Annotated in this window: 56 protein-coding genes (2 of these 56 only partly in view); 22 read left to right on the top strand and 34 right to left on the bottom strand. The window is 76.1% G+C overall.

Translation table 11 applies throughout. From position 1 onward, the window contains the following. The 3 genes in view from argB to argC are tightly spaced (each overlapping or abutting the next) and all read right to left on the bottom strand, a layout consistent with a single transcriptional unit that may run on beyond the window. Nucleotides 1-132, bottom strand: partial view of an acetylglutamate kinase gene (argB, locus tag BLT39_RS15175; protein WP_091064875.1) — the start only. The gene continues 873 nt to the left of window position 1, outside the view; the window shows 132 of its 1005 coding nt (coding positions 1-132); the start codon lies at nt 130-132; its stop codon lies off the left edge, out of view. Continuing rightward, nucleotides 129-1280 carry a bifunctional glutamate N-acetyltransferase/amino-acid acetyltransferase ArgJ gene (gene argJ / locus BLT39_RS15170; RefSeq protein ID WP_091064872.1) on the bottom strand — a complete coding sequence of 384 codons (1152 nt, stop codon included), beginning with the start codon at nt 1278-1280 and terminating at the stop codon, nt 129-131. The genes argB and argJ overlap by 4 nt, the downstream gene beginning before the upstream one ends. Then, complete coding sequence (argC, locus tag BLT39_RS15165) at nt 1277-2317, bottom strand: N-acetyl-gamma-glutamyl-phosphate reductase (RefSeq protein ID WP_091064869.1); 1041 nt, start codon at nt 2315-2317, stop codon at nt 1277-1279. The genes argJ and argC overlap by 4 nt, the downstream gene beginning before the upstream one ends. Before the next feature lie 139 nt (nt 2318-2456). Here argC and BLT39_RS15160 point away from each other — a divergent pair, with 139 nt between their 5' ends. Further along, nucleotides 2457-3353, top strand: coding sequence for a diacylglycerol/lipid kinase family protein (locus BLT39_RS15160; RefSeq protein WP_091064867.1), 897 nt, complete (start codon nt 2457-2459; stop codon nt 3351-3353). 19 nt (nt 3354-3372) lie between these two features. Here BLT39_RS15160 and BLT39_RS15155 read toward each other — a convergent pair whose 3' ends face one another. From BLT39_RS15155 to BLT39_RS15140, 4 genes are read right to left on the bottom strand one after another with little or no spacing between them, the layout of a single operon-like run. Then, nucleotides 3373-4152 (bottom strand): SDR family NAD(P)-dependent oxidoreductase, encoded by a 780-nt coding sequence (locus BLT39_RS15155; protein ID WP_091064863.1) that lies wholly within the window; start codon nt 4150-4152, stop codon nt 3373-3375. Further along, entirely contained in the window at nt 4145-6595 is a 2451-nt protein-coding gene (gene pheT, locus BLT39_RS15150; RefSeq protein WP_091064859.1) for a phenylalanine--tRNA ligase subunit beta, read from the bottom strand. The genes BLT39_RS15155 and pheT overlap by 8 nt, the downstream gene beginning before the upstream one ends. Then, entirely contained in the window at nt 6592-7659 is a 1068-nt protein-coding gene (pheS, locus tag BLT39_RS15145) for a phenylalanine--tRNA ligase subunit alpha (protein ID WP_091064856.1), read from the bottom strand. The genes pheT and pheS overlap by 4 nt, the downstream gene beginning before the upstream one ends. Before the next feature lie 29 nt (nt 7660-7688). Next, nucleotides 7689-8327 carry a TetR/AcrR family transcriptional regulator gene (locus BLT39_RS15140; protein ID WP_091064852.1) on the bottom strand — a complete coding sequence of 213 codons (639 nt, stop codon included), beginning with the start codon at nt 8325-8327 and terminating at the stop codon, nt 7689-7691. Nucleotides 8328-8400: 73 nt separating this feature from the next. On the opposite strand from BLT39_RS15140, the gene BLT39_RS15135 reads away from it, so the two are divergent. The 3 genes from BLT39_RS15135 to BLT39_RS15125 are packed head-to-tail and all read left to right on the top strand — an operon-like array spanning nt 8401 to nt 10705. After that, entirely contained in the window at nt 8401-8970 is a 570-nt protein-coding gene (locus BLT39_RS15135; protein ID WP_242658446.1) for a sugar O-acetyltransferase, read from the top strand. Next, entirely contained in the window at nt 8967-9518 is a 552-nt protein-coding gene (locus BLT39_RS15130) for a TetR/AcrR family transcriptional regulator (protein WP_091064849.1), read from the top strand. Before BLT39_RS15135 ends, BLT39_RS15130 begins: the two co-directional genes overlap by 4 nt. Next, nucleotides 9515-10705, top strand: a complete 1191-nt coding sequence (locus BLT39_RS15125; protein ID WP_091064846.1) for an MFS transporter — start codon at nt 9515-9517, stop codon at nt 10703-10705. The genes BLT39_RS15130 and BLT39_RS15125 overlap by 4 nt, the downstream gene beginning before the upstream one ends. 12 nt (nt 10706-10717) lie before the next feature. Here BLT39_RS15125 and BLT39_RS15120 read toward each other — a convergent pair whose 3' ends face one another. The 10 genes from BLT39_RS15120 to BLT39_RS15075 all read right to left on the bottom strand — a co-directional run bounded on the left by BLT39_RS15120 (nt 10718) and on the right by BLT39_RS15075 (nt 19650). Further along, nucleotides 10718-12457 (bottom strand): ABC transporter permease subunit, encoded by a 1740-nt coding sequence (locus tag BLT39_RS15120; RefSeq protein WP_207507981.1) that lies wholly within the window; start codon nt 12455-12457, stop codon nt 10718-10720. Further along, the gene (locus tag BLT39_RS15115) at nt 12454-13938 is read right to left on the bottom strand and encodes an ABC transporter substrate-binding protein (protein WP_091064842.1); all 1485 of its coding nucleotides are present in this window, start codon (nt 13936-13938) and stop codon (nt 12454-12456) included. Before BLT39_RS15115 ends, BLT39_RS15120 begins: the two co-directional genes overlap by 4 nt. Then, on the bottom strand, nt 13935-15203 hold the full coding sequence (locus tag BLT39_RS15110; protein WP_091064838.1) for an MFS transporter: 1269 nt from the start codon (nt 15201-15203) through the stop codon (nt 13935-13937). Before BLT39_RS15110 ends, BLT39_RS15115 begins: the two co-directional genes overlap by 4 nt. Continuing rightward, entirely contained in the window at nt 15200-15964 is a 765-nt protein-coding gene (locus tag BLT39_RS15105; RefSeq protein ID WP_091064836.1) for an ABC transporter ATP-binding protein, read from the bottom strand. The genes BLT39_RS15110 and BLT39_RS15105 overlap by 4 nt, the downstream gene beginning before the upstream one ends. Then, a complete protein-coding gene (locus tag BLT39_RS15100) occupies nt 15961-16719 on the bottom strand; it encodes an ATP-binding cassette domain-containing protein (RefSeq protein WP_165640281.1) in 759 nt (252 codons plus the stop codon). The genes BLT39_RS15105 and BLT39_RS15100 overlap by 4 nt, the downstream gene beginning before the upstream one ends. 81 nt (nt 16720-16800) lie before the next feature. Further along, nucleotides 16801-17583 (bottom strand): TrmH family RNA methyltransferase, encoded by a 783-nt coding sequence (locus tag BLT39_RS15095; protein WP_091064829.1) that lies wholly within the window; start codon nt 17581-17583, stop codon nt 16801-16803. Nucleotides 17584-17653: 70 nt separating this feature from the next. Then, a complete protein-coding gene (gene rplT / locus BLT39_RS15090) occupies nt 17654-18043 on the bottom strand; it encodes a 50S ribosomal protein L20 (RefSeq protein WP_091064826.1) in 390 nt (129 codons plus the stop codon). Nucleotides 18044-18081: 38 nt separating this feature from the next. After that, entirely contained in the window at nt 18082-18276 is a 195-nt protein-coding gene (gene rpmI, locus BLT39_RS15085) for a 50S ribosomal protein L35 (protein WP_091064823.1), read from the bottom strand. Nucleotides 18277-18317: 41 nt separating this feature from the next. Next, nucleotides 18318-18950, bottom strand: a complete 633-nt coding sequence (gene infC / locus BLT39_RS15080; RefSeq protein WP_278246995.1) for a translation initiation factor IF-3 — start codon at nt 18948-18950, stop codon at nt 18318-18320. A gap of 214 nt (nt 18951-19164) precedes the next feature. Beyond that, entirely contained in the window at nt 19165-19650 is a 486-nt protein-coding gene (locus BLT39_RS15075) for a PH domain-containing protein (RefSeq protein WP_242658445.1), read from the bottom strand. A 33-nt stretch (nt 19651-19683) separates the two neighbouring features. Here BLT39_RS15075 and BLT39_RS15070 point away from each other — a divergent pair, with 33 nt between their 5' ends. Beyond that, nucleotides 19684-20742 (top strand): MBL fold metallo-hydrolase, encoded by a 1059-nt coding sequence (locus BLT39_RS15070; protein ID WP_091064816.1) that lies wholly within the window; start codon nt 19684-19686, stop codon nt 20740-20742. Beyond that, nucleotides 20739-21314, top strand: a complete 576-nt coding sequence (locus BLT39_RS15065) for a uridine kinase family protein (protein WP_091064813.1) — start codon at nt 20739-20741, stop codon at nt 21312-21314. The genes BLT39_RS15070 and BLT39_RS15065 overlap by 4 nt, the downstream gene beginning before the upstream one ends. A 2-nt stretch (nt 21315-21316) precedes the next feature. Here the strand turns inward: BLT39_RS15065 and BLT39_RS15060 are convergent, their stop codons facing one another. Further along, complete coding sequence (locus BLT39_RS15060) at nt 21317-21874, bottom strand: TetR/AcrR family transcriptional regulator C-terminal ligand-binding domain-containing protein (RefSeq protein ID WP_165640280.1); 558 nt, start codon at nt 21872-21874, stop codon at nt 21317-21319. Nucleotides 21875-21991: 117 nt separating this feature from the next. Between BLT39_RS15060 and BLT39_RS15055 the strand changes: the two genes are divergently transcribed. Next, complete coding sequence (locus BLT39_RS15055) at nt 21992-22870, top strand: polysaccharide deacetylase family protein (protein ID WP_207507980.1); 879 nt, start codon at nt 21992-21994, stop codon at nt 22868-22870. 37 nt (nt 22871-22907) lie between these two features. Next, complete coding sequence (locus BLT39_RS15050; protein ID WP_242658444.1) at nt 22908-24014, top strand: uroporphyrinogen-III synthase; 1107 nt, start codon at nt 22908-22910, stop codon at nt 24012-24014. A gap of 1 nt (nt 24015) precedes the next feature. On the opposite strand, the gene BLT39_RS15045 is transcribed toward BLT39_RS15050, so the two are convergent. Then, nucleotides 24016-25410, bottom strand: coding sequence for a nitrate/nitrite transporter (locus BLT39_RS15045; RefSeq protein ID WP_091064799.1), 1395 nt, complete (start codon nt 25408-25410; stop codon nt 24016-24018). Nucleotides 25411-25544: 134 nt separating this feature from the next. Here BLT39_RS15045 and BLT39_RS15040 point away from each other — a divergent pair, with 134 nt between their 5' ends. Then, nucleotides 25545-26318: a hypothetical protein gene (locus BLT39_RS15040; RefSeq protein ID WP_091064795.1), complete on the top strand. Its 774-nt coding sequence runs from the start codon at nt 25545-25547 to the stop codon at nt 26316-26318. Between the two features lie 123 nt (nt 26319-26441). Here the strand turns inward: BLT39_RS15040 and BLT39_RS15035 are convergent, their stop codons facing one another. The 4 genes from BLT39_RS15035 to arfB all read right to left on the bottom strand — a co-directional run bounded on the left by BLT39_RS15035 (nt 26442) and on the right by arfB (nt 32367). Next, nucleotides 26442-26756 carry a Rieske (2Fe-2S) protein gene (locus BLT39_RS15035; protein ID WP_091064792.1) on the bottom strand — a complete coding sequence of 105 codons (315 nt, stop codon included), beginning with the start codon at nt 26754-26756 and terminating at the stop codon, nt 26442-26444. Further along, nucleotides 26753-29278 carry a nitrite reductase large subunit NirB gene (gene nirB / locus BLT39_RS15030; RefSeq protein ID WP_091064789.1) on the bottom strand — a complete coding sequence of 842 codons (2526 nt, stop codon included), beginning with the start codon at nt 29276-29278 and terminating at the stop codon, nt 26753-26755. Before nirB ends, BLT39_RS15035 begins: the two co-directional genes overlap by 4 nt. Then, nucleotides 29278-31824: a molybdopterin oxidoreductase family protein gene (locus BLT39_RS15025; protein WP_091064786.1), complete on the bottom strand. Its 2547-nt coding sequence runs from the start codon at nt 31822-31824 to the stop codon at nt 29278-29280. The genes nirB and BLT39_RS15025 overlap by 1 nt, the downstream gene beginning before the upstream one ends. A gap of 96 nt (nt 31825-31920) precedes the next feature. Next, entirely contained in the window at nt 31921-32367 is a 447-nt protein-coding gene (arfB, locus tag BLT39_RS15020) for an alternative ribosome rescue aminoacyl-tRNA hydrolase ArfB (protein WP_091064783.1), read from the bottom strand. Nucleotides 32368-32377: 10 nt separating this feature from the next. Here arfB and mmuM point away from each other — a divergent pair, with 10 nt between their 5' ends. Continuing rightward, complete coding sequence (gene mmuM, locus BLT39_RS15015) at nt 32378-33235, top strand: homocysteine S-methyltransferase (RefSeq protein ID WP_091065244.1); 858 nt, start codon at nt 32378-32380, stop codon at nt 33233-33235. Here mmuM and BLT39_RS15010 read toward each other — a convergent pair. Further along, entirely contained in the window at nt 33232-34095 is an 864-nt protein-coding gene (locus BLT39_RS15010; RefSeq protein WP_242658443.1) for an SDR family oxidoreductase, read from the bottom strand. The two genes, mmuM and BLT39_RS15010, sit on opposite strands and share 4 nt — an antisense overlap. A gap of 99 nt (nt 34096-34194) precedes the next feature. Between BLT39_RS15010 and BLT39_RS15005 the strand changes: the two genes are divergently transcribed. From BLT39_RS15005 to BLT39_RS14990, 4 genes are all read left to right on the top strand, one after another. Beyond that, complete coding sequence (locus BLT39_RS15005) at nt 34195-36699, top strand: DEAD/DEAH box helicase (protein WP_091064780.1); 2505 nt, start codon at nt 34195-34197, stop codon at nt 36697-36699. After that, nucleotides 36696-37481, top strand: coding sequence for a sulfite exporter TauE/SafE family protein (locus tag BLT39_RS15000; protein WP_091064777.1), 786 nt, complete (start codon nt 36696-36698; stop codon nt 37479-37481). Before BLT39_RS15005 ends, BLT39_RS15000 begins: the two co-directional genes overlap by 4 nt. Continuing rightward, complete coding sequence (locus BLT39_RS14995; protein ID WP_091064773.1) at nt 37478-38239, top strand: sulfite exporter TauE/SafE family protein; 762 nt, start codon at nt 37478-37480, stop codon at nt 38237-38239. The genes BLT39_RS15000 and BLT39_RS14995 overlap by 4 nt, the downstream gene beginning before the upstream one ends. A gap of 185 nt (nt 38240-38424) precedes the next feature. Then, complete coding sequence (locus tag BLT39_RS14990; protein WP_131801496.1) at nt 38425-40377, top strand: HNH endonuclease signature motif containing protein; 1953 nt, start codon at nt 38425-38427, stop codon at nt 40375-40377. 7 nt (nt 40378-40384) lie between these two features. On the opposite strand, the gene BLT39_RS14985 is transcribed toward BLT39_RS14990, so the two are convergent. The 4 genes from BLT39_RS14985 to BLT39_RS14970 are packed head-to-tail and all read right to left on the bottom strand — an operon-like array spanning nt 40385 to nt 44264. Beyond that, on the bottom strand, nt 40385-40939 hold the full coding sequence (locus BLT39_RS14985) for an isochorismatase family protein (protein ID WP_091064766.1): 555 nt from the start codon (nt 40937-40939) through the stop codon (nt 40385-40387). Between the two features lie 21 nt (nt 40940-40960). Then, nucleotides 40961-41551: a helix-turn-helix domain-containing protein gene (locus BLT39_RS14980; protein ID WP_091064763.1), complete on the bottom strand. Its 591-nt coding sequence runs from the start codon at nt 41549-41551 to the stop codon at nt 40961-40963. Beyond that, on the bottom strand, nt 41548-43218 hold the full coding sequence (locus tag BLT39_RS14975) for an alpha-amylase family protein (protein WP_091064759.1): 1671 nt from the start codon (nt 43216-43218) through the stop codon (nt 41548-41550). The genes BLT39_RS14980 and BLT39_RS14975 overlap by 4 nt, the downstream gene beginning before the upstream one ends. Beyond that, a complete protein-coding gene (locus tag BLT39_RS14970) occupies nt 43215-44264 on the bottom strand; it encodes a TIGR03885 family FMN-dependent LLM class oxidoreductase (protein ID WP_091064755.1) in 1050 nt (349 codons plus the stop codon). The genes BLT39_RS14975 and BLT39_RS14970 overlap by 4 nt, the downstream gene beginning before the upstream one ends. A 93-nt stretch (nt 44265-44357) precedes the next feature. Here BLT39_RS14970 and hrpB point away from each other — a divergent pair, with 93 nt between their 5' ends. Beyond that, on the top strand, nt 44358-46778 hold the full coding sequence (hrpB, locus tag BLT39_RS14965) for an ATP-dependent helicase HrpB (protein ID WP_242658442.1): 2421 nt from the start codon (nt 44358-44360) through the stop codon (nt 46776-46778). A 48-nt stretch (nt 46779-46826) separates the two neighbouring features. After that, a complete protein-coding gene (locus tag BLT39_RS14960) occupies nt 46827-47651 on the top strand; it encodes an HpcH/HpaI aldolase/citrate lyase family protein (RefSeq protein WP_242658441.1) in 825 nt (274 codons plus the stop codon). Here the strand turns inward: BLT39_RS14960 and BLT39_RS14955 are convergent, their stop codons facing one another. Beyond that, the gene (locus BLT39_RS14955; RefSeq protein ID WP_131801495.1) at nt 47652-48302 is read right to left on the bottom strand and encodes a hypothetical protein; all 651 of its coding nucleotides are present in this window, start codon (nt 48300-48302) and stop codon (nt 47652-47654) included. 25 nt (nt 48303-48327) lie between these two features. Here BLT39_RS14955 and malQ point away from each other — a divergent pair, with 25 nt between their 5' ends. Together malQ and BLT39_RS22500 are read left to right on the top strand one after the other, a co-directional pair. After that, complete coding sequence (gene malQ / locus BLT39_RS14950; protein WP_242658440.1) at nt 48328-50181, top strand: 4-alpha-glucanotransferase; 1854 nt, start codon at nt 48328-48330, stop codon at nt 50179-50181. After that, nucleotides 50178-50345, top strand: a complete 168-nt coding sequence (locus tag BLT39_RS22500; RefSeq protein ID WP_165640279.1) for a hypothetical protein — start codon at nt 50178-50180, stop codon at nt 50343-50345. The genes malQ and BLT39_RS22500 overlap by 4 nt, the downstream gene beginning before the upstream one ends. Before the next feature lie 15 nt (nt 50346-50360). On the opposite strand, the gene BLT39_RS14945 is transcribed toward BLT39_RS22500, so the two are convergent. Next, nucleotides 50361-51584 carry an MFS transporter gene (locus BLT39_RS14945; RefSeq protein WP_242658439.1) on the bottom strand — a complete coding sequence of 408 codons (1224 nt, stop codon included), beginning with the start codon at nt 51582-51584 and terminating at the stop codon, nt 50361-50363. Nucleotides 51585-51664: 80 nt separating this feature from the next. Between BLT39_RS14945 and BLT39_RS14940 the strand changes: the two genes are divergently transcribed. Next, entirely contained in the window at nt 51665-52618 is a 954-nt protein-coding gene (locus BLT39_RS14940) for a WcbI family polysaccharide biosynthesis putative acetyltransferase (protein WP_091064744.1), read from the top strand. Continuing rightward, nucleotides 52612-53025, top strand: coding sequence for a hypothetical protein (locus tag BLT39_RS14935; protein ID WP_091064740.1), 414 nt, complete (start codon nt 52612-52614; stop codon nt 53023-53025). Before BLT39_RS14940 ends, BLT39_RS14935 begins: the two co-directional genes overlap by 7 nt. Here BLT39_RS14935 and BLT39_RS14930 read toward each other — a convergent pair. After that, complete coding sequence (locus tag BLT39_RS14930; RefSeq protein WP_091064736.1) at nt 53000-53332, bottom strand: YnfA family protein; 333 nt, start codon at nt 53330-53332, stop codon at nt 53000-53002. The two genes, BLT39_RS14935 and BLT39_RS14930, sit on opposite strands and share 26 nt — an antisense overlap. Continuing rightward, a complete protein-coding gene (locus BLT39_RS14925; RefSeq protein WP_091064733.1) occupies nt 53329-53700 on the bottom strand; it encodes a GntR family transcriptional regulator in 372 nt (123 codons plus the stop codon). Before BLT39_RS14925 ends, BLT39_RS14930 begins: the two co-directional genes overlap by 4 nt. 37 nt (nt 53701-53737) lie before the next feature. On the opposite strand from BLT39_RS14925, the gene BLT39_RS14920 reads away from it, so the two are divergent. Next, nucleotides 53738-54562: a DUF998 domain-containing protein gene (locus BLT39_RS14920; RefSeq protein WP_242658438.1), complete on the top strand. Its 825-nt coding sequence runs from the start codon at nt 53738-53740 to the stop codon at nt 54560-54562. Here the strand turns inward: BLT39_RS14920 and BLT39_RS14915 are convergent. Together BLT39_RS14915 and BLT39_RS14910 are read right to left on the bottom strand one after the other, a co-directional pair. Then, nucleotides 54553-55758: an amidohydrolase family protein gene (locus BLT39_RS14915; RefSeq protein WP_242658437.1), complete on the bottom strand. Its 1206-nt coding sequence runs from the start codon at nt 55756-55758 to the stop codon at nt 54553-54555. The two genes, BLT39_RS14920 and BLT39_RS14915, sit on opposite strands and share 10 nt — an antisense overlap. A gap of 35 nt (nt 55759-55793) precedes the next feature. After that, nucleotides 55794-56552, bottom strand: coding sequence for an SDR family NAD(P)-dependent oxidoreductase (locus tag BLT39_RS14910; RefSeq protein ID WP_091064729.1), 759 nt, complete (start codon nt 56550-56552; stop codon nt 55794-55796). An 81-nt stretch (nt 56553-56633) separates the two neighbouring features. On the opposite strand from BLT39_RS14910, the gene BLT39_RS14905 reads away from it, so the two are divergent. After that, a protein-coding gene (locus BLT39_RS14905) for a (2Fe-2S)-binding protein (RefSeq protein WP_091064727.1) crosses the window boundary here: on the top strand, nt 56634-56915 show its start. The gene runs 393 nt beyond the window's last position; only the first 282 of its 675 coding nucleotides appear in the window; it begins with the start codon at nt 56634-56636; the stop codon falls past the right edge of the window.

The raw sequence follows: 56915 nt of genomic DNA, 5'->3' as shown, positions 1-56915 counted from the left end.
GACCTTGCGGGCGTCGCCCTCGGGGTCGGGGGTGCGCATGACCCGGCTGGTGCCGTAGCGCCGCCTGGGGGGCGCCTCGTCGGGCCGGACGTCGGGGGGTGTGGGGTCCTGGGCGCCGGGGGTGGCGGTCATGTCGAGTAGGCCGAGTTCTCGTGGACGTAGGCGATGGACAGGTCGTTGGTCCAGATGGTGGCCTGCTCGGACCCCGCCGCCAGGTCGACGTCGATGGTGATGGCCCGGCCGGTCAGGTCGACACCGGCGCGGTCGTCGCCGATCGAGCCGCCGCGGCAGACGGTGACCCCGTTGATGGTGACGTCGACCCGGTCGGCCTCGAAGGCGGCGCTCGTCGTGCCGATCGCGGCCAGCACCCGGCCCCAGTTCGGGTCGTTGCCGAACAGCGCGGTCTTGAGCAGGTTGTTGCGGGCGCAGGCCCGCCCCGCCTCCAGCGCGTCCTCGACCGAGGCCGCGCCCCGGACGGTGATCGCGATGTCCTTGGTGGAGCCCTCGGCGTCGGCCAGCAGCTGCATCGCCAGGTCCAGGCACGCGGCGTCCAGGGCCGCGCCGAGCTCCTCGGCGGTGGGCGTGACCCCGGACGCGCCGTTGGCGAGCACGAGCACGGTGTCGTTGGTGGACAGGCAGCCGTCGGAGTCGACCCGCTCGAAGGAGTGCGCGGTGGCGTGCCGCAGCGCACTGCCCAGCAGCTCGGCCGGGACGACGGCGTCGGTGGTGAGGACGACGAGCATGGTGGCCAGGCTGGGGGCGAGCATGCCGGCGCCCTTGGCCATGCCGCCGACGGTCCACCCCGACCCGGTCTGCACCGTGGTCTTGGGCACCGAGTCGGTGGTCATGATCCCGCGGGCGGCGGCGGGGCCGCCCTCGGCGGAGAGCTGGGCCGCGGCGTCGGTGACCCCGGCGGTGAGCTTGTCCATCGGCAGCCGGACGCCGATCAGCCCGGTGGAGGCCACCGCGACGTCACCCGCGCCCAGACCCAGGGTCGCCGCGACGTGCTCGGCGGTGGCGTGGGTGTCGCCGAACCCCTCGGGGCCGGTGCAGGCGTTGGCCCCGCCGGAGTTGAGCACGACGGCGCGCACCCGGCCGTCGGCCAGCACCTGCCGGGACCACAGCACCGGCGCGGCCGGGAAGCGGTTGGTGGTGAAGACGGCGGCCGCGGCGTCGTCCGGACCGTCGTTGACCACGAGGGCGACGTCGGGGTCGCCGGAGGCCTTGAGACCGGCGGCGACGCCGGCGGCCCGGAAGCCCGCGGGGGCGGTGACGCTCACGGCGCGACCCCCACGACCGGCAGGCCCAGGGTCTCGGGCAGGCCGAGGGCGATGTTGGCGCACTGCAGCGCGCCGCCCGCCGTCCCCTTGGTCAGGTTGTCCACCGCGGCGACGGCGACCAGCCGGCCGGCGTCGGGGTCGACGGTGACCTGCAGGGCGACGGTGTTGGCGCCGAGGACGGCGGCCGTGGTGGGCCACTGGCCCTCGGGCAGCAGGTGCACGAAGGGCTCGTCGGCGTAGGCCTCGGTGTAGGCGGCCCGGACGGACTCCGCGGTCGTGCCGGGGGCGACCTTGGCCGAGCAGGTGGCGAGGATGCCGCGGGCCATGGGCACCAGGGTCGGGGTGAAGCTCACGCCGACGGTCCGTCCGGCGACCTCCGACAGGTTCTGCACCATCTCCGGGGTGTGCCGGTGGACGCCGCCCACGCCGTAGGCGCTGACCGCGCCCATGACCTCGGAGCCGATCAGGTTCGGCTTGGCCGCCCGGCCGGCACCCGAGGTGCCCGACGCGGCGACCACGACGACCTCGGGCTCGACGAGCCCGGCGGCCAGGGCGGGGGCCAGGGCCAGGGTGACGCTGGTCGGGTAGCAGCCCGGGACGGCGATCCGCCGGGCACCGGCGAGCTTGCCCCGCTGGCCGGGCAGCTCGGGCAGCCCGTAGGGCCAGGTGCCGGCGTGCTCGGTGCCGTACCAGCGTGCCCAGGCGGCCGGGTCGGCGAGCCGGTGGTCGGCACCGCAGTCGAGCACGAGCACGTCGTCGGGCAGGCCGGCGGCGATCGCCCCGGACGCGCCGTGCGGCAGGGCCAGGACGACGACGTCGTAGCCGGCGAGGTCCGCGGGCTCCGAGGGCTGCACGACCATGTCGGCGTAGGGCAGCAGGTGCGGCTGGGACTCCCCCAGGCGTCGGCCGGCGCTCGCTGCCGCGTGCACCCCGGCCAGCTGCAGCTGCGGGTGCCCGGCCAGCAGCCGGCACACCTCACCGCCCGCGTACCCGGTGGCGCCGGTGACCCCGACCGTCCACGTCCGCTCTGCGCTCACGATGCATGAGTATGCACTAGGCCGGATGGATGTGCAGTCACCGGGTGCGGCGCGGCCGGGTGCCCGCCATCATCGCGGCAGCGCCACGCCGGGGTGCCGCTGCCCAGGTCCGTGATCGTCGAGGTGGGAGGGTGGCCGCGTGGCCGCGTTCGACCGGGTCGTCATCGTCTTCAACCCGAACAGCACCGGCGACGCGCCGACGCTGGCCCGGGAGCTCCGCGACGACCTCGCCGAGCGCCACCCGGACCTGCCGATCGACCTCGCGCCCACCCAGCGCGCCGGCCACGGCCGGGAGCTGGCGGCCGAGGCCGCCCGGGAGGGCCGGCCGCTGGTGGTCTCGGTCAGCGGGGACGGTGGCTACAACGACGTGGTCAACGGCCTCATGGACGCCGGCAACCCCGACGCGGTGGCCGCCGTCCGGGGAGCCGGCAACGCCAACGACCACCGCCGGGCCACCAAGCGCCGCCCGCTGGACGCCGCGGTGTCGCACGCCCTGGCGACCGGGCGCACGCAGCGGTTCGACCTGCTGCGGCTCACCCTCACCCCGGCGGGCGGGGAGCCGCAGGTCCGGTACGCGCACTCCTACATCGGGCTGGGCATCACCCCGGTCGTCGCGGTGGACCTGGAGGAGGGCGGCAAGGGGTCCTGGCGGGAGATCCTCGCCGTGGTCCGCGGCTTCCGGCGGTTCCGGCCGTTCCCGGTGGAGCTCGCCGACGGCCGGCGTATCGAGGTCGACAGCCTGCTGTACGCCAACATCGACCGGATGGCCAAGGTGGCCACGCTCTCGCACGACGGCCGGCCCGACGACGGCGAGTTCGAGCTGGTGCTGCTCCCCCACCGCAGCAAGCTGCGGGTGCTGCTCACCGCACTCCGCTCGGCCACCGTCGGCCTGGGCCCGCAGCCGCACGCCACCTCCCACGAGCTGACCATCCGGGCGCCCATGCCGCTGCAGCTGGACGGCGAGCTGGTCGAGCTCGACACCGACACCCACGTCGCCGTCGACATCGTCCCGGGCGCCCTGCGCACGGTGGGCTGACCCCCGGACGGACGAGCCCTCAGGCGACCGGGTCGTCCGGCCCGTGGGGCAGCAGGCGGACCTGGCGCTGGGTGCCCGCGGGCACGGTCGCGGCCAGGGCCTCCACGGTGTCCTTGCCGGCCCGCACGAACCGGCCCGACCAGTGGTCCAGCCGGCCCTGCGCGACGGCGGCCACCAGCTCGACGACGGCCGACGCCGGCGTCCAGCCATCGAAGCCGTCCCACATCGCCATCGACCGGGTCATCGGGGTCTCCACCACACCGGGCGCCACGTCGAAGGCCAGCACGCCCGCGGCGACGAGGGACTCGGTGATGCGCAGCGCCCCGGCCTTGCCGACGGAGTAGGCGCTGTAGTCCGGGTTCGCCCGGGTCGACATGCCGCTGGCCAGCCCGACCACCCGGCCGCTGCCCCGCGCCACCATGGCCGGGACCACGGCCTGCACCAGGTGGAACGGCCCGCGCAGCTGGCTCTCCACCACCGACCACCACTGCTGCGGGTCGGCCTCCCACACCGGCACCTCGGCGGCGTCGACCAGCCCGGCGTTGTTGACCAGCAGGTCCACCGGGCCGAGCTCGGCGGTCACCCGCGCCACGGCGGCCCGGACGGCGGCCAGGTCGGTCACGTCCGCCGGCACGGCCAGCCCCACGCCGTCCAGCGCGGTGGCCAGCCGGTCGGCGCCGCGGGCCAGGCCGGCCACCCGGGCACCGCGCGCGGCCAGCCCGCGGGCCAGCTCCAGCCCGATCCCGGTGGAGGCGCCGGTCACCAGCGCCACCTGCCCGGCCAGCGGCTGGTCAGGCACGCAGCACCGCCCCGTGGTCGGCGGCCGCGGCGGCCACCGCGGCGTCGAAGGCCTCGCGGGCCTGCTCACCGGTCAGCGTGCGGTCCGGGGCGCGGAAGGTGAAGGCGTAGGCCAGCGACCTGCGCCCCTCGCCCAGCGAGGCACCGGTGTAGACGTCGAAGAGCTGCAGGTCCTCCAGCAGCTCCCCGGCGGCCCCGGCCAGGGAGGCACGGACGTCGGCCTCCGGCACCCCGGCGTCCACGACCAGCGCGGCGTCCATCCGCACCGGCGGGAAGGTCGAGATGGCCGGCGCCTGCGCGACGGCCTTCTCCGGCAGCGCGTCCAGGTCCAGCTCCATCGCGCAGGTGCGCGCCGGCAGCTCGAGGTCGGCGCAGACCCGCGGGTGCAGCTCGCCGGCGTACCCGACGACGACCTCCCCGACCAGCAGCTCGGCGCAGCGGCCGGGGTGCCACGGCAGGCGGTCGCCGGCCCGGACGGTCAGCTCCACCCCGGCGGCCTCGGCGACCGTGCGGGCGGCCTCGACGGCGTCGGCCCAGTCCGCGGCCCGGCCCGGACCCCAGTGGCCGCGCGGCTCGCGCAGCCCGGTGAGCGCCACGCCCACGTGCCACGGCTGGGCCGGGACCGCACCCAGCAGCGCGGCCAGCACGTCGTCGTCGGGCCGCCGGTCCACCGGGGGCAGCGGCGCGGCCGACACCGGGCCCGGGGTGAAGACCACGCCGAGCTCGAAGACCGCCAGGTCGCGCTGGCCGCGGCCGAGGTTGCGGGCGAGCGTGGCCAGCAGCCCGGGCAGCAGCGAGGGCCGCATCGCCGGCTCCTGCTCCGACAGCGGGTTGCGCAGCGTCAGCAGGCCCTCGCTGGGCAACCCCAGCGCGGTGAGCGCGGCCGGCCCGACGAAGGGGTAGGCCGGGGCCTCGGTGTACCCGGCGTCGGCCAGCGCGCGGCCCACCGAGCGGCGGCGGCGCTGGGCCGGGGTGAGCCCCCGGCCCGGCGGGACGGTGGGCAGCACGCCCGGGATCTCGTCGTAGCCCACCGCGCGCACCACCTCCTCGACCAGGTCGGCCGGGTCGGTGAGGTCGGGCCGCCAGGACGGCGGGGTCACGGTGAGCACTGCGCCCTCGGTCTCCACCGTGCAGCCGACGGTGCGCAGCGCGTCCACGACGGCGTCGGGCGCGATCGGGATGCCGGCGACCGCCTGCGGCCGGTCGGTGGCCAGCGTGATCTGCGGTCGCGGACCGCGGGTGTCGACGTCGACCACGCCGCCGACGACGCGGGCGCCGCCGAACTCGGCCAGCAGCTCCGCGGCGCGGGCCAGCGCGACCACGGTGACGTCGGGGTCCGTGCCGCGCTCGAAGCGCTTGGCCGCCTCGCTGGGCAGCTTGTGCCGGCGCACGCCGCGGCCGATGCCGGTGGGCTCCCAGTGCGCGGCCTCCAGCAGCAGCGCGGTGGTGGCGCCCGACACCTCGGTGGACGCCCCGCCCATGACGCCGGCCAGCCCGATCGGGCCGCTGTCGTCGGTGATCAGGAGGTCGTCGTCGGTCAGCACGCGGTCGGCGCCGTCCAGCGTGGTGACCCGCTCCCCGGGCCGGGCGGTGCGCACCACGACCGGGCCGCGGACGGCGTCCCGGTCGAAGGCGTGCATGGGCTGGCCGAGCTCGAGCATCACGTAGTTGGTGACGTCGACGGCCAGCGAGATCGACCGCACGCCGCAGCGGGTGAGCCGGCGGCGCATCCACCACGGGGTGGGGGCCGCCGGGTCCAGGCCCTCCATCGCGATCATCGAGAACCGGTCGCAGCGCGCCGGGTCCTCGACCTGCACGGCCCACGCAGGCTCGCCCGGCCACGCCGGCGGGGTGGTGGCGGCCGGGTCCTGCCAGGGCGCGCCGAGCGCGGCGGCGACCTCGCGGGCCACGCCGCGGATGGCCATGCAGTAGCCGCGGTCGGTGGTGACCTCCAGGTCGAGCACGACGTCGTCCAGGCCGAGGACGCCGGCGGCCGGGGTGCCCGGGTCGATGCCCTCGGTGCCCAGCACCAGGATGCCCTCGTGGTCGTCGCCGATCCCGAGCTCGCGGACGCTGCAGATCATCCCGTCCGACACCCGGCCGTAGGTCTCCCGCGCGGCGATCGCGAAGTCACCGGGGAGCACGACGCCGGGCAGCGCGACGACGACGAGGTCGCCGACGGCGAAGTTGCGGGCGCCGCACACGATGCCCTGCGGCTCGGGGTTGCCGACGTCGACCCGGCAGTACCGGATGGGCTTCTTGAACCCGGTGAGCTCCTCGATCTCCAGCACCCGCCCGACCACCAGCGGGCCGGTGGTCTCCGGGGTGCGGAGGACGGCGTCGACCTCCAGGCCCTGCCGGACGAACGCCGCGTCGAGCTCCTCGACACCGGTGCCCGCGGGCAGGTCGACGTGCTGGGACAGCCAGCTGACGGGGACCTTCACTGCTCTGCTCCGAATGCGCTCGTGAACCGGACGTCGCCCTCGACGATGTCGTGCATGTCCGACACCCCGTGGCGGAACTGCAGGGCCCGCTCGATGCCCATGCCGAAGGCGAACCCGCCGTAGACCTCGGGGTCGATGCCGCAGGCGGTGAGGACCCGCGGGTTGACCATCCCGCAGCCACCCCACTCGACCCACTGCGGACCGTCGCGGTGCTCGGGGAACCAGACGTCGAACTCCGCCGACGGCTCGGTGAACGGGAAGAAGTGCGGCCGCCACCGGATCTCGGAGTCCGGGCCGAACAGGGCCCGGGCGAGGGCCTCCAGGGTGCCGCGCAGGTGGGCCATGGTCAGCCCGCGGTCGATGGCCAGGCCCTCGACCTGGTGGAAGACCGGGGTGTGGGTGGCGTCGAGCTCGTCGGTGCGGAACACCCGGCCCGGCGCGACCACGTAGATCGGCGGGGTGCGCTCGAGCATGGTGCGGGCCTGCACCGGCGAGGTGTGCGTGCGCAGCACGAGCCCGGAGTCCTCCGGTGCGACGAAGAAGGTGTCGGCCAGCGAGCGGGCCGGGTGGTCGGGGCCGGTGTTGAGGGCGTCGAAGTTCAGCCACTCGCTCTCCAGCTCCGGGCCCTCGGCCACCTCGTAGCCCATCCCCACGAAGATGTCGGCGATCCGGTCCTGGATGGTGGTCAGCGGGTGCCGGGCACCGGGCCGGGTGCGGCCCGAGGGCAGCGTGACGTCGACCCGCTCCTCGGCCAGCACCCGTTCGTCGCGCTCGGCCGCGAGCACGGCCAGGCGGGCGTCGTAGGCCTCGGTCAGCGCGACGCGGGCGGCGTTGACCCGCTGGCCGGCGTCCTTGCGGGCGGCCGGGGGCAGCGCACCGAGCTCGCGGCGGGCCAGCAGCACCGGGCCGCGGTCGCCCAGGTGCGCGGGCCGGACGGCGGCCAGGGCGTCGAGGTCGGCCGCGGCGGCGAAGGCGGCCAGGCCCTCGGCGACGGCGGCGTCGAGGGCCTCGGGCGAGAGGGCCGCGACCTGCTTGGGGTCGAATGGGTCGTTGGCGCCGGACACGGGAGGCCATTCTGCCTGCCCGCCCCGCGTCACTCCCCCGGTGCGGGGGGCAGCAGCGCCGAGAGCCCGCCCCAGGCGAGCACGGTGAGCTGGTCGACCAGGTCGGCGGCGGTCACGCTGCGCTCGGTGGACCACCAGTGCGCGGCCAGCTGCACCATGCCGACCACGCCGTAGGCCCAGGTGTGCGTGCCCTCGGGGCTGCGGCCCAGCGACGCCAGCCGCTCCCCCATCACCCAGGCCAGCGCCTCGGCGACCTCGCGCTCGGTCTGCGCGACCAGGTCCGCGCGCCCGGACCGGCCGGCCTGGGCGTAGGCGAACCGGTAGAGCGCCGGCTCCTCCTCGATGATCGCCACGAACGCGGCCACGACCGCGCGCAGCCGCTCGCGGTCGGTGGCCCGGTCGATGGCCAGCTCGCCGAGCAGGCGGGGCAGCAGGATCTCGGTGCTGATCTGCTCCAGGACGGCGTCGACCAGCTCGTCCTTGTCGGTGAAGTACCGGTAGAGCACGGTCTTGCTGACCCCGGCGGTGCGCGCCACGTCGTCGACGGCAAGTTCCGGGCCGGTGCGGCGCACCGACTCCACGGCCGCGGTGACGAACTCGACCCGGCGGGCGCGACGGTGCTCGGTCCAGCGCGAGGAGCGCCCGTCGGATCGGCCGGTGGTCGTCACGGTCGGTCATCCTCCCACCCGGTCCGCCCACCTCATGCGTACGGACGTACGCATCGTCGGCTACCGTGGCCGGGTGACCGACGAGCGGACCATGCGGGACAGGATGCTGGCCGGCGAGGAGTACATCGCCGACGACCCCGAGCTGACGCGGGAGAACGCGCGCGCCCAGGCGCTCACCCACGCCTACAACACCGCCGACCCCACCGACCGCGACCGGCTGCGCGCGCTGATGACCGAGCTGCTGGGGTCCTTCGGCGAGGGCAGCACCATCCTGCCGCCGTTCCGCTGCGACTACGGGTACCGGACCACCGTCGGGGCGCGGGTGTTCGCCAACTTCGGCCTGGTCTGCCTCGACGTCGGCCCGGTCACCATCGGCGACGACGTGCAGATCGGGCCGGGCGTGCAGCTGCTGACCCCGACCCACCCGGTCGACCCGGTGCGCCGGCGCGCGCGGTGGGAGGGCTCCGCGCCGATCGTGATCGGGGACAACGTGTGGCTGGGCGGCGGGGTCGTCGTCCTGCCCGGGGTGACCATCGGCCACGACACCGTGGTGGGTGCCGGGTCGGTGGTCACCCGCGACCTGCCGCCCCGGGTGGTCGCGGTCGGCAACCCGGCCCGCGTCGTCCGCGAGCTGGACGCGTGAGCAGCACCCGCCGGTTCGACCCCGACCGGCGCGACCGGCTGGTCGACGTCACCGTCGACGTCATCGCCGAGCACGGGCTGGCCGGGCTCACCGCACGCCGCATCGCCACCGCCGCCGACGTCCCGCTGGGGTCGGTGACCTACCACTTCGAGGGCCTGGACGACCTGGTGCGCGCCGCCTTCACCCGGCACGCGCAGCGGATGGCCGAGCTGTTCCGCGCCCACTTCTCCGCGGCCACCGACCGGGCCACGATGCTGGAGGCGGCCACCGACTTCGTGCTCCGCGGCCACCTGGCCACCCAGCGCCAGTGGGCCATCGCCTACGAGCTCTACCTGGCCGCCCTGCGCGACCCCGCCCTGCGCGAGGTCACCGAGGACTGGATGCGCAGCAGCCGCGACACCCTGCAGCGGGTGCTCGACCCCGAGCTGGCCCGCGCCCTGGACGGCGTCATGGAGGGCCTGACCATGCACGCCATCCTCACCACCGCCCCGCCCACCCGCGAGGAGACCCGCACCGTGCTCGCCCGTGTCCTGCAGGTCACCCCGTGACCGCCCCGGCCCGCCCGACCACGCAGCTGCGCCGCGCGCGGGTGGCGGTGGCGACCTGCTTCGCGCTCAACGCCGTCTTCTACGCCAACCTGGTGCCGCGGCTGCCCGAGCTGCGCGACGACCTGGGCCTGTCCAACGCCGCCCTGGGGACGGCGCTGGCCGCGGCTCCGCTCGGCGCGCTGGTCATGGGTCCCTCGGCGGCCGTGCTCATCGGCCGCTGGGGCTCCGGCCCGGTGGCCTCGCTGGGCCTGGTCGGCCTGGGCGTCGGCGTGGCCGGGGCCGCGGCGTCGCCGTCCTGGTGGGTGCTGGCGGCCGTGCTGTTCGCCGTCGGCGCGCTGGACACCGTCGTCGACGTCGCGCAGAACGCGCACGGGCTGCGGGTGCAGCGCGGCTACGGCCGGTCGATCCTCAACGCCCTGCACGGGCTCTGGAGCCTGGGCGCGGTCGCCGGCGGCCTGCTCGGCTCCGTCGTCGCCGGGCTGGGCGTCCCGCTGGAGCTGCACCTGGGGGTGTCCGCCATCGTGTTCGGCGCCGTCGCGCTGGCGGTGCGGGCCTGGATGCTGCCCGGGCCCGACACCGCCGCGGACGTGCCGGCGGTGGCCCCGGAGACCGCCGGGCGGGCCCGGACCTGGCGGCGGGCGGCCGGTGCACTGGCCGTCCTGGGTGCGCTGGCCGCGGCCGGGGCGTTCGTGGAGGACTCCGCGGCGTCGTGGAGCGCGATCTGGCTGCGCGACGACCTCGCCGCCACCGCGGTGGTCGCCGGGTTGGGCTTCGTGGTGTTCCAGGTGGCCATGACCGCGGGCCGGCTGACCGGGGACCGCGTGGTCGACCGGTTCGGCCAGCGGGTGGTGGCCCGGGTCGGCGGCGCCGTCATCGCGGCCGGCTTCGTGCTGGCCCTGGGCGCCCCCTCGGTGCCCACCACCCTGGTCGGGTTCGCCCTCGCCGGGGTCGGCGTGGCCACCCTGGTGCCCGCGGTCTACGCCGCGGCCGACGCCCTGCCCGGGCTGGCCCCCGGGGTGGGGCTGACCGCGGTCAACCTGCTGCTGCGGACCGGTTTCCTGGTCTCGCCGCCGCTGATCGGGCTGCTCGCCGACGCCGTCTCGCTGCGGGTCGGGCTGCTCACCGTGGTGGTCGCCGGGGCCGTGGTGCTGGTGCTGGGCCGGTCGCTGCGGGCCCGGGCGGCCTGAGGGGCCCGCCGGTCAGCGTTCCGGGGCCGGGTCGGCCAGGGCCACGACGACGCCGAGCAGCACCAGCCCGGCGACCGGCGCGGCGACCACCCAGGGCGCGCGCTCCAGGTAGCCGGTGGTCTCCGCCAGCGCCCGGCCCCACTCCGGTGACTCCGCACCCGCACCCAGGCCGAGGAAGGACAGCCCGGCCAGCGCCAGCGACGCGTGCGGCACCCGGACCAGGGCGTGCCGCACCACCGGCGGCCCGACCACCGGCAGCAGGTGCCGGCGCAGCACGTGCCACCGGCCCGCACCCCCGGCGACGGCGGCCACGTGGAAGCCCGACGCCCGGGCCTCCGCGGCCAGCGTGCGGGTGTGCACGGCCAGCGGGACCCAGCCGACCAGGGACACCGCCACGCAGGCCGACAGCAGGCCCGGCCCGGCCACCGCGGCGACCACGATCCCGACCACCACGGCGGGCAGGGCGTTGAGCACGTCGGCCGGGCCCGAGCGGTCCCCGCGGCCGAGCAGCCCGACCGCCAGGCCGACCACCAGCGCCACCGCGGCGAGCACGACGGCCAGGCCCACCGAGACCAGCGCGCCGTGGCCGAACCGGGCCAGCACGTCGCGGCCCAGCGGGTCGGCGCCGAACGGCAGGGCCCAGGACGGCGGGGCCAGGCGACGCGCGACGTCCTGGCCGGCCGGGTCGCGCAGCAGCCCGGCCAGCACCGCGACCCCGAGCACCGCGGCGACCGCTCCCGCCGCCCGCCGGGGACGGCGACCGGCCCGGACGGTCTCGGGGGTGAACCCGCTGGTGGTCAGCGCGGGGCCGAGCAGCAGCCGGTGCACGGCCACCCCGCCCCCGCCGACGAGCAGCCCGGTGCCGACCAGCAGGAGGACGGCGGCCTGCACCACGGGCACGTCCTGGGCCAGCGCAGCGCCGAGCGCCAGTCCGCCCAGCCCCGGCACGTCGAACACCGCCTCCACCACCGCGGCCGCGCCCAGGGTGCCGACCAGGAGGAGCAGCACCTGCGGCACCACCGTGCCGACGGCGCGGCGGCCGAGGGCGGCGGCGGTCGTCGTCCGGGTGACGCCGGCGGCCCGCCAGGTGCGCAGCCAGGACTCCTCGGCGGTCGCGGCGACCGCGCCGGCCAGCAGCCGGGCCAGCACGCCGGCCGCGGGCACGGCGAGGGCCAGCACCGGCAGCACCAGGTGCTCGGGCCCGGTGAACCCCGAGGTCGGCAGCAGCCCCCAGCCGACGGCGACGACGGCGACGAGCAGCACGGCGAGCACGAACTCCGGCAGCGCCGCCAGTGCCCCGCCCAGCGCAGCCCCGGGGCCACCCCCGCGCAGCCGGCCGTCGGCGGCGCGCAGCAGGGCGGGCACGGTCAGCAGGCCGGCCAGCAGCAGCGCGACCACCGCCGCGGTGCCGGCCAGCGTCAGCGAGATGCCCAGCGCGGGCAGCACGGCGTCCGCGACCGGGGTGCGCGACACCCACGACGTCCCCAGGTCCCCGGTGACCAGCCGGCCGAGGAACCCCAGCGTCCCGGTGACCGGGTCGGCGGGCAGGTCCAGGGAGTCGCGCACCGCCTGCAGCGCGGCCGCGTCGGGCGCGCCCTCCTCCTCCCGGGCGCGCAGCACCGCGCGGGCCGGGTCGGTGCCCGACAGCCAGGGCAGCGACCCGACCAGCAGCGCCGTGCCGACGAGCGCCACGACCACCCCCGGCACCCGGCGCACCGCGCCGGGGGTGCGGCGCAGGAGCGCCGCGGTCACCGGCCCGCGGAGGTTGCGACGGTGACGACCTGCCGCTCGAACGGGTCGTCGCCGATGCCCTGCACCCCGCGGCCGACACCGGTGCGGCTCTGCTCGTGCAGCACCGGCACGACCGCGGCGGTGGACAGCACCTGCGCCTCGATGTCCGCCGCGGCCTGCCGGCGCTCGCGCGGGTCGGTCAGCTCGGCCGCGGCGGCCACGGCGGCGTCCACGGCCGGGTCGCACAGCCGGGCCAGGTTGTAGCCGCCCGCGCACGTCCAGTCGGTGGCGAAGTACCCGACCGGGTCACCGGTGTCGAGCAGCGTGAGCCGGCTGCCCAGCACCGCGTCGAAGGCGCCGGCGAGGAGGTCGGGCTCCAGGGTGGCGTAGGTCTGCACGACCACCTCGACCGTGAACCCGGCCGCCCGCAGCTGCTCGGCGAGCACGGCGGCGGCCTCGGGCAGCTCGGGGCGGTCGTCGTAGGTGGCCAGCCGGACGGCCGCCCCGGCCGGGTCCGCCGCCGCGGGCAGCACCGGCGCGGTGCGCGCGGCCGAGCCCAGGGTGTCGTCGGTGAGCAGGCCCGGCGCGGGGTCGGCCTGGCCCTCGAAGACGCCGTCGACGACCGCGTCCACGTCGACGGCGGCCACCGCCGCGGCCCGCAGCGCGGGGTCGGCGAAGAGGCCGGAGATGGTGTTCAGCTGCAGCGCGGTGACCCGGGGCAGCGAGGTGGTGACCACCCGCTCGGCGTCGCCGAGGGTCGACACCGCGGCGACCGGGACGCCCTGCGCGACGTCGAGCTCGCCGGCGCGCAGGGCCGACGTCCGGGCGTCCGCGTCGTCGACGAAGCGGACGTCCACCCCGTCGGCCGCGGGCGGGCCGCCCCAGTACCCGGCAGCGGCGTCGAGCGTCGCCGACTGCGTGCCCTGCACGGCGGTGATCGCGTAGGGGCCGGTGCCGTGGCCCACCGGGTCGGGGGCGGCGGGGTCGGCGTAGGCGGCCGGGGCCAGCACCACCAGCGAGGGGGCGCCCAGCCGCTGCACCAGCAGCGGGTCGGCCTGCGCGGCCTGCACCTGCACCGTGTCGGCGTCGACGGCGGTGGCCACCAGGCCGACGTCGCGCAGCACCCGCACCCCGGGGTCGGCGGCCGCGGCGGCGTTCAGCGACCCGGCGACGGCCTCGGCGTCCATCGGGGTGCCGTCGTGGAAGACCACGTCGTCCCGCAGCTCCAGCACCGCCGTCCGGTCGTCGGTGAACTCCCAGGACTCGGCGAGCTGGGGCTGCGCGGCGCCGGACGCGTCGGGGGTCACCAGCGTCTCGGCGGCGCCCATCCGGGTGAGCAGCAGCGCGTCGTCGGTGTAGGGCGACAGCGCAGCCACCGGCGGGAAGGTCAGCGCCACCCGCAGCCGGTCGGCGGCGTCGTCCCCGCCACCGCCGCCGGACGGGGCGAAGCACCCGCCGGCGAATAGGGCGGGCAGGGCGAGCAGGGCGGTGCGGCGCTTCACGGGGCTCCTACGGTCTCGAGGGCAGGGGTGGTGCGGCGGGTGAGCAGCCACAGCCCGACCGCGGAGGCGGCGGGCAGGGCGGCGAGGACGAGCCAGGGGACGGCGGCGGCCGCCTGCGGCACGGTGGCCAGGTCCAGCAGGGCGCCGACGCCGGTGCTGCCGACCAGCACGGCCAGGCCCCCGGCGGAGGCCAGGACGCCGAAGTGGGCGCCCAGGCGGCGCTCCCCGGCCAGCCGCGGGACGAGGTCCTGCGCGACGGGGACGGCGACCATTTGGCCCAGGTAGAGCAGCAGCGCGAAGCCGACGGCGGGGGCCAGCGCCCAGACCCCGGACGGCGGTGCGGCGGGTGCCGCGACGGCGACCACCAGGAACGAGGCGCTCATGAGCGCGAAGCCCAGCGGCAGCGCACGGGCCGGGCCGATGCGGCGGGCCCGGGCCGTGATGGGCAGCTGGAGCACCAGGACGCTGACCGCGGCGGCGACGAACAGCCACCCCAGCGCGCCCTGCGAGCCGGTGGCGCGGTCCAGCTCGACCGGCAGCGCCAGGTAGAGCTGGTTGTAGGACAGCAGGTAGGTGCAGTAGCAGGCGGTGAAGGCCAGGAACCGGCGGTTGCGCAGCACGTGGCCCCAGCCGGCGGTGACCGGCTCGACCGGGCCGGTGCCGCTGCGCAGGTCCCGCGGCAGCAGCAGCACGTGCGCGACGAGGACGACGACGAACACCGCGGCGGCGACCAGGCAGGTGACGGCGAACGGGACCCCCAGCAGCAGCGCGCCGAGCACCGGGCCGGTGACCGAGCCGAGCTTGCCGGCGACGGCGTCCAGGCCGAACACCTCGGCGCGGGTGGCCACCCCGGCCTCCTCCAGCCGGCGGCCCTGGTCGGCCAGCGCGGACTCCACGGCCGGGGAGAACAGCGCGGCGGCGAACCCGACGAGCACGACGCCGACCAGCACCCCGGCCAGGCTCTGCACCACGGCCAGCACGCCGAACCCGGCGACCCGGATCGCGCACCCGGTGACCACGACCGGCTTGACCCCGTACCGGTCGGTGAGCCCACCGCCGAGGAAGAACAGGCCCTGCTGGCTGAAGGTGCGGATGCCGAGCACCAGCCCGACCACCCCTCCCGCCAGCGCCAGGTCCTGCACCAGGTGGACGGCGAGGAACGGCACGACCAGGTAGAAGCCGACGTTGAACGCCAGCTGGCTGGCCAGCAGCAGCCGCGGCACGGCGGGCAGCCGGCGGACCAGCACCCAGGGCGCCCAGCTCACGCCGTCACCGGGTCCAGCACGGGGACGGCGTCCAGCAGCCGGCCGGTCACCTCGGACCGCGGGGCCGTGAAGACCTGCCCGACCGGGCCCTGCTCGACCACCCGGCCGGCGTCGAGCACCAGCACGCGCTCGCACAGCCGCTGCACCACGCCGAGGTCGTGGGAGACGACCACCAGCGCCAGGCCCTCGGCCGCCGACAGCCGGGCGAGCAGGTCGACCACCTGCAGCCGGACGACGACGTCCAGCGCGCTGACCGGTTCGTCGGCGACGAGCACGTCGGGCCGGGGCGCCAGCGCGCGGGCGACGGCCAGCCGCTGGCGCTGGCCGCCGGAGAACTCGTGCGGCCACCGGTGGGCGGCGTCGGGCTCGAGACCGACGGCGACCAGCAGCTCGGCCACCCGCGCGGTGTGGTCGCCGTGCACCTGCAGGCAGGCCAGGGGTTCGGCGACCGCCTCGCCGACCCGCATCCGCGGGTTGAACGACCGGCCCGGGTCCTGCGGCACGGTCTGCACCCGCCGGCGGAACCAGCGCAGCGACCGCGGCGACCCGGGGCGCACCGGACGGCCGTCGAGGGCGACCGTGCCGGCGTCGGGGGTGTCCAGGGCCAGCAGCAGCCGGGCCAGGGTGGACTTGCCCGACCCCGACTCCCCCACCACCGCCAGCCGCTCGCCGGCCCGCAGCTGCAGGGAGACGTCGTCCAGCGCCGTCGTCCCCCGGTACCGGCGGACCAGCCCGCGGGCCTGCAGCAGCGGCTCGGTCACCGGGTCACCGCCAGCTCGCGGGCGGCGGTGACCACGTCGGCCAGCCGGGGGTCGGCGAGCACGTCGGCGACGGGTGCGTCGGCGACGAGCCGGCCGGCGTCGAGCACGAGCAGCCGGCTGCACAGCCTGGCCGCGACGGCGAGGTCGTGGGTGACCAGCAGCAGGCCTGCCCGGCCGGGCCCGGTGACCCGGTCCAGCAGGTCCAGCACGCCGGCCTGCACGGTGGGGTCCAGCGCCGAGGTGGGTTCGTCGGCGACCAGCAGCCGGGGCCCACCCACCAGCGCCAGCGCCAGCGCCACCCGCTGCCGCTGGCCGCCGGAGAGCTGGCCGGGGAACCGCCGGGCCGTGCCGGGCGGGCCGACCTCGGCGAGCAGCGCGGCGGCGCGGCGGGCGGCCTCGGCCCGGCCGACCCCGCGGGCGCGCAGCGGCAGGCCCACCTGGCGGCCGACCCGGGTCAGCGGGTCCAGCGCCGTGCCGGGGTCCTGCGCGACCAGCGCGGTCGCCCGCCCGCGCAGCGGCCGCCACGTCGCCGGCCCCGCGCCGACCACCTCGGTGCCCTCGACCAGCACGCTGCCGGAGACGGCCGGGCCGGGCGGGGTCAGCCCGAGGAGGGCGGCGACGAGCTGGGACTTCCCGGCCCCGGAGGACCCGACGACGCCGACGCGCTCACCGGCGGCGAGGTCGAAGGAGACGCCGTCCAGCAGCCGTCGGCCGGGTCGTCCACGACCGGGCAGGACGACGGACAGGTCGTGCACGCGCAGCACTCAGCAGCCTCTCGGACGGGGATGAGCCCGACCCTAACTGCGAAGAGTTCGCATCAACGACTGCGCATGCGGTCATCCAGCCAGCTGCGTGGCGTACAGGCAGATGCCCGCCGCCACGGCGAGGTTGAGCGACTCGGCCCGCCCGCGCATCGGCACCCGCACCCGGTGGTCGGCCAGCGCGGCCAGCGCGGGGTCCAGGCCGCGGGCCTCGTTGCCGAACAGCCACAGCACCGGACCGGCCAGCAGCCCGGCGTCCCCGGCCTCGGGCAGGGTGGTCTCGCCGTCCCCGGCGGCGGCCAGCACGGTCACCCCGGCGGCCCGGACGTCGGCCAGCAGCGGCTCCAGCGGGGCACTGCGCACGACGTCGAGGTGGAAGAGGCTGCCGGCGCTGGAGCGCACCGTCTTGCCCTGGAACGGGTCGGCGGACCCGGCGCCGAACACGACGGCGCCGGCCCCGCAGGCGTCGGCGGTGCGCAGCACGGTGCCGGCGTTGCCCGGGTCGTTGAGCTCGGCCAGCGCCACGGCCAGCCGGGGCGGCGCGGTGGCCAGCGACGCGGCGGGCACGTCGCGCAGCGGGCAGACCGCGACCAGGCCCTGCGGGGAGGCGGTCTCGCTCAGCCCCGCGGCGGCCTTCTCGGTGACCAGCCGCACGGGGGCGCCGGCGAGCAGGTCGGCGTGCGCGGCCGCGGCGGCCTCCGTGGCGAACAGCTCGGTGACCGCGCCCGCGGCCAGCGCCTCGGAGACCGCCTGCCGGCCCTCGGCGAGGAAGAGCCCGGCGGCGTCCCGGCCGGCCCGGCGGGTGAGCTTGCGCGCGGTGGCCACGCGGCCGCTGCGCTCGGTGAGCAGCTCGGTCATGCAGTCCCTCCCCGGACACGCGACGACGCCGCCGTCCCCGGGTGCGGGGACGACGGCGTCGTCAGGTGGATCAGGCGGCGGCGACGCCGGTCTGGTTCGGCGCGGCGGCCACGGCGGCGCGGGCGGTCTCCACCAGCGCGGCGAAGGCGGCCGGCTCGTTCACCGCGAGCTCGGCGAGGACCTTGCGGTCCAGGTCGATGCCGGCGAGCTTGAGGCCCTGCATGAACCGGTTGTAGGTCATGTCGTTGGACCGGGCGGCGGCGTTGATCCGGGTGATCCACAGCTTGCGGAAGTCACCCTTGCGGACCTTGCGGTCGCGGTAGGCGTAGGTCGCCGAGTGGAGCACCTGCTCCTTGGCCTTGCGGTACAGCCGGGACCGCTGGCCCCGGTAGCCGCTGGCGGCCTCCAGGGTCGTCCGGCGCTTCTTCTGGGCGTTGACCGCCCGCTTCACGCGTGCCACGTGAGTACTCCTCTAGATCGGTAAGGGGGTGGGGGCGGTCAGAGACCGAGCAGCTTCTTCATCCGCGGCGCGTCGGCCGGCGACAGCACCTCGGAGCCCTTCACCCGGCGCTTGCGCGAGGAGGACTTCACCTCGAACTTGTGCTGGTTGTTCGTGTGCTCGCGGACGAGCTTCCCGGAGCCGGTCACGCGGATGCGCTTGGCCGTGCCCTTGTGGGTCTTGTTCTTCGGCATGTCCTCGGTCCTTCTTCGGTGTCTGGGTCGGGCCGGGCCGGTCAGGCCTGGTCGGCCTCGACCGGGTCCCTGGGTGCGGGCTTCGGCGGGGACTGCGGGGCCAGCGGTCGCTCCTGGACCTCGGCGGTCTCGTCCGCCTTGGCCTTCTTCGCGTCCGAGGTCTTGGCCTGCTGCGCCGCCTGGTTCCGGTGCGGCGCGATGACCATGACCATGTTGCGGCCGTCCTGCTTGGGGTTGGACTCCACGACGCCGAGGTCGGAGACGTCGCCGGCCAGGCGCTGCAGCAGCCGGTAGCCCATCTCGGGGCGGGACTGCTCGCGACCGCGGAACATCACCGTGATCTTGACCTTGTCGCCGCCCTTGAGGAAGCGGACGACGTGGCCCTTCTTGGTCTCGTAGTCATGCGGGTCGATCTTCAACCGCAGGCGCATCTCCTTGATGACGGTCTGCGACTGGTTCCGACGGGCCTCGCGCTCCTTCTGCGCGGCCTCGTACTTGAACTTCCCGTAGTCCATGAGCTTCACGACGGGCGGCCGGGCCATGGGAGCGACCTCGACGAGGTCGAGCTCGGAGTCCTGGGCCAGGCGCAGCGCCTCGCCGATGGAGACGATGCCGACCTGCTCACCCTCGGGTCCGACCAGGCGGACCTCGGGGACGCGGATGCGGTCGTTGATGCGGGGCTCGGTGATGGCCTCTCCTCTTCGTTCTGCGACGAGGAGTCAGCGTCCCGACCCGAAGAAGGGCCCTCGACCCGCGCAGGGCGGGGAGGGCCGAGGGGCCGGCGGACCGGCCCCGCACTTCAGGTGACCTGGCCGCCCGGGGGGCGTCAGGTGGGAGCGGGCTCCTCTTGGACGACGACCCGGGGCGGGGTCGTCGTGGTGGTGCGCCTCATGTAGCGGGGTGAGGTGCCTCCGAGGGTACCCCGCCGGACCGGCTGGCGGCCAGCAGGGTGCGCATCCCCTCCACCGCGCGGACGGCGCGCTCGCCGTCGGCGGCCTGCACGGCCAGCACCGACAGCTCGTCGTCGTCGACCAGCAGCAGCGAGGCCCAGGGCGAGTTCTCGTCGAACCGGACCGCCCGGACCGCCGACCACGGCAGCGTGTGGGTGCCGACGATGTTGCGGACCCGCACGCCGGAGGCGTCGGCGTCGACCCGCGCACGCGAGAGGTACACGGTCGCCGCGGCCATGGCGATGCCCAGGCCGGTGGTGGCCACCTGGTCGGAGGTGCGGAAGGCGATCACCCCGGTGGTGTGCGTCTTGAGCAGGATCGACACCACCAGCATCACGGCGAAGATCACCGCAGCCATGAGGCCGCACATGATGCGCTGGCGGCGGGGGGTGGCGGACACCGTCGTCGTCGCGGGGCTGCTCACGCCGCCCAGTGTCCCACTGGCAGAGTCGGGCCGGTGAGCAGCAGCGAGATCACCGGTACCGCGCAGCACGCCGCCTGGCAGGCCCGCGAGCTGCCACCGGTGGAGGAGGTGCGCCCGGGGCTGTGGTCGGTGCCGGTCCCGATCCCGGACAACCCGCTGCGCTACGTCTCGGCCTACGCCTTCGCCCTCGAGGGCGGCGGGCTCGGGCTGGTCGACTGCGGGTGGGAGCACGAGGCCGGGTGGACCGCGCTCACCGAGGGGCTGGCCGGCATCGGCGCCGGGGTGGCCGACGTCCGGGGCGTGCTGGTCACCCACCTGCACTACGACCACCTCGGGCTGGCCGGGCGGGTGCGGGAGGCCAGCGGCGCCTGGATCGCGATGCACCCCGCCGACGGCGACGCGGTGGCCGCCTTCTCCGGCCGGGACGCCGGCGCCGCGGTGGACACCCAGGTCGAGTTCCTGGTGGGCCTGGGGGCCGACCGGGGGACGGCGGTCTCCGACGTCGGGGACCCCGAGCGCTGGGAGCGGTTCCACCGGATGGCCGTCCCCGACCGCCGGCTGCTGCACGGCGAGGTCGCGGACTTCCCCGGCTGGTCGCTGCGGGCGGTGCACACCCCCGGTCACACGCCCGGGCACCTGTGCTTCGACGAGGAGCGCACCGGGGTGTTCCTGTCCGGGGACCACGTGCTGCCCCGGATCAGCCCCAACATCTCGACCGTCCCCGGGGGTGCGGCCTCCCCGCTGCGCGACTACCTGGCGGCGCTGGCCGACGTCGGCGCCCGGCCCGAGCCGGCCGAGGTGCTGCCCGCCCACGAGTGGCGGTTCACCGGGCTGGCCGCGCGCGCCGCGGAGCTGCGGGAGCACCACGAGCGCCGGCTGGCCGAGCTGCTCGACGCCGTGCGCGCCCACCCCGGCGGCACGCCGTGGGACCTGGCCGCGCACCTGACCTGGTCGCGGCCGTGGTCGTCCTACGAGCGGGGCATGCGGGTCTTCGCGGTCACCGAGACCGACGCGCACCTGCGGGTGCTGGCCGGCCGGGGCGCCGTCGTCGGCACGCCGGGGCCGGTGCCGCGCTACACCGCGGCGGCGTGAGGCTCGCCGACCTGGCCGGCCGGGTCCGGGCCGCCCCCGCCCGGCTGGGCGCCACCCGGCTGGTGCTGGTCGACGGCCCGGCGGGTTCGGGCAAGACCACGCTGGCGCAGCGGCTGGCCGGGGCACTGGGTGCACCGGTCGTGCACCTGGACGACCTCTACGCCGGCTGGACCCTCGACGGGGTGGTCGACCGGCTGACCGACCGCGTGCTGGACCCCGTGGCCGCGGGCCGGGACGCGGTCTTCGACGCCTACGACTGGCACGCCGGGGAGTTCCGGGTGCCCACGACGGTGCCCGCCGGCCCGGTGCTGGTCGTGGAGGGCTGCGGGGCGGGCGCCCGCGCCCTGGCCGACCGGACGTCGCTGCTGGTCTGGGTGGAGGCGCCGCCGGAGGTCTGCGCGCGGCGGTGGGCCGACCGGGGCGGGGCGGCGATGACGGCGTTCCAGCCGGACTGGGCCCGCGCGGAGGCCGCGGTCTTCACCCGGGAGGGCACCCGGGCGCGCGCCGACGTCCGCGTCGACGGCGCCCCGGCGCACGACCCCGGCCCGGACGGCGTCGCCGTCCTGCCGTGAGCTCAGGCGGCCAGGACGGAGGCGACGAGCTCGGCGCGGCGGGCGTCGGGGACCGGCCGGCCGCGGCCGGTGATCCGCTCCCAGACCACGCCGCCCAGGACGGCGGTGACCCACTGCTGGCGGGCGCCGCCCAGCGCCTCGCCGCGGGCGCGCGCCCGGGCGCTGACCGCGCAGACCAGCTCGTCGACGGCGTCGCCGACCGCGGCCTCGACCCCGCCCCGCAGCACGCCGTCCCGGCCGGCGGCCTCGGCGACCGCGGCCACCGCGAGCTCGCCGCGCCCCAGCGGGCGGGCCCAGTGCTCCAGCGCCGCGGCGAGGTCGCCGGCGGTGCTGCCGGTGTCCCCGCGGTCCACGACGACGGGCAGCCCGGCGACCGCCTCGGCCACCAGGTGCGACAGCGACGGCCAGTCCGCCTGCAGCTGGAGGACCGGGACGCCGGAGCGCGCGGCCACAGCGTCCAGGTGGAGGCCGTGCCAGCCGCGTTCGGCGAGCAGGTCCACGGCGGCGGCCAGCGCCGGGTGGGGGGCGGCGGGGGCTGGTGCAGGGAGCGGGAGCGACATGGCCGGTCCTGGTGGGGGTCCGCAGGGGTGTGGTGTCGCACACATCGGCAGCCAGGCGCGGAACGGGAACGCCGCCGTCCCACGCGCCCCGCGCGCCCCACGGGCATGCTGGCGCAGGTGGACTCCCCCGCCCGGCACGGCCGCTACGCCTGGTCCCCGTTCCCCGAGCGTCCCGTCTGGGACTGGCCCGGCGAGCACCGCCTCGCCGTCTACATCGGCACCAACCTCGAGGTGTTCGACTTCGGTCGCGGCCGAGGGGCGGAGCTCGCGCCGGGCGGCGGCGACCCCGACGTCCTGAACTACTCGTGGCGCGACTGGGGCAACCGGGTGGGTGCCTGGCGGCTGCTGGAGACCCTCGACGCGCTGGACCTGCCCACCTCGGTGATCGCCAACAGCCGGGTGCTCGAGGAGTGCCCCGGGCTGGTGGAGGCGTTCCTGGCCCGCGGCGACGAGCTGGTCGGGCACGGCCGCACCAACGCCGAGCGGCAGGCCGACCTGTCCGAGGACGACGAGCGCGCGTTGATCACCGAGGCCACCGCGGTGTACGCCGACCGCGCCGGCCGCCGACCGGCCGGGTGGCTGGGGCCGTGGATCTCGCAGAGCCACGTCACCCCGGACCTGCTGGCCGAGGCCGGCTACGACTACCTGCTCGACTGGGCCCACGACGACCAGCCGACCTGGTTCGCCACCCGGTCCGGCCGGGTCCTGTCGGTGCCCTACCCGCAGGAGCTCAACGACATCCCCGCCGTGGTCGCCCGGCAGGTGTCCGGGCAGGAGTTCGCCGACATGGTGGTGGCGACGTTCGACGAGCTGCTGGAGCAGTCGCGCAGCGCCCCGCTGGTCATGGGCATCGCCGTGCACCCCTACGTGGTCGGGCACCCGCACCGGCTGCGGCCGCTGCGCGCGGCGCTGGCGCACATCGCGGCGCACCGGGACCGGGTGTGGCTGACCACCGCCGGGGAGGTCGCGGCGCACGCGGCCCGTGTGCTGCCCTGACACACCGCCGGAACACACAGCGGACACCATGGGAGCCGTGACCGAGAGCGTGGACGTCCCGCCCCTGGCCGGGTACACGGTCGCCGTCACCGCGGCCCGCCGCGCCGAGGAGCTGACCGCGCTGCTGGACCGCCGCGGCGCCCGGGTGGTCTCCGCACCGGCGATCCGGATCGTGCCGCTCGCCGACGACGCGCAGCTGGTCGCCGCGACCAAGGAGGTGCTGCGCGCGCCGGTGGACCTGGTCGTGGCCACCACCGGTGTCGGGTTCCGCGGCTGGCTGGAGGCCGCCGAGGCCTGGGACCTGCCGCTGGTCGACCACCTCGCCGGCGCCCGGGTGCTGGCCCGCGGGCCCAAGGCGCGCGGCGCCATCCGCGGCGGCGGGCTGGTCGACGCCTGGTCGCCGGCGTCGGAGAGCTCCGCGGAGGTGCTCGAGCACCTGCTGTCGGGGGCCGAGGGACCGCTCGAGGGCCGGCGCATCGCCGTCCAGCTGCACGGCGACCCGCTGCCCGACCTGGTGACCGGGCTGCGCACGGCCGGGGCCGACGTACTGGAGGTCCCCGTCTACCGGTGGGTGCTGCCCGAGGACACCGCCCCGCTGCGCCGGCTGGTGCACGTCGTCGCCTCCCGCGGGGTGGACGCGGTGACCTTCACCTCCGCCCCGGCCGCCGCCTCGACGCTGCAGGTGGCCGAGGAGGAGGGCGTGCTGGGCGGCGTGCTCGCCGGGTTCGGCGACGGCGTGCTGGCCTTCGCCGTCGGCGTGGTGACCGCCGGACCGCTGGAGGCCGCCGGCATCCGCACGGTGCAGCCGGAGCGGGCGCGGCTCGGCGCGCTGGCCCGCGAGGTCGTGGCCCGGCTGCCCGAGCGGGACGGCGTGCTGTCCGTCGGCGGCCACGTGCTGCAGGTCCGCGGGCACGCCGTCGTCCTCGACGGCCGGCTGGTGGAGCTCGCCCCCGCGCCCATGGCGGTGCTGCGGGGGCTCGCCCGTCGTCCCGGTGCGGTGGTCTCCCGGCCCGACCTGCTCGCCGCGCTGTCCGGCGGGGCGGACGCGCACGCGGTGGAGATGGCGGTGACCCGGCTGCGGGCCGCGCTCGGCGCACCGGTCGTCGAGACCGTCGTCAAGCGCGGCTACCGCCTGGCCGTGTGAGCTACACCCGGACCGCGGTGCCCGGGCGCAGGTAGACCACCCAGGTCACCGCCACGCAGACCACGTAGAAGGCGACGAAGACCAGGTAGGCCGCGTCGCCGGTCCCGGTGGTCAGGAACGACTGCCGGAACGCCAGGTTCACCAGCACCCCGCCGAACGCCCCGACGGCCCCGGCGATGCCGATGAGCGCCCCGGACATCCGCAGCGCCCGGCGGTCGGCCACCGCGGTGTCCTCGCCGGCGGAGACGGCGTCCATCGCCTGCACCCGGAAGATCGCCGGGATCATCTTGTAGGTCGAGCCGTTGCCCAGGCCGCTGAGCACGAACAGCAGCACGAAGCCGACGACGAACAGGGGCAGCGACCCCAGCTTGCTGGCCGCGAACACGACCAGCGCGCCGACGGCCATCGCGACGAAGTTCCCGGCGGTGATCCGGGCGCCGCCGAACCGGTCCGCCAGCTTCCCGCCGACCGGGCGGATCAGCGAGCCCAGCAGCGGGCCCAGCCAGGTCAGCGACGCGGCCGCCAGCGGGGTGGCGAAGGAGTCGCTGAACTGGTTGGTCAGCACCTGGCCGAACGCGAAGCTGAACCCGATGAAGGACCCGAAGGTGCCGATGTAGAGGAACGACATCACCCAGGTGTGCTTCTCGCGGGTCGCGTCCCGCAGCGCCCGCGGCTGGTTGCTCGTGGTCGACAGGTTGTCCATCAGCAGGGCGGCGCCGACCGCGGCCGCCACGATGAAGGGCACGTAGACCAGCAGCACGATCCGCGGGTGCTCGGCGCCGGCGGTGGCCAGCACGAGCAGGCCGACCAGCTGGATGACCGGGACGCCGAGGTTGCCGCCGCCGGCGTTGAGCCCCAGCGCCCAGCCCTTCTCCCGCTCGGGGTAGAACGCGTTGATGTTGGCCATCGAGCTGGCGAAGTTGCCGCCGCCGACGCCGGCCAGGCAGGCCACCAGCAGCAGGGTCGAGTAGCTGACCCCCGGCTCGAGCACCAGCGCCGTGGCGATGGTGGGCACCAGCAGCAGGGACGCCGAGACGATCGTCCAGTTGCGGCCGCCGAAGGTCGCCACGGCGAAGGTGTAGGGCAGCCGGACGAAGGCCCCGAGCGCGGTGGGCAGCGCGGTCAGCAGGAACTTCTGCGCCGCGACCTCCGGGGGCTCGCCGGTGAAGGTGCCGGCGGCGACGTAGGCCGGGCCGAGGAACAGCACCATCACCGACCACAGGCTCCAGATGGAGAAGCCGATGTGCTCGGAGAACACCGAGAACCACAGGTTGCGCCGCGCGATGGGCTTGCCGGTGCGCTCCCAGAACTCCGGGTCCTCGGGCCGCCAGTCGTCGATCCACCTCCCCCCGAGCCGCGTGCGGGTGGTCGGTGCGGTGTCCGTCGCCAGGGCCATGGGCCGAGACTGGGGGTTGCGGGTGACCCCTCCGTTGCACGCGCGGGCGACCTCTGTTCCGTTCCCCGCACTGCGGCTGACCCCTCGTGGTGAGGAGTGCTGCGGGGACGGGCCGCACCCGGGAGGATCGCGCCGTGACCACCACCGAGCCGGGCCGTGCGCTGATCGAGTCCGGGTTCGGCATCGCCGGGTCGATGACCGGGTCGGCGGCCACGGTGGTCTACGCCCCCGACGAGGCCGCGCTGCAGCTGGACGACCGGTTCGCGGCCTGCCTGCGCGGGCTGGCCGACGATCTGGCCGACGGCGGGCTGCCGCGCCGGGAGCGGGCCCGGGCCGGTGCTGCGCTGGCCTTCGCGGTGGAGCACGGGGTGTCGCTGTCCCGCCGCGACCGGCACGTGCGCGCCGACGGGTTCTTCACCGAGCGGGCCGGGGGCCGGGTGGCCGCGCGCGAGGTCGGGGAGGGCGTGCTGCTGGCCGCCCGCTCCTCGGCCGAGGAACGCCGGGTCCGCCACCTGGGCTACCTGTTCGCCGAGGTGGTCTGCTCCCCCGACGTGGACGCCGCGCTGGCCGACCGCACGCTGCTGCTGACCCGTTCGCTGACCTGGCGCCAGCTCGCACTGCTGGCCGCCGTCGGCCGCCGCGACCGGCTGCCGCTGCCGCTGACGCCGCTGCCGGCCGACCCGCGCGCGTGGGTGACGTGGGGTGCGCTGGAGGACCTGGTGGAGCTGCAGCGCGCGGGCCTGCTGGACCCGCCGGTCGCCGTCCCCCGGCCCGGCGGCGCCGCGCAGCCGCGGCTGCGCCCGGCCGACCTGCGGCTGACCCGCCGCGGCGTGCTGGTGCACCGGCTGCTGGCGCTGGACTTCGTGCACCCCGACGACGTCGACGCCGCCCTCGCCGCCCTCAGCTGACGGTCGCCGCGCCGGGCGGCCTCCTCCACGCGGGCAGGGGGTGGCCCGACATCCTTGACGGTGGCCGGCCGTCGTACGGGCCGACCACCGTGCAGGATGTGCGGCCACCCCCGCGGCAGAGGGTCAGGCCTCGACGACGAGGGCGCCGTCCTCCTCGCGGACCGGGTAGACGGCGACCGGCGGGGCACCGGTCGGCGAGCTGCCGTCCTCCCAGCGGTAGGCGTTGAGGTGCAGCGGGCAGACCACCACCTTGGCGTCGCTCTGCCCGTCGGCCAGCGGACCGCCGGCGTGCGGGCACACCGCCGCCACCGCCCGCAGCGTCCCGTCGCGCAGCCGGAAGACCGCCACCGGCGTCCCCCCGGCGGTGAAGGCACGGCCCTCCCCCAGCGGCACCTCCTCGGCCCGGCCGACCACGTGCGCCTGCGCGGTCGCCGTCACCGGACCGGCACCTGCGGCAGCACGGTCAGCGGCAGCGACGTCCGGAACTGCCCCGGGGACGCCGGCTCCGCCAGGTCGCGGGCCCACGGGTCGGTGTAGGCGTCGATGGACCGCTGGATGCCCTCGTCCAGCGCGGCGCAGATGCCCTCGGCGTCCTCCAGCAGCACCGCCTTGATCCGGTCCAGGCCCCAGCGCGGCACGAAGTCGTAGGTGCGCTCCAGCCAGTTCCCGTTCTCGCGGTACAGCTGGATGAACCGGCCGATGAGGGTGAGCACCTCCTCGGTGGTCGAGACGGTGGCCAGCAGGTCGCCCTTGCGCACCGAGGCGCCCGCCGCGCCGCCGACGTAGACCTCCCAGCGGCCCTTGCCGGTGGCCACCACGCCGACGTCCTTGACGTAGGCCTCGGCGCAGTTCCGCGGGCAGCCGACCACGCCCATCTTGATCTTGGCGGGGCTCTCCACGCCCTGGAAGCGGGTCTCGATGTCGATGCCGAGCTGGGTGGAGTCGTCCAGGCCGAAGCGGCAGAAGTCGCTGCCCACGCAGGTCTTCACCGTGCGCATCGACTTGCCGTAGGCGTAGCCCGAGGGCATGCCGAGGTCGGCCCACACCTTGGGCAGGTCCTCCTTGCGGACGCCGAGCAGGTCGATCCGCTGGCCGCCGGTCACCTTGACCATCGGCACCTCGTACTTCTCCGCGACGTCGGCGATCCGGCGCAGCTGCGCCGGCGTCGTCACCCCGCCCTTCATCTGCGGGACGACGGAGAACGTGCCGTCGCGCTGGATGTTGGCGTGCACCCGGTCGTTGACGAAGGTGGCGTCGGGCTCGGGCACGTAGTCGCTGCCCCACACCATCTTCAGCAGGCTGGCCAGCCCCATCTTGGACTTGGCGTCCTCCTCGCCGCCCCGGGCCAACGTCGCGAACACCGAGGACACCGACCGCAGGTCGTGCTCCCTGATCGCGGCGACCAGCTCGGGCTTGGGCATCGGGATGCCCGGCACGTACCAGGACGCCGACTCCTCCACCGTCAGCTCGCCGTCGGCGGCCCACTCCACGATCTGCTGCACCAGGCCCTTGCAGGAGCCGCAGCCCTTGCCGGCGCGGGTGGCGTCCATGACCGACTGCAGCGAGGTGCACCCGTCGGCCACCGCCCCGCAGATCCGGTCCTTGGACACCCCGTTGCAGTTGCACACCTGGGAGTCGCCGGGCAGCTCGGCCACGCCCACCTCGGCGTCGCCGTCGGAGAGGTCGACCAGCAGCTTGATCCGCTCGGCCGGCAGCGGGGTGCCCCGGTCGAAGGCCTGCGTCAGGAAGGCGACCTTGCGGGTGTCGCCGACCAGGGTGGCGCCGATGAGCCGGTCGTCGCGCACGACCACCGAGAGGTGCACGCCGCGCTTGGGCTCGCTGATCACCAGGAACTCGTCGGAGTCGCGCTCGGGGGTGCTCACGCCCATCACGGCGACGTCGACACCGGCGACCTTCAGCTTGGTCGCCGTCCGGGAGCCGGTGTAGGCGGCGTCGGGGTCGGTGCCGGTCAGCAGGTCGGCCAGCACCGTGGCGTGCTCCCAGGCGGGGGCGACCAGGCCGTAGACGGTGCCGCGGTGCTGCGCGCACTCGCCGATCGCGTAGACGTCGGGGACGTCGGTGGCCATCCGGTCGTCGACCAGGACCGCCCGCTCCACCTCGATCCCGGACCGGACGGCGACGTCGGTGTGCGGCCGGACGCCGGCGGCCACCACGAGCAGGTCGCAGTCCAGCTGCCGGCCGTCCTTGAGCACGATCCCGGTGACCCGGTCGGTGCCCAGCACCTCGGTGGCCAGCGCCCCCAGGTGGACGGCGATGCCCAGCTCCTCGACGCTGCGCCGGACGACGGCGCCGGCCTCGGCGTCCAGCTGGGCGTTCATCAGCCAGTCAGCGGCGTGCACCAGCTCGACGACCATGCCCTGCGCCTGCAGCGCGCGGGCGGCCTCCAGCCCGAGCAGCCCCCCGCCGAGGACGACGGCCTTGCGGTGCGTGCGGGCGGCGGCCAGCATCTCGCGGGTCTCGTCGATGGTCCGGAAGCCGACGACGCCGGGCAGCAGAGCACCGTCGGCGGCGCGCACCCCGGTCATCGGCGGGATGAAGGAGTGGCTCCCGGTGGCCAGCACCAGGTGGTCGTAGGGGGTGGCGCTGCCGTCGGCGGCGTGGACCACCTTGGCGACGGTGTCGACCCGCTCGACCCGCACACCGGCGCGCAGGTCGACGTCCCGGTCGGCGTACCAGTCGTGGCTGTTGAGCACGATGTCGGCCTCGTCGGCCTCCCCGGCCAGCACCGGGGAGAGCATGATCCGGTTGTAGTTGCCGTGCGGTTCGTCGCCGAAGACCGTGATCCGCAGGTGCTCGCCGCCGTCGCGCTCGAGCACCTCCTCCACGAACCGGGCGCCGGCCATGCCGTTGCCGACCACCACGAGCCGGGCCCGGGTGTCGTCGTCGTCGAGGGCCAGCGAGGTCTGCCCGGCGGCGCGGCCGCCCAGGATCGCCGTCATCAGACCTCCACCAGACCCAGGTCGACCACCAGCTCGCCGGTGGTGCCCGCGGGGGCGGCGGCGTGCAGGGACACCACCGTGCCGCCGGGCAGGTCCTCCACGACCCGCAGCGGCACGTGCACGTCGCCCTTCGCGCCGATCGGGAACCAGCGCACCGGCTCGCCGTCGCGCACCAGCAGCACGTACACCAACTCGTCGGTGGAGTTGCCGCCGCGGAAGTAGAGCGCCTGCGCGCTGGCCCCGCTCGGCACCGTGTAGGTGAGCGCGGGGTCGACCGGGCCGGGCTTGGTCAGGCCCTCGCCGGTGAGGGGGAAGACGCCCTGCAGGAACCTCGGGGTGCTCTTCACGGCTGCGGTTCTCCTCCGGGTGGGGGTGAGCGGGGTGCGGGGTGCGGTCTCGAGGACGACGGGGACGGGCTGGGAGGTCGGGGCGGGGACCTGCTCCACGGGGCCGCCGACGCGGGCGACGGCGACCGCGCAGGTCTTGAAGGCCGGCATGCGGCTGATCGGGTCCAGGGCCGCGTCGGTGAGCGCGTTGGCGCTGGACCCGCCGCCCCAGTGGAAGGGCGCGAAGACCACGTCGGGCCGGACGGCGTCGGTGACCGTGGCGGTGAACCGGGCCTTCCCGCGCCGGGTGGTCAGCTCCACGAGGTCGTCGTGGGCGATGCCGTACCGGGCGGCGAGGTCGGGGTGCAGCTCGCACCGCGGGGAGGGGGCGACCAGCTGCAGGCTGCGCGACCGGCGGCTCTGGGTGCCCGACTGGTACTGGGCCATGACGCGGCCGGTGGTGAGCACGTAGGGGTGCTCCGCGTCCGGGGGCTCGTGCGCTCCGACGTGCTCGACGGCGACGAACCGGGCCCGGCCGTCGGGTGTCGGGAACCGGTCGAGGAACAACCGCGGGGTGCCGGGGTGGTCCGGTGCCGGGCAGGGCCAGAACACGCCCTGCTCGGCGTCCACCCGCGCCCAGGTGATGCCGGCGTAGTCGGCCTTGCCGCCCGCGCTGGCCCGGCCGAGCTCTGTGAAGACGGTCTCGGGGTCGGCGCTGAAGTGCGCGCCCGCGCCCAGCCGGTCGGCGAGGTCGGCCAGCAGCGCCAGGTCGTCGCGGGCCTCGCCGGGCGGGTCGAGGGTCCGGCGGCGGCGGATGACGCGGCCCTCGAGGTTGGTCATCGTGCCGTCCTCCTCCGCCCACATGGCGCTGGGCAGGACGACGTCGGCGAGCTCGGCGGTCTCGGAGAGGAAGAAGTCGCTGACGACCAGGAATTGCAGGTCGCCGAGCCGGCGCACGACCCGCCGGGCGTCGGGGGCGGAGACGGCGACGTTGGAGGCGAGCACCAGCAGCGCGTGCACGTCGCGGCCCAGGGCGTCGAGCAGCTCGAAGGCGCTGCGCCCGGGCTGCGGCAGGGTGTCGGGGTCCACGCCCCACACCGCCGCGACGTGGGCGCGGGCGGCGGGGTCGGCGAGCATCCGGTAGCCGGGCAGCTGGTCGGCCTTCTGGCCGTGCTCGCGCCCGCCCTGGCCGTTGCCCTGGCCGGTCACGGTGCCCCACCCGCTGCCCGGGCGGCCGACCAGGCCGAGGGCGAGGGACAGGTTGATCCACGCCTGCGCGGTGTCGGTGCCGTGGCGGTGCTGCTCGGCGCCGCGGGCGGTCAGCACGATCGCGTTCCCCGCCCCCGCCAGCGCCAGCACCACCCGCCGCATGGCCGCGACCGGCACGCCGGTGAGCCGCTCGACCCGGTCGGGCCAATAGGCCTGCACCGAGGCCCGGACGGCGTCCCACCCGGTGGTGCGGGCGGCGACGTAGTGGTCGTCGACCAGGCCCTCGGCCAGCGCGATGTGCAGCAGCCCGTTGGCCAGCGCGAGGTCGGTGCCGGGCAGCGGCGCCAGGTGCAGCTCGGCGGCGCGGGCGGTCGCCGTCCGGCGGGGGTCGACGACGAACAGCCGGCCGCCCTTCTCCCGCGAGGCGTCCAGGTACTGCATCGCCGGCGGCATGGTGTCGGCGGGGTTGCTGCCCACCAGCAGCAGGACGTCGGCCTCCCCGACGTCGGCGAGCGGGAACGGCAGGCCGCGGTCCAGGCCGAACGCGCGGTTGGCCGCCCCGGCCGCCGAGGACATGCAGAACCGGCCGTTGTAGTCGATCTGGGAGGTGCGCAGCGCGACCCGGGCGAACTTGCCGAACTGGTAGGCCTGCTCGTTGGTGAGCCCGCCGCCGCCGAAGCAGCCGACGGCGTCGGGCCCGTGGGCCTCCTGCACCGACCGGAGCCGGTCGACGACCAGGTCGAGCGCGGCGTCCCAGGTGGTCTCCACGAACGCGGAGGTGCGGTCCCCGGGCACCGCGCGCACCAGCGGGCGGGTCAGCCGCTCGGGGTGGTCCAGCAGCTCGGTCGCCGACCAGCCCTTGGAGCAGAGGCCGCCGCGGTTGGTCGGGAAGTCGGCCGGGACGAGGGTGGCCGGACGGTCGCCGGCGGTGAGCGCGATGCCGCACTGCAGGGCGCAGTACGGGCAGTGGGTCTGCGTCGTCCGCGTGCGGGCGGGGACGGCGGTGGACACGTCGGCGAGCCTGCGGGGGGCGCGTTCCGCACCGGGGTCACCGGCGTCAAGCTCGCGTTCCGTCGTCCTCACGGCCCCCGGGGGACGGCGGTGAGGTCAATCCAGGCCGCCGCGCTGCTTCTTGAGCTGGCCGCGGCGCTTCTTGGCGTCGATCCGGCGTTGCTGGGACCCCCGGGTGGGCTTGGTCCTCCGCCTCGGGGGTGCGGGCGGGGCGAGGGCCTGGCCGATGGTCATCGCCATCCGGGCGCGGGCCGCCTCCCGGTTGCGCAGCTGCTGGCGGTGCTCGGACGCCGCGATCGTCAGCACGCCGTCCACCAGCCGGGGCCCCAGCCGCTCGGCCAGCCGGGCCTGCTGGTGCTCGGTCAGCCCCGGCACCTCCAGCACCCGGACCGACAGCTCGACCCGGCTGTCGGCGGTGTTCACGCCCTGCCCGCCCGGACCCGAGGACCGGCTGAACCGCCAGCCCAGCATCGCCGCGGGCACGACGAGCCGTGGGGTGACCGGGAGGTCGCCGGACGGGTCGTCGGTGGGCACGGGCACCATCCTCCCCGTGATGGCATTCGCCGACGCGCTCGCCGCCGGACCCGTGGTCCTCGACGGCGGCCTGTCCACCGAGCTGGAGTCCCGCGGCCACGACGTGACCAGCGCCCTGTGGTCGGCCCGGCTGCTGCGCGACGACCCGGACGCCATCCGGGACGCGCACGCCGCGTTCGAGGCCGCCGGCGCCCAGGTCGCCACCACCGCCAGCTACCAGGCCACCGTCCCCGGGTTCGCCGCCGCCGGGTACGCCGACGCACCCGGCCTGATCGCGCGGTCGGTGCAGCTGGCCCGGGAGGGCGCGCCGTCCTCCTGGGTGGCCGGCTCGGTCGGGCCCTACGGGGCCTACCTGGCCGACGGGTCGGAGTACACCGGGGCCTACCTCGACCACGTCACGGTCGCGCAGCTGCGGGAGTTCCACCGGCCCCGGCTGCAGGTGCTCGCCGAGGCCGGCGTCGACGTGCTGGCCTGCGAGACGCTGCCCGGCGCGGCCGAGGTGGAGGCGCTGCTGGCCGAGCTGGAGCCGCTCGGCGTCCCGGCCTGGGTCTCGCTGACCGTCGTCGACGAGACGGACGGCGTGCGCACCCGCCGCGGCGAGCCGCTGGCCTCCGTCGTGGCGATGTGCGAGGGGTCGGTCCTGGCCGTCGGCGTGAACTGCACCGACCCGGCGGCCGTCGCGCCGTCCGTCGCGGCCGGGGCGACCGTGGTCTACCCCAACAGCGGCGAGGGCTGGGACGCCGCCGGACGCCGGTGGACGGGGTCCGGCGGCGCCGGCTGCGACGTGCCCGGCTGGGTCGCCGCGGGCGCCCGGCTGGTCGGCGGTTGCTGCCGGGTGCGCCCGGACGACGTCGCCCGGGTCGCCGCGGCGCTCTAGAGGATCGGGTTGCCGCCGGTGACCGCGACCCGCGCACCGGAGACGTAGCTGGCCTCGTCGGAGGCGAGCAGGACGTAGACCGGGGCCAGCTCGGCGGGCTGCGCGGCCCGGCCCATCGGCACCTGCTCGCCGAAGGACGCGACCTTCTCCTCCGGCATGGTCGAGGGGATCAGCGGGGTCCACACCGGGCCCGGGGCGACGCTGTTGGCCCGGATGCCCTTCTCGGCGTACAGCTGCGCCAGGCTGGCGGTGAAGTTGGCGATGCCGGCCTTGGTCATCGCGTAGACCGCCAGGGTCGGGCTGGGCATGTCGGAGTTCACCGACGAGCTGTTGATGATCGCCCCGCCCGGGCCCATGTGCTCCACGGCGTCCTTGCAGAGGGTGAACATCGCGCCGAGGTTCAGCGCGACGGTGTGGTCGAACTCCTCGTCGGGGACGTCGGCCAGGGTGTCCCGGCTCATCTGGAACGCGGCGTTGTTGACCAGTACGTCCAGCCGGCCGAACTCCTCCACGGCCTTCGGGACGACGGTCTTGGCGTGCGTGCGGTCGGCGAGGTCGCCGCGCACCAGCACGCAGCGGCGTCCGGCCTCCTCCACCAGGCGCGCGGTGTCGCGGGCGTCGTCGTCCTCGGACAGGTAGCTGATCAGCACGTCGGCACCCTCGCGGGCGAAGGCGATCGCGACGGCGCGGCCGATGCCGCTGTCGCCGCCGGTGATGACCGCCGCCTTGCCGGTCAGCTTCCCGGACCCGCGGTAGCTGTCCTCGCCGTGGTCGGGGCGCGGCTGCATCTGGTCGAGCGTGCCGGGCGGGGTCTGCTGCTGGGCGGGCTGGGCGTCGGGCTCGGGGCGGGGCTCGGTCACGGTCTGGCTCCTCGGCGTGGTGCGCGCGGCCTCGTCTCGACCCGCGCTCGCCCTACCCCCGGCGTCCGGCGGGCACGCGTGCGGGACCCTGGGACCACCATGGCTGTTCTCTCCCCTCCTGACGGCGCCGACGCCGACACCCTGTTCACCGAGTTCGCCGCCTGGGCGTCGGAGGCGGGCACCGCGCTGTACCCGCACCAGGAGGAGGCGCTGATCGAGCTGGTCAGCGGCGCCAACGTGGTGCTGGCGACCCCCACCGGGTCGGGCAAGTCGCTGGTCGCGACCGGGGCGCAGTACGCCGCGCTCGCCCAGGACCGGGTGAGCTTCTACACCGCACCGATCAAGGCCCTGGTCAGCGAGAAGTTCTTCGCGCTGTGCGGGGTGTTCGGCGCGGAGAACGTCGGCATGCTCACCGGCGACGCGGCGGTCAACGCCGACGCGCCGATCATCGCGTGCACCGCCGAGGTGCTGGCCAACATCGCGCTGCGCGAGGGCCGCGAGGCCGACATCGGGCTCGTGGTGATGGACGAGTTCCACTTCTACGGCGACCCCGACCGGGGCTGGGCCTGGCAGGTGCCGATCCTGGAGCTGCCCGACGCCCAGTTCCTGCTCATGTCGGCCACCCTCGGCGACACCACGGCGCTGCGCGAGGACCTCACCCGGCGCACCGGCCGGCCCACCGCGCTGGTCGCCGGCGCCGAGCGCCCGGTGCCGCTGCACTTCTCCTACGCCACCACCCCGGCGCACGAGACGATCCAGGAGCTGCTGGACACCCGGCAGGCGCCGGTCTACGTCGTGCACTTCACCCAGGCCGCCGCGCTGGAGCGGGCGCAGGCGCTGATGAGCGTGAACGTGTGCACCAAGGAGGAGAAGGCCAAGATTGCCGACCTGATCGGCGGGTTCCGGTTCTCCAGCGCCTTCGGGACGACGCTGTCGCGGCTGGTGCGGCACGGCATCGGCGTGCACCACGCGGGGATGCTGCCCAAGTACCGGCGGCTGGTCGAGCAGCTGGCCCAGGCCGGTCTGCTCAAGGTCATCTGCGGCACCGACACCCTCGGCGTGGGCATCAACGTGCCCATCCGCACGGTGGTGTTCTCCGCGCTGAGCAAGTACGACGGCACCCGCATGCGGCTGCTCTCGGCGCGGGAGTTCCACCAGATCGCCGGGCGGGCCGGCCGCGCCGGGTTCGACACCGCCGGGTACGTCGTCGTCCAGGCGCCCGACCACGAGGTGGAGAACCTCAAGCAGTTCGCCAAGGTCGCCGACGACCCGAAGAAGCGCCGCAAGCTGGTGCGCAAGAAGGTCCCCGAGGGCATGGTGCCGTGGAGCGAGGCCACCGCCCAGCGGCTGGAGACCGCCGAGCCCGAGGCGCTGACCAGCCACTTCCAGGTCACCACCGGGATGCTGCTCAACGTGCTGGCCCGCCCGGGCGACCCGGTGGCGGCGCTCGCGCAGCTGCTCACCGACAACCACGAGCCCCGCAAGCGGCAGCTCCGGCACATCCGGGACGCCATCGGCATCGGCCGCACGCTCATCGCCGCGGAGGTGGTGGAGCGGGTCGTCGTGGACGGCCACCCGACCTACCGGCTCACCGGCGACCTGCCGCCCGGGTTCGCCCTCAACCAGCAGCTGTCCACGTTCGCCCTCGCCGTCATCGACCTGCTCGACCCGGCCTCGGAGACCTTCGTCGTCGACGTCGTCAGCGTCATCGAGTCCACGCTGGACGACCCGCGGCAGATCCTGGGCACCCAGCTGAACAAGGCCCGGGGCATCGCGGTGGCCGAGATGAAGGCCGAGGGCATCGAGTACGAGGAGCGGATGGAGCTCCTCGAGGAGATCACCTACCCCAAGCCGCTGGCCGAGCTGCTGGAGGCCGCGCACGAGACGTTCGTGCGCGGCAACCCGTGGGCCGCCGCGGTGGAGCCCTCGCCGAAGTCCGTCGTCCGGGACATGTGGGAGAACGCCTACACCTTCCGCGAGCTGGTCAACGCCTACGGCCTGACCCGGTCCGAGGGCGCGGTGCTGCGCTACCTGACCGACGCCTACCGGGCGCTGCGGTCGGGCGTGCCGGCCGAGGCCCGCACCGAGGAGGTCACCGACGTCGTCGAGTGGCTGGGCGAGGTCGTGCGGCAGGTGGACTCCTCGCTGCTGGACGAGTGGGAGGAGCTCACCAACCCCGTCGCCGACGTCGCCGTCCCCGCGGTGCCGACCCGGCCCCGGCCGCTGACCGGGAACGTGCGGGCGTTCACCGCGATGGTGCGCAACGCGGTCTGGCAGCGGGTGCAGTTCTGGGCCCGGCGGCGCTGGTACGACCTGGGCGAGCTGGACGCCGGCTCCGGCTGGGACGCCGAGCGCTGGGGCGAGGTCGTGCAGGCCTACTTCGCCTCGCACGCCTCCGTCGAGACGGGCGCGGATGCCCGGGGACCGGCGCTGTTCGTCGTCGACCGCTCCTCGCGCCCGGGGTTCTGGGAGGTGCGGCAGATCATCGACGACCCGGACGGCGACCACGACTGGGGCATCGACGTCGAGGTCGACCTCGAGGCCTCGGACGAGCAGGGTGCCCCGGTGCTGCGCGTGGTCGACGCCGGACGCAAGGACTCGTGACCGTCTGGGAGGTGGTCGCGGTCATCGCCGCCGGGCTGGCCGCCGGGGGCATCAACGCCGTCGTGGGGTCCGGGACGCTCGTGACGTTCCCGGTGCTGCTGGCCGTGGGCCTGCCGCCGGTGACCGCGACGGTGTCGAACTCGATGGGCCTGGTGCCGGGCAACCTGACCGGTGCGCTGGGCTACCGGCGGGAGCTGACCGGTCAGCGGCGGCTGCTGCTGTCGCTGTTCCCCGCCTCGGTGCTGGGTGCGCTGACGGGGGCGTTCCTGCTGCTGCACCTGCCGGCGACGGCGTTCGAGACCGTCGTCCCGGTGCTGGTGGGGCTGGCCGTCGTCCTGGTCGCGGTGCAGCCGCTGCTGCAACGGTGGCTCCGGCACCGGTCCTCCGGGGCCGGGCCCTCCCCCACCGACCGCGTGGGCCCGGGCCGGACGGCGGCGCTGTTCGGGTGCGCCTACGCCACCGGCACCTACGGCGGGTACTTCGCGGCGAGCCAGGGCGTGCTGCAGATCGGGCTGTTCGGCCTGCTGCTGCCCCACTCCCTGCAGCAGCTCAACGCGCTGAAGAACGTGCTGACCCTCGGGGTGAACGCGGTCGCCGCGATCACCTACGCGGTCGTCGCCACCGACCGGGTCGACTGGGCCGCCGCCGGGCTGGTGGCGGCCGGTTCACTGGTCGGCGGGTTCCTCGGCGGTCGGTACGGACGCCGGCTGCCGTCCTGGCTGCTGCGGTCGCTGATCGTGGCCGTCGGCGTGGTGGCGATCGTGGTGCTGGTGACCCGGTGACCGTCGGCACCTGGCTGCTCCTGCTGCTGGCCGGGGTCGGCGGCGGGCTGACCGGCTCGATCGCCGGGCTCGCGTCGCTGATCAGCTACCCCTCGCTGCTGGCCGCCGGGCTGCCACCGGTGACCGCGAACGTGACGAACACGGTCGCGCTGGTGTTCAACGGGGTCGGGTCGGTGAGCGCCTCGCGGCCCGAGCTCGTGGGCCAGGGGCGGCGGCTGGCGCGGCTGTCGGTGGCCGCGCTGCTGGGCGGGGTCACCGGCACCGTGCTGCTGCTGATCACCCCGGCCGGCGGCTTCGAGCGCATCGTGCCGTTCCTCATCGCGGCGGCGTCGGTGGCGATCCTGGTGCAGCGGCCACCCCGCGAGCTGGCGGTGGAGGGGTCCCGGCACCCCGGCGGGTCGGGCTGGTGGCTGGCGCTCGGCGTGTACGGGATCGCGATCTACGGCGGCTACTTCGGGGCGGCGGCCGGGGTGCTCATGCTGGCGATGTTCCTGCTCGCGACCGGGACGACGGTGGCCCGGGGCAACGCGGCGAAGAACGTGCTGCTGTTCGTGGCCAACCTGGTCGCGGCCGTGGGGTTCGCGCTGTTCGCCGACGTGGCGTGGTCGGCGATGCTGCCGCTGGCGATTGGGTTCTTCGTGGGCGGCCGGCTGGGCCCGCGGGTGGTCCGCCGGGTCGACGGCACCTGGCTGCGCCGGGTCATCGCGGTGCTGGGCATCGGCCTGGCCGTCAAGCTCGGGTTCGACGCCTTCGGCTGACCGCGTCGCCGGCTGGCCCCCGCTCGCGGCCCGCGGCCCGCGGCGCTCGGCCGATCTTGGCATGCCCCTCCGACAGGTTCGCCGACCCCTGTGGACACGGCTCCGACCTGCGGTTTCACCTTGTCCACACCGCGTCGACCAGGTAGACTTCGAACACGTGATCGAACGAGGCGGCGGTGGTGGCGGTGCGGCAGGACGCAGTGGTCGGCAGCCGTCTCGGGGTCTCGCTGGGCATCGCGCAGGTCGAGATCTTCGCCTCCGCCGCTGCCCGCGCCGCCGTCCTCGAGGCCGAGCGCATCGCCCAGGTCGCCGTCGACGACGACACCAGCACCCTGACCTACCGCCCGACCCGGCTGGCCGACCTGCTCGTCGCCCCCACCACCGGGCGGGCCGAGGTCCACGCCGTGCTCCGCGACGTCGCCGAGGCGCAGGCACAACTGCACGCCCTGCAGGCTGCTGCGATCTCCCGGCTGGCGGAGCTGCAGCCCCATCAGTCAGCGCTCCCCGGCTCCCGCGCCGGCGACCCCGCCGACGCCGACCGGCCCGACGACTGGGTCCCCGACGAGGTCGCCGTCGTGCTCGGCATCGGCACCGGGACGGCGTCGGTGCTGGTGGACAAGCAGCGGGTGCTCGTCGAGCAGCTGCCGCAGGTGTGGGCGGCGTTGGCCGACGGCCGGGTGGACGTCCGCCGCGCCCAGGTGCTCGTCGACGCCCTCGCCCACCGCAAGCGGTCCGCGGGCGGCGGTCTGGACGACGCCGTCGTCGATGCCGTGGCCGCCCAGGGCCTGCGCTGGATCGGCGAGGGCATCGGCCCCACCCCGCTCGCCGACCGCGTCGGCGGTGCGCTCATCGCCGCCGACCCGGCCGAGGCCGACCGGCGGGCCGAGCGCCGGAAGCGGAAGCAGAACGTGTCCGTGACCGGCTGCGGCGACGGTCTCGCCGGCCTGCGGGCGGACCTGCTCGACGCGGCGGACGCAGCGGCGATGCAGTCGGTGGTCGACGCCATGGCGGCGGTCATGCGGAAGGGCGGCGACCGCCGGCCCGTCGGTCAGCTGCGCGTCGAGGCGCTGAAGCAGCTGCTGACCAGGCCGTGGGAGACCGTGCCCGACGAGGTGGCCCGCGCGTGCTGGCACCTGCGCCTGCAGGTGGACCTGGCTGACCTCGACGACCTGGGCCCCGTGCTGGACGACGTGGCCCCCGCGCTGGACGACCTCGGCCCGGAGCAGGACGACCTCGGCGGGACGCACGACGCCCCGGCTGCACCCGCTCCCGGCGCACGGGAGGGTGGTTGCCCGCCAGCTCCGCCACCCGCGGGCCACGGGAGAACCCGGCACCGGCAGGACGACGACGTCGCCCGCGGCGGTGGGTGCGGTGTCGGGTCGGTGGGTCGGCTGCCGGTCACGCCCGTGGCTGTCGCGGAGATCCTGGCCCGGTTCGAGGCGCTGATGACCGCCGGACCGGCCGGACGGGTCGGCGGCGGCGAGGTGTGGTTCGAGGTCGTCGACCGCACGGGGCGGCTCCGGGCCGTCGCGTCGGTGGCGGAGCTGCGGGCAGCCGTCCGGCGGGGCGGCGGCCTCGGACCTCCGCCACCGGTCGACCGGTACGCACCGAGCGCCGCCCAGGTCAGGTTCGTCAGGGCACGCGACCGGCACTGCCGCTTCCCCGGCTGCGCCCGGCCGGCGGAGTACGTCGACCTGGACCACGTGGTCCCTCGCGACCACGACGACCCGGCCGCGGGCGGCCCGACGTGCGTGTCGAACCTGGTGTGCCTGTGCCGACGGCACCACCGGCTGAAGACGCACGCCCCGGGCTGGGTGTTCGCGATGGACGCCGACGGCACGCTGCGCGTCACCCCGCCCGGCGGCCCCACCCGCACCACCCGGCCCGCGGGCATCGCCGAGGTCGACATGTCGACACGGACGTTCCCCGACCTGCTCACCGGCCTCCTCGGCCGCACCCCGGCCCGCTTCCGCTCCCCCACCCCGGAGGAGCGCGCCGCACGCCGGCAGGCCGCGGCCGACCGGGCCCGCCTGGCCGCCGAGATCGACGCCGAGCTGGAGGCAGCCCTGGCACGGGCCACTGCCGGCGCGCCGGGGAGCAACTGCTCCGCGGACGAGGTCGACCCGCCGCCGTTCTGAGGCGGGGTCAGGCGAGGGCGGCCAGGGCGCCGGCGGTGGTGGTGACCCGGGCGATGAGCGGGAAGATCCGGGCGACGGCGAACTCGTGCATGACCGCGTCCGTGCTGCTGGTCGCGTCCTCCACCAGCACGACCGCGAACCCGTGCTCGCGCGCGTCTCGGGCGGTCGACTCCACGCCCATGTTCGTGGCCAGCCCGACCAGCACCACGGTGTCCACGGAGCGGTCCCGCAGCTCCGTGGACAGGTCCGTTCCGTGGAACGCGCTCCACGACCGCTTCACCACGACCAGGTCGCCCAGCGGCACGAGCTCGTCCACCACGTCACCCGGCGGCGGGGTCGCCGCCGTCCGCTGCACGTCGGCGTCCGCCGGCGGCGCCTGCCCCGGCTCGGCCTTCACCAGCACCACCGGTGCCCCGACCGCCCGGAACGCCTCGGCCAGCTGCAACGCGTTCTCCAGCACCGTGTCCGCCGGGTGCGGACCGACGTCGCGGCTCACCACCCCCCGCTGCAGGTCCACGACGACCAGCGCGGTGCGGGCGGGGTCCAGGGAGGAGACGGCCACCTCAGCAGCCTCCCACGGGCCTCAGGTCGACCCCTTCGGCCGGGCGCGCAGGTGCAGCCGCTCCCCCTGCTTGCTGAACAGCGCCAGCAGCTCCACCGGCCGGTCGTCCGCGCTGCCGAACCAGTGCGGCGTCCGGGTGTCGAACTCCGCGGCCTCCCCGCGCCCCAGCACCAGGTCGTGCTCGGCCAGCACCAGCCGCAGCCGCCCCGACAGCACGTACAGCCAGTCGTAGCCCTCGTGCGTCCTCTGGTCCGGCTGGCCCCGGCCCGTCCCCGGCCGCACGACCAGCTTGTAGGCCTGCAGACCACCGGGCTGCGAGGACAGCGGCCACATCGTCATCCCGTGCATCTCCACCGGCTCGCTGCGCACCCGCGGGTCCCCCACCCGCGGCGCCCCGACCAGCTCGTCGAGAGCCACCCCGTGCGCCCGCGCGATCGGCAGCAGCAGCTCCAGGGTCGGCTTGCGCCCGCCGGACTCCAGCCGCGACAGCGTGCTCACCGAGATCCCCGTCGCCGCAGACAGCGCGGTCAGCGTCTGGTCCCGCCGTTGCCGCAGCGCCCGCAGCCGCGGCCCGACCCCCGCCAGGACCGGGTCGTCCTCCGACGAGGTCACAGCAGCCGCCGCGTCCCCGGGGCCACCACCCGCAGCCAGCGGTAGCCGTAGCCCTCCAGCGGCACGTCGGCCCGGCCGTGCTCGTCCAGCGCCGTCGTGCCCTCCACCAGCAGGTCGGCGAGCAGGTGCTCCGCGCCGCAGCCGTCCAGGGCCAGCGGCACCACCGCCGGCTCCGGGCCCAGGTTGTGCAGCGCCACCAGCGCGCCGTCGTCCCACGAGCACAGGTGCGCCAGGACCGCGGCGTGCGGCTGCTCCAGCACCTGGAACTCGCCCCACCCGAGCTCCGGGCACTCCTTGCGCCGCGAGATCAGCCGCCGGAAGAACGACAGCAGCGAGTCCGGGTCCTTGCGCTGGTCGGCCACGTTGACGAACTCCGGCCCGTAGCCGCCGGTCACCACCGGACCGGGCAGCTTCGCGGCCTTCGCCCGCGAGAAGCCGCCGTTGGTCCCCGACGTCCACTGCATCGGCGTGCGGACGGCGAGCCGGCTGCCCACCTCGAGCTGCTCCCCCATCCCGATCTCCTCGCCGTAGAAGATCGTCGGCGTCCCGGGCAGGGAGAACATCAGGCTGTAGACCATCCGCACCCGCCGCGGGTCCCCGCCGAGCATCGGGGGCAGCCGGCGGATCAGGCCCCGGTCGTAGATCTGCATGGCCGGGTCGGGCCCGAAGGCGGCGAACACCTCCTGCCGCTCGTCCTCGGTGAGCTTGTCCAGGGTCAGCTCGTCGTGGTTGCGCACGAACGTGGCCCACTGCGAGTCCGGCGACGTGACCGGCCGCCCGGTGAGCGCCCGGGTCAGCGGGCCGGCGTCCTGCCGGGCCAGCGACAGGTAGGTGGCCTGCATGGAGATGAAGTCGAACTGCATCGTCAGCTCGTCGCCGTCGGTGCCGCCGAAGAACTCCAGCTGCTGCTCGAAGGGCAGGTTGACCTCGCCGAGCAGGATGCCGCCGTTGGTCCGCCGGTCCAGGAAGCTGCGCACGTCGCGCATCCAGGCGTGCGGGTCGGGCAGCCGGTCGGCCTCGGCCCCGCTGGTGTCCAGCAGGAACGGGACGGCGTCCATCCGGAACCCGTCCAGGCCCAGCTGCGTCCAGAACCCGACGATCTTCGCGATCTCGTCGCGGACCAGCGGGTTCGTCACGTCCAGGTCGGGCTGGGTCTTGTAGAACTGGTGCAGGTAGTACTCGCCGGTGCGCTCGTCGAGCTCCCAGATCGAGTCCTCCTGGTCGGGGAAGACCACCTGGTCGCTGGTGTCCGGCGGGGTGTCCGACCGCCACACGTACCAGTCCCGCTTCGGGCTGTCCTTCGACCGGCGGGACTCCTTGAACCACGGGTGCTGGTCGGAGGTGTGGTTGACCACCAGGTCGGCGATCACCCGCAACCCCCGGTCGTGCGCGGTGCGGACCAGCTCCACCAGGTCGCCGTGGGTGCCCAGCCGGGGGTCCACGCCGTAGAAGTCGGTGATGTCGTAGCCGTCGTCCCGCTCGGCGGTCGGGTAGAAGGGCATCAGCCACAGGCAGGTGACCCCGAGGTCGACCAGGTGGTCCAGCCGCTGCACCAGGCCGGGGAAGTCACCGGTGCCGTCGTCGTCCCAGTCCATGTAGGTCTCGACGTCCAGGCAGTACAGGACGGCGTTCTTCCACCACAGGTCCGCGGTGTCGCTGACCCTCACGCCAGCACCGCCGGCTGCGGCTCCTGCTCGGGACGCCGCACGCCCTCCGGACCGGGTGGGTCGATCGCCACCGCGGGCGCGGGCGCGGTGACGTCGAGCTGCGGCAGGACGTCGGACCCGAACGCGTCCAGGAACCGCTCCTGGCGCTGCCCGACGTGGTGCAGCACCACCTGGTCGAAGCCCAGCTCGGCGTACTCGGCGATCCAGGCGGCGTGCTGCCCCAGGTCCGCGGACACCCGCACGGCCTCGCGCACCTGGTCGCGGGTGACCAGCTCGCCCACCTGGTCGAAGCTCTTCGCACCCTCCAGCTCCCAGCACGTCGGGGGCGGCAGCAGGTTCGAGCGCCACTGGTCGTAGGCGATCTCCAGGGCCTCGTCGTCGTCCGGCGCCCAGGACAGGTGCACCTGCACGGTCGCCGGGCCGTGCCCGCCGGCGTCCCGGTAGGCGTCGAGCACCTCGCGCAGCCGGTCGTGCGGCTGGTTGATGGTGATCAGGCCGTCGGCCCAGTCCGCACCCCGGCGGGCGGTCGCGGCGGTGACGGCGGGGCACACCAGCGCGGGCTGCTGCTCGGGCAGCGACCACACGCGCGCGCGGTCGACGGTGACGAGCCCGTCGTGGGTGACCTCCTCGCCGGCCAGCAGGGCGCGGATGACGTCGACGCACTCGCGCAGCCGGGCGTCGCGCAGCTCCTTGCGCGGCCACTGCTGCCCGGTCACGCGCTCGTTCATCAGCTCGCCCGACCCCAGCGCCACCCAGAACCGGCCCGGGTTCATCTCCGCCAGCGTCGCGACCGCCTGCGCGATGACCACCGGGTGGTACCGCTGCCCCGGCGCGTTCACCGCCCCGAAGGGCAGCGACGTCGTCGCCAGCGCGGCGCCGAGCCAGGACCAGGCGAACCCGGACTGGCCCTGCCGCTCCGACCAGGGCTCGAGGTGGTCCGAGCACATGGCGGCGGTGAACCCGACCCGCTCGGCGTGCTGGACGGCGGTGAGCAGCTCCGACGGCGGGATCTGCTCGTGGCTGGCGTGGAAGCCGATCACGGTCACCCGGCCGTGTCTAGCGGCTACCCCGCGGTAGGGCGACCCGGGTTGCGGGGTGCAACGGGTCACCGCGACGTGGGGGGACCGACACTGGTCCCCGTGCTGCCCGCGGACGTCGACCTGCCGGTGCGCGCGGTGCTGCCCGAGCTGGCCGCGGCCCTCGACCGGCACGGCAGCGCCGTCCTGGTCGCCCCGCCGGGCACCGGCAAGACCACCCTGGTCCCCCTGGCGCTGGCCGGGCACGGCCGGGTGCTGGTCGCCGAGCCGCGCCGGGTGGCCGCCCGCGCGGCGGCCCGGCGGATGGCCGACCTGCTGGGCGAACCCGTCGGGCAGCGGGTCGGGTTCAGCGTGCGCGGGGAGTCCCGGCGGTCGCGCGCCACCCGGGTCGAGGTGGTCACCACCGGGCTGCTGGTCCGCCGGCTGCAGGCCGACCCGGAACTGCCCGGGGTGGACGTCGTGGTGCTCGACGAGGTGCACGAGCGGCACACCGACACCGACCTCGCGCTGGCCTTCGCCCTCGACGTCCGGGCCGCGCTGCGCCCCGGGCTGCAGCTGCTGGCCATGTCCGCCACCGCGCAGGCCGACCGGCTGGCGCGGCTGCTGGGCGGCGCACCGGTGGTCGAGGCGACCGGCGCGCTGCACGACGTCGAGGTGGTGTGGCACGGCGTCCCCGCCGCGCCCGGTGTCGACCCGCGGCTGCTGGACGCCGCCGCCGACGCGGTGCGGCAGGCGCTGGCCGAGGGCCCGCACGACGTGCTGGTGTTCCTGCCCGGCGTCGCCGAGATCGGCGCGGTGCAGCGCCGGCTCGCCGGGGTCGACGCGACCGTCCTGCCGCTGCACGGCCGGCTGCCGTCGGCCGAGCAGGACGCCGCGCTGCGGCCCCGCGACGGCCGGCGGGTGGTGCTGGCCACCGACGTCGCCGAGTCCAGCCTGACCGTGCCCGGGGTGCGGGTGGTGGTGGACGCCGGCCTGGCCCGCACGCCCCGGGTCGACCTGTCCCGCGGGCTGGGCACCCTCGTGACGGTGCCCGCCTCGCAGGCCGCGGCCACCCAGCGCGCGGGCCGGGCCGGGCGCGAGGGACCGGGCCGGGTGCACCGGCTCTGGTCGGCCGCCGAGCACGCGCGGCGGCCCGCCGCGCCCGAGCCGGCGATGGCCACCGCCGACCTGACCCCCGTCGCCCTCGAGCTCGCCGTCTGGGGCGCCCCCGGCGGCACCGGGCTGGCCCTGCTCGACCCGCCGCCCGCCGCCGCCCTCGAGGTCGCCGGCCAGGTGCTGCGCGAGCTCGGCGCCGTCGACGACGACGGTCGGGTCACCGACCGCGGCCGCCGCCTCGCCGGGGTGGGCGCGCACCCCCGGCTGGCCCGTGCGCTGCTGGACGGCGCTCCGCTGGTCGGGTCGCACCGCGCCGCCGAGGTGGTCGCGCTGCTGTCGGCCGACGCCGTCCCGCGCACCGACGACCTCGCCGCGGCCCTCCGGGAGGCCCGCCGGTCGCGCGGGCCGTGGGCGGAGGAGGTGCGTCGGCTGTCCCGCGCGGTGCCCGAGGTGCCGGCCACCGACGTCCCCGACGACACCGCCGTCGGGTTGGTCGCCGCGCTCGCCCACCCCGGCTGGCTGGCCCGCCGCCGCCCGGGCACCGAGCGCACCTACCTGCTGGCGGCCGGGACCGGCGCCGAGCTGCCGGCCGGCTCGGCGCTCGCCGGCGCGGGGTGGCTGGCCGTCGCGGTCGCCGACCGGGCCCCCGGACGGCGCGACGCCCGCATCCGGCTGGCCGCCGCGGTCGACCGCGACACCGCGTTGGAGGTCGGCGAGCACACCGACGGGCCCGAGGTGGTGTGGCGCGAGGGAGACGTGCGCGCCGCCCGGGTCGAGCGGCTGGGCGCGGTGGTGCTCGCCGAGCGGCCGCTGCCCGACCCCGACCCCGCCCGCGTCGCCGCAGCCGTCGCCGAGGGCCTGCGCACCGAGGGCCTCGCGCTGCTGCGCTGGACCCCGGCCGCGACGTCGCTGCGGCACCGGCTGGCCGCGGCGGCCGCCGGGCTCGGCGACCCGTGGCCCGCCGTGGACGACGAGGCGCTGGCCACCGCGCTGGCGCGCACCCCGCAGCTGCAGGCCGCCCGCAACCGCGCCGACCTGCGCCGGCTGGACCTGGTCGCCGCGCTGCGCGCGCTGGTGCCCTGGCAGGTCGCCGGCACCCTGGACGACGTCGTCCCGGAGACGGTGGTCGTGCCCGGTGGCACCGCGCACCGGGTGGACTACACCGACCCCGACGTGCCGACCGCGTCGATGCGGGTGCAGGAGGCCTTCGGCTGGCGGGACACCCCGGTCGTCGCCGGCCGGCCGCTGCGGCTGGAGCTGCTCTCCCCGGCCCGGCGGGTGGTGGCCACCACCGGGGACCTGGCCGGGTTCTGGACCACCGGCTACCCCGCCGTCCGCAGCGAGCTGCGCGGCCGCTACCCCCGCCACCCCTGGCCGGAGGATCCGGCGACCGCGGTGCCGACCCGCCGGGCGAAGCCCCGGGGCTGAGTCACAGCGCCGCGTCGAGGATGATTCCGGCCCGTGCAGAGACGACACGTGGAAGCCGACATCTCCCGCTCCTGGCTGCTGGTCAACGGCGCCCGGGACCACGCCGAGTTCGACGCCGCGCTCGCCTCGCGCGCCGACCAGGTGATCCTCGACATCGAGGACGCCGTGGACCCCCAGGCCAAGCCCACCGCCCGGGCCTCGGTCGTGGAGTACCTCTCGACCGAGCGGGACCGCCAGGCCTGGGTGCGGATCAACGACCACTCCACCCCGTTCTGGGCCGACGACGTCGCCGCCCTGGCCGGTCTGCCGGGCCTGGCCGGCGTGATGCTGGCCAAGACCGAGGACGGCAGCCACGTCACCGAGACCTACGACCGGCTCGGCGGCGCCACCCGGGTGCTGGCGCTGGTGGAGTCCGCGCTGGGCATCGAGGAGGCCGTGCACATCGCGAAGGCCCGCGGCGCGTTCCGGCTGGCCTTCGGCTCGGGTGACTACCGCCGCGACACCGGCACCGCCGCCGACGACCTGGCCATGGCCTACCCGCGCTCCCGCCTGGTCGTGGCCAGCCGGGTCGGCGGCCTGCCGGGCCCGATCGACGGCCCGACCGTGGGGTCCAGCCACGGCGTGCTGCGCGACGCCACCGAGGTGACCGTCTCCCTGGGCCTGACCGGCAAGCTCTGCCTGGTCATCGACCAGCTGCCGGTGATCAACGAGGTCATCTCCCCCACCCCGTCGGACGTGGCGTGGGCGACGGACTTCCTGGCCGACTTCGACGCCCGCGGCCAGGTCATCCGCGACGGCAGCGACCTGCCGCGCCTCGGCCGGGCCCGCAAGATCATGAACCTGGCGACGGCGTTCGGCGTCGAGCCCGCCTGATCAGCCCAGCAGGTCCACCACCTGCGCGGGGTCGGTGGCGACGTCGGTGTGCAACCCGGCGCCGTCACCGACCACCGCCCAGCCACGACGGCGCGCCTCCTCGGCGTCCCGGTCGTAGGCGCTCGACAGGTGCACGTAGCTGACGTCGGCGTCCGGCCAGACCTCGGGCACCGGCACCTCCTCGTCGTAGAGGTCCAGCGGCAGGGCCGGCGCCTCGGCGGTGATCTCGGCCCGCAGCTGCGGGTCGGGCAGCAGGTCGGCCATCGCGTCCGGCCCCCACCAGGTCGGCCAGGGCGGGATCCGGCCGTCGCGGGCGAGCCCGGCCACCGCGCGGCGCAGGTCGGCCGAGGGCAGCGTGGCCCCGTGCCGCACCGGGACGACGGCGTCCACCCACACCACCCGGCGCGCACCCACCGCGGCGGCCACCGAGGGCAGCACCACCCCGGCGCCGGAGAACCCCAGCACGGCGTCCACCGGCCCGCCGGACGCCGCGCCGCGGGTGTAGGCGCCCCACCAGCCCTGCGCCACCTCGACGGTCGCGCGCAGGTCCGGGACCGCGACCCGGTGCCCCGCGGCGGTCAGCTCGCGGGCCAGCGGGCGCAGCACCGCGGCGCTGAGCAGCGGCGGGTGGCACAGCAACCAGGTCGGCATGCCACCCATGACACCAGCCCCGAGGATGGACGGCGTGAGCACCGACCGCTGGGGCATCGACGACCGCTGGCTCGACGCCCTCGACACCGAGCACACCGTCGAGCAGGACACCATCGACCGGCTGCGCGAGGTCATCGGCGAACCGCCGGCCGACCTCGAGGACACCGCGCCGATCGTCGCCGTCCCCGGGGACGCCCTGGAGGTGGACCGGGCGCTGGTGGTCTGCGAGGACGGCACCAGCGTGGACGTCGACGGCGAGCTGCCCGAGGACATGCCGCTGGGCTACCACCGCATCCGCACCCCCGACGGCCGCGACCGGCTGCTCGTGGTGCACCCCGGCCGTTGCTGGCTGCCCGACGAGCGCAGCTGGGGCTGGGCGGTGCAGCTCTACGCCGCCCGGGGCTCGGGCAGCGCCGGGGTGGGCGACCTGGCCGACCTGCGCACCGTCCGGCAGCTGGCGCAGGCGCAGGGCGCGGGCTTCGTGCTGGTCAACCCGCTGCACGCAGTGGGCCCGGGACCCGAGCAGGAGGACAGCCCCTACCTGCCCGCCACCCGCCGCTTCCGCAACCCGGTCTACCTGCGCCTGGACGACGTCCCGGGCGTGCAGCTGACCGACGACGACCGCGCCCGGGTCGCCGAGCTCAACGCCGCCGAGCTGCTGGACCGGGACGCCACCTGGGCGCTCAAGCGCGCCGTCCTGCAGCGCACCTTCGACGCAGACCCGCACCCCGAGGGCTTCCGCGACTGGTGGTGGCGCCAGGGCCAGGCGCTGCAGGACTGGGCGAACTGGGCCGCGATCGCCGACGAGCACGGCGCCGACTGGCACACCTGGCCGGCCGACCTGCGCGACCCGCACGGGTCGGCCGTCCGGGAGTGGTCGACCGCGCACGAGCCGCAGGTGGCCTTCCACGCCTGGCTGCAGTGGCTGCTGGACGGCCAGCTCACCGACGCCACCGGCGACCTCACCGTCATCCAGGACCTGCCGATCGGCGTCTCGGGCGGCGGCGCGGATGCCTGGGCCTGGCAGGACGTGCTCGCCGAGGGCGTCAGCGTCGGCGCCCCGCCGGACGCCTTCAACGCCCGCGGCCAGGACTGGGGCTCCCCGCCGCTGGTGCCCTGGCGGCTGCGCGCCGCGGACTACGCACCGTTCGTGGAGTCCATCCGGGCCACCATGGCCGGGGCCGGCGGCCTGCGCATCGACCACGTGATGGGCCTTTTCCGGCTGTGGTGGGTGCCCGGTGGCGACCCGACGGCCGGTGCCTACGTCCGCTACCCGGCCGAGGACCTGCTGGGCATCGTCGCGCTGGAGAGCCACCGCGCGCAGGCCGTGGTGGTCGGCGAGGACCTGGGCACGGTCGAGGACGGCGTGCGGGAGACCATGGCCGAGCACGGCGTGCTGTCCTACCGGCTGCTGTGGTTCGAGGACGACGCCCCCGCGGAGTGGCCGGCGGCCGCGATGGGTGCCATCACCACCCACGACCTGCCCACGGTCGCGGGTCTGTGGACCGGGTCCGACGTCGCCGAGCAGGTGGAGCTGGGCACCGGCGAGCGCGAGCAGCTGGAGCGCGACCGCCAGCAGCTGCTCGCCCACCTCACCGACCACCCCGACGGGCCCACGAAGCGGATGGGCGTGGCCAAGGCCGTGGAGCGGGCGCACGCGCTGCTGGCCACCGCGCCCTGCCTGCTGGTCTCGGCCACCCTGGACGACGCCCTCGGCGTGGAGCGGCGGCCGAACGTGCCCGGGGCGATGGAGCGGCCGAACTGGCGGCTGCCGCTGCCGGTCGCCGTCGACGACCTCGCCGGCCACCGCGGGGTCCGGGCCGTCGCCCGGGCACTGGGGGTTTCGTCGCCGAGCGGGTCGGGGACCGGTGCTGCATGAGCACCCCCGACCACGACACCCCGACCACCGACGACGTCATGGTGCCGACCGAGAACGTGTCGCCCGACCACCACGAGCACGCCAAGGACCCGCACCCCTCCGAGGAGCTGCTCGAGGCCCGCACCCAGCACGAGCGCGAGCAGGTCGGCTCCGACGACGCCTGATCCCCGGCGCTGTCCCTAGCGCTGGGTCGGGTCCAGGGAACGGGTCCGGCCCAGCGCGAGGGTCAGCAGCAGCGTGGCCGCGGTGAACCCGCCGGCCAGCAGCACCACCGCGGTCCACCCGGAGCCCTGCCAGGCCTTGCCGGCCAGGGTGCCGCCGACCGACGAGCCGACGTAGTACCAGAACGAGTACAGCGAGGCGGCCTGGCCCACCGGCCGGCCACCGAGCGCGGCCCGGGCCCCCACCCATCCGCTGGCCACCGCGTGGGCGGCGAAGAAGCCGATCGTGAGCACGCACAGGCCCAGCACGAAGCACCACAGCGGCGCGGCCAGGGTCAGCGCCAGCCCGCCGGCCATCACCAGCACCGACACCGGGACCACCAGCCGCCGGCTGGACCGGTCGGCCAGCCACCCGGCGGTCGGCGAGCTCGCCGAGCCCAGCAGGTAGGCCAGGAACACCAGCGAGGCCAGTGCCGGGGTCAGGTCGTAGGGCGCGGACTCCAGCCGGAACGTGCCCGCGTTGTAGACCGCGACGAACGCGGCCATCAGGAACGCCGCGACCGCGTAGAGCATGAGCAGCGCCGGGTCGGTGAACGCACTGGCCAGCGAGCGCAGCAGCGGCTGGGACCGGTCCACCGGCACGAACCGGCGTGCGGCCGGCATCAGCGCCCGGACGGCGAGCGCGCAGGCCACCCCCAGCACCGCCACCCCGCCCAGGGCCACCCGCCAGCCGCCCAGGTCGGTGAGGAAGCCGCCCAGCAGCCGGCCGGTCAGCCCGCCGATGGCGTTGCCGGCGATGAACAGCCCGATCGCCCGCGAGCTGACCGAGGGGTGCAGCTCCTCCCGCAGGTAGGCCACCGCCACCGCCGACAGGCCGGCCAGCGCGAAGCCCTGCAGGCCGCGCAGCGCCAGCAGCAGCGGCCAGGTCGGGGCCAGCGCGATCAGCACCGCCAGCACCGCGGACGCCGCCAGGCTCAGCTGCAGCAGCCCGGTGCGGCCGCGGCGGTCCGACAGCGGGCCCAGCACCAGCAGCCCGACCGCCAGCGAGACCGTGGACACCGAGATGGACAGCGTGGAGGCCGCCGGGCCCACGTCGAAGGCGCGGGCCAGCTCGGGCAGCAGCGCCTGCGGCTCGTAGAGCATCGCGAAGGTGGCGATGCCGGCCAGGAAGACCGCCAGCGACGCCCGCCGCAGCCCCGGCTCCCCCGCACGGTGGCCGACGGGGAGCTGCACGGCGGTCACGTCGACCACCTTGCAGCCCTGACCAGCGGCGGGGCCAGCCGGGGTCGCCCATCTCACGTCGAGGTCCCAGGCTGGGGCCCGTGACGACGCACCAGGTGGAGATCCCGGTCCCCGAGCACCTGCGCCGCTGGCACGAGCTCGACGCGCGCACCGTGGAACCGGGCAGCGTGGGCTTCGTGTGGGGCAACTGCCAGGCGGAGTCGATCCGCCGGATGGTCGCCCCCGCCGGCGCCGAGCACGGCGTGGAGTTCGTCCGGCTGCCACCGGTGTTCGAGATGGACGAGGCCGAGGTCGGTCGGCTGCACGAGCTGGTCGCCGTCGCCGGGGTGCTGGTCACCCAGCCGGTCAAGGACGAGTACCGGGTGCCCGGCTGCGGCAGCGAGCAGCTGGTCGCGCTGCTGCCCGCCGACGCCCGGGTGGTGCGGGTGCCCACCACCTACTACGAAGGCCTGTTCCCGTGGCAGGTGCACGCCCACGACGCCCACGGCGCGCGGGTGGACGCCCCCCTCACCGACTACCACGACCTGCGGCTGCTGCAGGCCGCGGTCCGCGGGTCGACGGTCGAGCAGGCGGTGGACCACCTCGTGGGCTGCAGCCCCGACCCGGACGCCGTGCGGGACCTGGCCACGGCCTCGCAGCACGAGCTGCGCCGGCGCAACGCCACCCTCGACGTCGACACCACCGACGCCGTGGTCGCCGGGGGCGCCACGGCGATGTGGACGGTGAACCACCCGGCCAACGCCACCCTGCGCGAGGTCGGCGCCGGGGTGCTGGCGACGCTGGGCTGGGCCGGGGAGCCCGCGGTGCCCGACCACCAGATGCTCGGCAGCTCCAAGGCCCCGCTGGACGCCGCCGTCCTCGCCGCCCTGGACCTCGACCCGACCGCGGCCCGGCCGCGGTGGGAGCTCGCCGGCCGGGACGTGCCGTGGGCCGAGGTCGCCGCGGCCCAGCTCGCGCTCTACGCCGACCGCCCGGACGTCGCCCGCCGTGCCGTGGACCGCTACGCCGACCGGCTGGACGCACTGGGGTGCTGACCCGCGCGGGGATCGGCTGCTGGGTGCTCACGTCGGCGGCCCTGCCCGAGCGCATGCTGCCCGGCTGGGACCCGGGGCACGTCGCTCACCTGACCCGGTGCGTGCGGCGCAGCTACCGGCTGGACCTGGTCGAGCCCGGTGACCCGGTGCTGCTGTGGTGCAGCGGGCGGGTGGACCCGGGGGTGCACGCGGTCGGCACCGTGACCGGGCTCGACCCCGGTGCCCTCGAGGTCGGGGTCCGGTGGACCCGGCTGGCCGACCCGGTGCCCCGCGGTGCGCTGCTGGCCGACCCCGTGGCGCGCACCGCCGAGGTCCTGCGCATGCCGGCCGGCAGCAACCCGTCGTGGCTCTCGCCGGCGCAGTGGGCGGCCGTGCAGGACCTCAGCCCGACCGCGGCGCGTACATGATCACCGCGACGCCCACCAGGCACACGAGTGCGCCGACGACGTCCCACCGGTCGGGCCGGAACCCGTCGGCCACCGCGCCCCACAGCAGCGACCCCACGATGAACACCCCGCCGTAGGCCGCCAGCACCCGGCCGAACTCGGCCGAGGGCTGCAGCGCCGCGACGAACCCGTACAGGCCCAGCGCCACGACCCCGGCCGCGGCGACCAGCCAGCCCCGGTGCTCCCGCACGCCCTGCCAGACCAGCCAGGCGCCGCCGATCTCGCAGACCGCAGCCAGCAGGAACAGCGCGACCGAGCGCGCGGTCACCGGCGGGCCGTCAGCGCGTCGTGCACCACGGCGAGCACGGTGTCGTCGTCCAGCCCGTCGGCGCGGGCGGCGGCCACCAGCCGGTTGGCCGCCCCCCGCAGCCGGGCCCGCGCCGGGTCGCCGGAGCCGCCGGTCACGACGGTGCCGGCCCGCCCGCGACCCTCGACCAGCTCGTCGACCTCGAGCTCGGCGTAGGCCCGGGCCACCGTGCCGGGGGCGACGCCCAGCTGCTCGGCCAGCCCGCGCACGGTGGGCAGCCGGTCGCCCTCGGCCAGCCGGCCGTCGTGCACCCGCTCGGCGATCTGGGCGCGCAGCTGCTCGTAGGGCGGGGTGCCGTTGCCCGCGTCCACCACCACGTCGAGGGTCACGGGCACCAGTCTGCCGGTGCTGGGACCATGGGTACCCGTGACCGACAGCGAGCCGAGCACCGCCCCGACGTCCCTGAGCCGCACCCGCTACCTCGCGGGGGCCCTGGCGTGGGTGCTCACCCTGCAGTTCTTCGTCGTCGAGGCGGTCGCGATCGCCCGGTTCGGCGGCTACAGCCGGGGGGACGAGACGATCAGCGACCTCGGCACCGGCGTCTCCGCCGCCGCCGGGCTGATGAACGCCTCCTTCATCGCCCAGGCGGTGCTGATCATCGCCGGCGCGGTGCTGCTGTTCCCGGCGCTGGTCGGCCTCGGCGGCCGGCTGGCGCTGGCCCTGCTGACCGCCGCCGGGGCCGGGGTGCTGCTGGTCGGGCTGTTCCCGGCCGACGACGGCGGCGCCACGCACACCGTCGGCGCGATCCTGTACCTGCTGGGCAGCGGCCTGGGCCTCATCGCGCTGGCCTACGGCGTGCGGCCCCGCTCGGAGGCCGTCGGCACGGTGCTGGCCCTGCTCGGGCTGGTCGGCACCATCGGCACGGTCTTCTTCGGCACCGGCGTCACCGCCCTGCTCGGGGCCGGCGGCATGGAGCGGCTCGGCGCCTACGTGCTGCCGGTCGGGCTGGCCGTCGCCGCCGTCCTGCTGGTCCGGCAGCAGGACGACTGGCGCGTGGAGCTGCCCGAGGGCGAGGACGTCCCGCTCACCAGGCGGCAGCGCCGCGAGCTGGAGCGGGCCGAGGCGTTCGACCGGGCACGGGCCCGCGACGAGGCGCTGGAGGCGCACGCGAACAGGCAGCGCACCGCCGACGACGAGGACGACGAGCCCTTCGACGAGGAGGCCGCCTGGCGGACGCCCCGTCAGCGCTGAGCCACGACCTCGCCGAGCCGCACCACCACGCGCGGCGCCCCGTGCCGGGCCAGCAGGTCCACGGTGCGGGTGGCGTCGTGCACCAGCAGGTCGCCCGGCCCGCCCTCGCGCAGCCCGTAGGAGGTCAGCCCGAGCACCCGGGCGGCCGAGGTGGTGACCAGGTCGACGAGGGTCTCCAGGTCCGCCGCCGAGCGCATCTCCAGCAGGTGCGCGGCCAGGAACGCCACCTCCAGCAGGTCGTGCCGGCCGAAGGGGTAGTAGGCGTCCTCCACGTCGTCCTGGCCCAGCCCCACCGCCAGGCCCTCGTCGACCAGCCGGCGCACCGGCAGCGCCCGGCCGCCGGTGTGCGGGTCGCTGACGAACCCCAGCCCCGCCGCGCGCGCCTGCGCGACCACGGTGGCCAGTTCGTCGGGGCCGTAGGCGCCCAGCGCGCGGGCGTGGCAGGCCACCCCGCGACCGATGAGGCCGTGCTCGACCATCGCCTCGGCCAGCATCCCGGTGGTGCGGTAGGTCGGGTCGGGGGCGTCGTCGGTCAGCATCGCCACCCGCAGCCCGCGGCGGGCGGCCAGCGCGCACGCCCACTGCACGTGCGCCCGCTGGTCGGTCTCGCCGTCCTCGATCCACGGGATGCCGCCCACCACGTCGGCGCCCAGGTCGAGCGCGGCCTCGACCAGCTCGGCGGTGCCGGGGTCGCGCAGCACGCCGTCCTGCGGGAAGGCCACCACCGACACGTCGACGGTGCCGGCGAACTCGGCCCGGGCGGCCAGCACCGCCTCCATCCCGACCAGCCCGGCGGCGGAGTCGACGTCGACGAAGGCCTGCACGTGCAGCACGCCGTGCTCGACGCCCAGGGCCAGCACCTCGCGGACGTTGGGCAGCAGCAGGTCGACCGACCAGTGCGCCTTCACCGCGCTGGCCAGGTCGATGCTGGCCGCGGACTCCGCCATGCCGTCGGCGGTGTAGGCCGCCAGCGCCGCCTCGCCGGCCAGCGGCAGGGTGCGCACCTTGTCCAGGTGCAGGTGGCCGTCGACGAACGGCTCGGTCACCAACCCGCCGTCGGCGTCCACCACCGGGACGCCGTCCGGCCGCGGGCGCGTGCCCGCGGGCGCGATCGACGCGACCCGGCCGCCGGCCACGTGGACGTCGACCACCCGGCCGTCGCGCAGGCGGGCAGCGGTCACCAGCAGGTCGCTCATGGCCGGTGTCCTACCGCACGGGTGTGACGCCCGGGTCACCGCTCCTGGTCGGTGGGCCGCACCAGGACCTCGTTGACCGCGACGTGCCGCGGCTGGCTGACCATGTAGACCACGGCGCGGGCGATGTCGTCGGACTGCAGCGGGGTCATCTCCTGCGCCATCCTCTTCGACGCCGCCTTGGCCTCGGGCTGGGTGATGTGGTCGGTCAGCTCGGTGGCCACGGCGCCGGGCTCGACCAGCCCGATCCGCACGCCGCGGGTGGTGACCTCCTGGCGGAGGGACTCGCTGAAGGCGTTCACCGCCCACTTGCTGGCGTTGTAGACGCCGGCGCCCTTGCGGGCCTGCCGGCCGGCGACGCTGGAGACGTTGACGACGTCGCCGGAGCCCTGCTCGACCATGCCCTCGATCGCCGCGTGGGTCATGTGCATGAGGCCGAGCACGTTGGTGTCGATCATCCGGCGCCAGTCCTCGGGGTCGGCGCCGACGATGGTGCCCAGCAGCATCACCCCGGCGTTGTTGACCAGGACGTCGAGACCGCCGAGCTCGGCGCGGGTGCGGGCGACCGCGTCGGTGCAGGCCTGCGGGTCGGTCACGTCGAGGTCGAGCTCCAGCACCCGGGTGCCCTCGGCCCGCAGCCGGGCGGCGAGGTCGGCCAGCCGGTCGGCCCGGCGGGCGCCGACGGCGACCGCGGCGCCGGCCTGCGCGAGCGCGACGGCGGTGGCCTCGCCGATGCCGGACGAGGCGCCGGTGACCAGGGCGACGCGCCCCTCGAGCGGTCGGGTGGGTGCGGACATGCGGGTGCTCCTGCCGGTCGGACGGGTGTCGCCCCACCCTGCGCCCGCCGCGCCCGATCGGCGCGCTGGCACCCTGGGGCGGTGCCCGTCGCCGCCCTCGCCGCCGCCGCGCGGCTCGGGGCGTTCTGCGCGGTGGACGAGGACGCCGGCCCCGGTGCGGTGGACCTGGCCGACGCCGACCGGCTGCTCGACGCCCGGGCGGCCGTGGTCTCCGCGGTGCTCGGCCCGGCCGCCGGGGCCCGCGAGGTGCACTCGCTGGTGCACCTCGGTGTGGCCGCCCGGGTGCTCTCCCCCGCCCTGGGCGCCGCGCTGGCCACCGGCGTGCTGCCGGTGCCGGCCTCGGTCGTGCTGCAGCCGGCGGGG

Source organism: Klenkia brasiliensis, assembly GCF_900100695.1.
Lineage (GTDB): Bacteria > Actinomycetota > Actinomycetes > Mycobacteriales > Geodermatophilaceae > Klenkia > Klenkia brasiliensis.
This window is presented reverse-complemented; position numbering and strand designations above follow the sequence as displayed.

What these genes read in the sequence shown, in the direction of transcription:
- BLT39_RS15095 (WP_091064829.1), bottom strand. Translation starts at nt 17,583, where the DNA reads ATGACCGAGCTGCTCACCGAGCGCAGCGGCCGCGTGGCCACCGCGCGC.
- rpmI (WP_091064823.1), bottom strand. Translation starts at nt 18,276, where the DNA reads ATGCCGAAGAACAAGACCCACAAGGGCACGGCCAAGCGCATCCGCGTG.
- BLT39_RS15060 (WP_165640280.1), bottom strand. Translation starts at nt 21,874, where the DNA reads ATGTCGCTCCCGCTCCCTGCACCAGCCCCCGCCGCCCCCCACCCGGCG.
- BLT39_RS15045 (WP_091064799.1), bottom strand. Translation starts at nt 25,410, where the DNA reads ATGGCCCTGGCGACGGACACCGCACCGACCACCCGCACGCGGCTCGGG.
- nirB (WP_091064789.1), bottom strand. Translation starts at nt 29,278, where the DNA reads ATGACGGCGATCCTGGGCGGCCGCGCCGCCGGGCAGACCTCGCTGGCC.
- arfB (WP_091064783.1), bottom strand. Translation starts at nt 32,367, where the DNA reads ATGGTGCCCGTGCCCACCGACGACCCGTCCGGCGACCTCCCGGTCACC.
- mmuM (WP_091065244.1), top strand. Translation starts at nt 32,378, where the DNA reads ATGGCATTCGCCGACGCGCTCGCCGCCGGACCCGTGGTCCTCGACGGC.
- BLT39_RS15005 (WP_091064780.1), top strand. Translation starts at nt 34,195, where the DNA reads ATGGCTGTTCTCTCCCCTCCTGACGGCGCCGACGCCGACACCCTGTTC.
- BLT39_RS14955 (WP_131801495.1), bottom strand. Translation starts at nt 48,302, where the DNA reads ATGCCGACCTGGTTGCTGTGCCACCCGCCGCTGCTCAGCGCCGCGGTG.
- malQ (WP_242658440.1), top strand. Translation starts at nt 48,328, where the DNA reads ATGGACGGCGTGAGCACCGACCGCTGGGGCATCGACGACCGCTGGCTC.
- BLT39_RS22500 (WP_165640279.1), top strand. Translation starts at nt 50,178, where the DNA reads ATGAGCACCCCCGACCACGACACCCCGACCACCGACGACGTCATGGTG.
- BLT39_RS14915 (WP_242658437.1), bottom strand. Translation starts at nt 55,758, where the DNA reads ATGAGCGACCTGCTGGTGACCGCTGCCCGCCTGCGCGACGGCCGGGTG.
- BLT39_RS14910 (WP_091064729.1), bottom strand. Translation starts at nt 56,552, where the DNA reads ATGTCCGCACCCACCCGACCGCTCGAGGGGCGCGTCGCCCTGGTCACC.